This is a genomic window from Phreatobacter oligotrophus (assembly GCF_003046185.1).
Taxonomy (GTDB): Bacteria; Pseudomonadota; Alphaproteobacteria; order Rhizobiales; family Phreatobacteraceae; genus Phreatobacter; species Phreatobacter oligotrophus.
Genome location: NZ_PZZL01000003.1, coordinates 112,431 through 167,293 on the forward strand (window position 1 = coordinate 112,431; position 54,863 = coordinate 167,293).

A 54,863-nucleotide genomic window follows, 5' to 3' on the forward strand; every position below is an offset into this window, starting at 1 on the left:
TGGTGCTGAAAGCCTGGGTCATGGCGGCGTCCCTGTCGTTCGTTGACCTATAGCGCCGTTCGTCGCCGCTGTGACACCCCCGCGTCCCCGCGCCGCTTGCGTCCGGACCCGCTTCGCTCCATATAGCCGTCGGGAGGTTGGCGGTGGACGAGACTCTCGCCAACCCGGTCAGGTCCGGAAGGAAGCAGCCGTAACGAGCCCGTTTCGGGTCGCGTGTCAGCCTCCCACTTCAGCCCCAGTCGTCCCCAGCCGGGGCTTGCCGCCGCATGCGGCGCGCGCGAGACTGGCTCCGTTCGCGAACCGCCCCGAGCAGGCCCCATGGATTCCTCGCCCGAGACCGAACCCGGGTTCGCTCTCGGGATGACGGAGACACCGGCCGCCGCCGCGCCCTACCGCGTCCTCGCCCGCAAGTACCGGCCGCAGAGCTTCGCCGACCTGATCGGTCAGGAGGCCATGGTCCGCACCCTGTCGAACGCCTTCGACACCGGCCGGATCGCGCAGGCCTATCTGTTCACCGGTGTGCGCGGCGTCGGCAAGACCACGACGGCCCGCATCCTCGCCCGCGCGCTGAATTACGAGCTGCCCGGCGAGGTCGACCGCCCCTCCATCCATCTCGACCGCCCCGGCACCCATTGCCAGGCGATCATGGAGGGCCGCCACGTCGACGTGATGGAGATCGACGCCGCCTCCCATACCGGCATCGACGACGTGCGCCAGATCACTGATGGCGCGCGCTACGCGCCGGTCTCCGCCCGCTACAAGGTCTACATCGTCGACGAGGTCCACATGCTCTCGGAGAAGGCGTGGAACGCCTTCCTGAAGACGCTGGAGGAGCCGCCGGCCCATGTGAAGTTCATGTTCGCCACCACCGAGATCCGCAAGGTGCCGGTGACCGTGCTCTCCCGCTGCCAGCGCTTCGATCTGCGCCGTGTCGAGGCCGACGTGCTGGTGAAGCATCTCTCGGGCATCTGCACTCGCGAGGGCGTGACGGTGGAGGCCGATGCGCTCGGCCTCATCGCCCGCGCAGGCGAGGGCTCGGTGCGCGACAGCCTCTCCATGCTCGACCAGGCCATTGCCCATGGCGCCGGCACGGTGACGGCGGAGAACGTGCGGCGGATGCTCGGCCTTGCCGACCGCACCCGCATCATCGACCTCTTCGAGCACCTGATGAAGGGCGACGTCGCCGCCGCCATGGCGGAGTTCAAGAGCCAGTACGACGACGGGGCGGACCCGGAGATCGTGCTCGGCGAGCTCGCCGAATTCGTCCATTTCGTCACCCGGGTGAAGGTGGCGCCCGCCGCCGCGGATGACGTCGCCTTCTCCGAGACCGAGCGCAGCCGCGGCCGCGATTTCGCCGCCCGCCTGTCGCACCGGGTGCTGGCCCGCGCCTGGCAGATGCTGATGAAGGGCATCGAGGAGGTGGCGCGATCGCCGAAGCCGCTGGCCTCCGCCGACATGGTGCTGGTCCGCATCGCCTATGCCGCCGACCTGCCGACCCCTGACGAGGCGCTGCGCATGCTCGCCGACGGCTCGGGCGCTGTCGGCGCGGGCGCTGCGCCCCGCCTGCCCTCCGGCGGTGGCGGGGGTGGCGGCGGCTCGGCCCAGGCCATGGCCGCGGGCGCCCCGCGGCTGTCCTCCGTCGCCCGGCCCGAGGGCGCGCCGGTCGCCATGCGTGAGCAGGCCCAACCCGCGGCCGCGGCGCAGGCACACATGGTGCTCGCGACCTTCGCCGACATCATCAAGCTCGCCGCCGAGAAGCGCGACGTGCGCCTGAAGCAGCAGCTCGAGGGCGACATGCACGTGGTGCGCTGCGAGGACGGCCGGCTCGATTTCCGCCCGGCGCGCAACGCCGCACCGACGCTCGCCGGTGACCTCCAGAAGAAGCTCACCGACTGGACCGGCCGCCGCTGGGTGGTGACCATCTCGTCCGAACAGGGCGATCAGACGGTGCGCGAGCGCCTCGCCGCCGAACAGGCGGACCGCGAGCGCGGCGTGCTCGCCCATCCCGCCGTCCAGGCCGTGCTGGCGAAGTTCCCCGGCGCCGAGATCGTCGCCGTGCGCCCGCTGGAAGGCGCGTCGGAAGCCGAGGCAAGCCCCGCGGCCGCCGCGGCGGTGGCCTCGGCCGGCGAGGACGACGAGGGCTATGGCGACGGCGGCTGGGAGCCGGTCGACCCCTGGGACGACGAGTTCTAAAGTTCAGGAAGGATTGCCGCGATGAAGGACATCATGGGCCTGATGAAGCAGGCGCAGGCCATGCAGGCCAAGCTTCAGGAGGCGCAGGCCGACATGGAGCGCACGGAGGTGCAGGGCACCGCCGGCGGCGGCATGGTCACCGTCAGCCTCACCGTGAAGGGCGACCTGAAAAGCGTCTCGGTCGATCCCTCGCTGCTCAAGGCGGATGACAAGGAGATCGTCGAGGACCTCATCGTCGCCGCCCATGCCGATGCCCGCCGCAAGGCGGAGGTCGTCATGCAGGAGAAGATGAAGGGCGTCACCGGCGGCCTGCCGCTGCCGCCCGGCATGAAGCTGCCGTTCTGACGCGATGACGCTGCGTCGGGTCGCCATCGCTGACATCAAACCCTTCGCCTATGCTTTCGAGGCGGGGATCGGTGGCACCATGACCGATGTCGGCCGGACCCTCGGCAGCGACACGATTGGTCTAATCATCCAGACGGTAAAGCCCGGCGACCGCTCCTCACGCCGCCATCGACACCTCTTCCAGGAGGAGATCCTGGTGGTGATGGCCGGCGAGGCCACCCTGATCCACGGTGAGGAGCGGGTTCCGATGCGCGCGGGCGAGGCCGTCTGCTATCGGGCCGGCGATCCCGAGGCGCACTGTTTCGAGAACAGCGGCTCCACGGACCTCGTCATCTGGGCGTTCGGCAACCGTTTTTCCCACGAGGTCTGCCTCTATCCCGACCAGGGCGTCGCCTTCGTAGAAGGCCTCGGAGCCGAGGTGCCTCTCGCCGAGGTCCGGCCGAGCGACTGGACCGAAGACCGCCGCAAGACCTGAGAAAGAAACCCATCCATGTCCAAGCGGGTCGCGGGCCCCGAGATCGAGCGGCTGATCCAGCTCCTCGCCAAGTTGCCGGGCCTCGGGCCCCGGTCGGCGCGGCGGGCCGCCCTGCATCTCGTCAAGAAGCGCGAGAGCCTGATGCAGCCGCTCACCGCGGCCATGGGCGAGGCGCTGGAGAAGATCGTCATCTGCCGCACCTGCGGCAATGTCGACACCTCCGACCCCTGCACCATCTGCTGCGATCCGCGCCGCGACGGCGGCGTCATCGTGGTGGTGGAGGACGTCTCCGACCTCTGGGCGCTCGAGCGCGCCGGGGCGATCAACGCCAAGTACCACGTGCTTGGCGGCACGCTCTCGCCGCTGGACGGGGTCGGGCCGCAGGACCTCAACATCGAGAGCCTGGTCAACCGGGTTCGCGAGGGCGGGGTGCGCGAGGTCATTCTCGCGGTCAATGCGACCGTCGACGGCCAGACCACGGCCCATTACGTCACCGACCTCCTGGCCGGCACCGGCGTCTCGGTGACGCGCCTCGCCCATGGCGTGCCGGTTGGCGGCGAGCTCGACTATCTCGACGAGGGCACGATCTCGGCGGCGATCCGGTCGCGCACGAGTTTCTGAGGGGGCGGGATTACTCTCCTCCGTGCTGAGACCTCCGGATAGCCGCCGCGCGCAGATCTCGCACCCGAACCACCACCCGTCATGCCCGGCCTTGTGCCGGGCATCCACGAATTCTCTTCTGAAACCGAGTGTTCAAGTCGTGGATGGCCGGGACAAGCCCGGCCATGACGGAGAGGGCAGCGGCCTCACTTCATTACGCTCCGCATTCTAGGCCAATGCCCAACCCTCTCCCTCCCCTCTGGCGAGGGGAGGGAGACGATGACGTTGAGCCCAGATTTCGCGGTTGGGCCTGGCCCAGCCGATTGAGGGAAGACACGGCGCGGTGGTCCCCCTCCCCGCGCGGAGCGCGGGGAGGGTAAGGGTGGGGCATGGGGCCTGGTCTCGAGACCAGACCTGGCGTCCCTCACAACCGATAGGCCGCCTTGGCCAGCCGGTAGGCGAGGTCCACCGCCAGCTCCTGCGCCTCGTCCTCGTCGAGCCGGCCGTCGCAGACCAATTCCGCCAGATGCGCGCAGTCCACGCGTCGCGCCACGTCGTGCCGGGCCGGGATGGACGGGAAGGCGCGGGTGTCGTCGTTGAAACCCACCGTGTTGTAGAAGCCCGCCGTCTCGATGGCCTGCTGCTTGAAGCGCTTCATGCCCTCGACCGAATCGAAGAACCACCAGGGCGGCCCGAGCCGCAGCGCCGGATAATGGCCGGCCAGCGGGGCGAGCTCGCGCGAATAGGCCGTTTCGTCCAGCGTGAAGAGGATGATGGTCAGCGAGGGCTCGTTGCCCACCGCATCCAGGAGCGGCTTGAGCGCCGACACGTAATCGGTCGGCCCTGGAATGTCGGCGCCCATGTCGCGGCCGAAGCGGGCGAAGATGCCGGCATTGTGGTTGCGGCGGGAGCCCGGATGGATCTGCAGGACGAGGCCGTCATCGAGGCTCATCCTGGCCATCTCGGTCAGCATCTGGCCACGGAACAGGTCGGCCTCCGATGCGCTCACCGGCCCGGCGACGACCTTCGTGAACAGCGCCTCGGCCTCGCTCGCCGACAGGTTCGCTGTTGTGGCCGTGGGATGGCCGTGGTCCGAGGCGGTGGCGCCATGGGCCTTGAAGACGGCGCGCCGCTTGCGATGCGCGGCAAGATACCCCTTCCATGTCGCCGTATCCTCGCCGGTGATGGCGCCGAGACGCGCGAGATTGCCGGCAAAGCCCTCGAAATCCGGATCGACCACGGCGTCCGGCCGGTAGGTGGTAACGACACGGCCGGCCCAGCCCGAGGCGGCGAGCGAGGCATGCCACTTCAGGTCATCGAGCGCGCCCTCGGTCGTGGCGATGACCTCGATGCCGAAGGTCTCGAACAGGGCGCGGGGCCGGTAGGCCGGCAGCTTCAAGGCCGCGTCGATCCGGTCGAAGACGGCATCGGCATTGGCGGCCGAGAGCCGCTCATCGAGGCCGAACAGCGCGGCGAAGGCATGGTCGAGCCACAGCCGCGTCGGCGTGCCGCGGAACAGGTGATAATGCGCGGCGAAGCGCCGCCAGATGGCGCGCGGATCCGTCTCGACCGGCGTGCCGTCGCGGGTCGGCACGCCGAGATCCTCCATCCGCACGCCCTGCGCATAGAGCATCCGGAAGACATAGTGGTCGGGCACCACGAAGAGCGTCGCCGGATCCGGGAAGGCGGCATTCTCGGCATACCAGCGTGGATCGGTGTGGCCGTGCGGCGAAACGATGGGAAGGGTCGCGACCGAGTCGTAGAGCCGCCGGGCAATGGCGCGGGCGGTGGGATCGAGCGGCATCAGCCGGTCGGGTGCGCAGATGCGGCTCGACGGCGCCGGCAGCCTCGAAGGGGTCATGATGCCTCCCGCGCCGGCGGCCGCATCTCCTGCACGGCCTCGCATCCGGCGAGCGGTGGCAAGCTAGTATGGTAGTCGCGCAAGTCAACCGGCGCTTGCCGGGCCGGTCGCGATCCGGCACTCAACGGCCATGACCATCACTCTCGCCCATGGCAACCAGAGCGCCGTCGTGTCGCCCCGCGGTGCCGAACTGACGGCGTGGCGCGCGCGCGGCCACGACCTGCTCTGGCCCGGCGATGCGGCATGGTGGGATCGCTCGGCGCCGATCCTCTTTCCCATCGTCGGCTGGGCGCGGGACGGCCGGATCCGTGTCGATGGCGTGGAGCGCCCCATGGGCGTCCACGGTTTTGCGGCGAGCAAGACCTTCGCCGTGATCGCGCAGGATGCCGGCTCCTGCACCCTGGAACTTTCGGATGATGCCGGGACGCGTGCGGCCTATCCCTTCGCCTTCCGCCTGACGGTGACGCACCGGCTGACGGAGGCGGGGCTCGTCACCGACCTTGCGGTGACCAATCCCGGCGACCGTCCCCTGCCCTATGCCTTCGGCGTGCACCCCGGCTTCCGCTGGCCGCTCACCGGCGCCGACCGCACCGGCCACCGGGTGGTCTTCACGGAGCGGGAGGAGCCCTCCGTCCCGGTCATCACCCCCGGCGGCCTGTTCTCGGCGGAGCGCCGGCCCGTCGCCTTCGACGGGATCACCCTGCCGCTGGACGACGCGGTCTTCGCACAGGAAGCGCTCTGCTTCCTGAATGCCCGCAGCCGCGCCTGGAGGCTCGAGAGCCCCGGCGGCGTGCTGCGCATGGAGGTCGAAGGACTGCCGCACCTTGCCCTCTGGTCGAAGCCCGGCGCGCCTTTCGTCTGCCTGGAGGCCTGGTCGGGCCACGGCGACCCGGTTGGCTTCTCCGGTGAGCTTCAGGACAAGCCGTCGATACGGCGCCTCGCACCCGGCGCAACCGACAGGGCGCGGGTCAGTCTCGCCTTCACGCCGTCCCCGGCAAAGGCCTGACGCGCCGCCGCCACCGCATCATCGGGGCATGACGCCGGCAGGTCGATGCGGCGCAGCGGGCCGATGGCGGATGGCGCGCGATGGGCGATGAGGACCAGCCCCGCGTCCGGCAACATGCGCCGCAGCGTCGCCAGAACCTCGGCCTCGGCCTCGGCGTCGAGCGCGCTTGTGGCCTCATCGAGAACAGCCCAGTCCGGCCTCTGGACCACCAGCCGGGCGAGGGCGAGACGCTGCATCTCCCCGCCCGACAGGCCAGCCTTGTGGATGTCACGATCGAGCCCCTCCGGCGTGGAGAGGCGCGACAGACCGAAACAGGCAAGGGCCGCAGCGATCACGCGGTCGCCGACGCCGCTGCGCGGCGCGGGATAGGCCACGGCATCGGCGATGGTGCCGATCGGGCCATAGGCCTGCTGCGGCAGGAACACGAAACGCCCCGGCGGCACGACGACCCGCCCCTCAGCGCTGCGCAGGCCCGCCAGAACCCGGGACAGCGTGGACTTGCCGTGGCCGGACGGGGCCCTGAGCCAGACCGTCTCGCCCGCCGCCACCGTGAGGCGCGGCAGCACGAAGAGGGTGCGGCCATCCGGCGTCGCGACGCGTAGGTTTTCGAGGTCGAGCGGCCCGTCCCCCGCAGCGGCCGGATCACCCGGACCGCTCGCCTCGGCGCAGGCATCCAGGAAGCCGCAGAGACGCCGCGCCGAGGCGAAGAGCTCGGCGAGATCGCGATAGGAGAAGATGAACCACGACAGCGTGGTCACCACGTTCTGGAACGCGGAGGCGATCTGCATCAGCCCGCCGAAGGTGAGCCGTCCCGCGAGGAACGCCGGCAGGGCGAGGAACATCGGGATGCGCAGGACCGTCTGCATGTAGGGCCGCGTGAACAGGCCGAGCACGAGGTCGCGGTTCATCAGCTGACGCCAGTTGGCGGCGATCGCCGCAAAGCGGGCGTCGAAGAGCCGGCGCTCGGCCGCCTCCCCGCGCGCGAAGGCGACCTGCTCGCCGTTCTCGCGCAGGCGCGCGAGCGCGAAGCGGAAATCCGCCTCCGCCTTCTGCTGGCCAGCATTGAGGCCGATGAGCGGGCGGCCGAGCCAATGGGTCATGCCGGTCGCCAAGGCGACATAGACCGGCGCCGCCCAGACCATGTAGCGCGGCACCGACAGGTCGAGGCCGATCACCGCGAGACTGAGCGGAAAGGTCGAGAGCGACCACAGGATGGCGACGTAGGACCAGAGCGCCACGAGATTGGTCATCAGCTCCAGCGCCTCGGTGGTCAGGCGGTGGACGAAGACCTGGCAATCCTCGGCGATGCGCTGGTCGGGATTGTCGAGCCCCTCGCCGGAGCGTTCGCGCAGGTGCCAATAGGCGCGGCCGGCGAGCCAGGCGTCGAGGCTCGCCTCGGTCAGGGTCCGCCGCCAGCGCAGTTGCAGGAGCTTGCGCAGCCAGGCCGCGGCGAGATGCAGCGAGGCGCTGATCGCGACCAGCAGGAAGAAGACGCCGATCTGGTGCGTGGCTGCGGGCACGTCCAGCCGCTGCAGGGCGGAATAGAAGTCGTTGGTCCAGCCGATGAGGCGGATGGTGACCTGGATGCCCGCAAGGCCGAGGGCGAAGATCGCCGCGAAGAGGGCGATGCCCAGCCGCCCGCCCGGCCGCAGGGCGCAGAGCCGGGCGAGCCGCCAGACATCGGCGAGGCCGCGCGCCACGATCGCCTACTCCGCGAAGGCCGCGGAAGCGCCGGTCAGGACGAGGCCGATGGGACGGCCATCGACGCCGATGGCCTCAAGCCTCTCCTGCCCTGCCTCCTCGCGTCGCTCCCAGCGCGCGACGAGGCCGGCCTTCAGGTGCAGGTGGAAGTCCGGCTGGATGATGTTGAAGAAGCCCATGATCGGCTTCACGTCGGCGATAACGCCGCGCCAGCTCTGCACCAGGCCGCGGCGGGTGAAGTCCACACCGATGGAGGCGCCGCTCGCCCTCGCCGCATGGAGCGGCCGCCCGCCCGCATCGCCCTCGGCGATCTCGGCCGGCGGTGTGTCATCGGCCGGGGGACGGACCTTGTCCGGCAAGGCGCCGCCCCGCGCAAGACCGGCGAGACCCACCTCGAAAGGCTCCAGCCCGTCGAGGGCGATCAGCGAGAACTGGGTCTCGCCTGCCGCGTCCAGCAGTTCGATCCGCGGCAGCACCCGGTCGCGCATCCGGCTGGAGCGGTCGGCGACCGCCGTCGTCACCACCGCAAGATCGATCAGCGCATCATGGGCGCCACCGGCGAGGCGGACATGACCGTCCTCCAGCAGGACATCGCCGACCGGACCGATCCGCTCATGGATCGCCCCTTCGACAGCGGCCGACAGCATGACGCGGCCCATCGCACGGGTCGCCTGAACAGCCTCGAACACGGAGCAGGCGAGCGCCTCGCGGAGGGGAGGATGGGTGGTCATGGGCGAAATCCTGAGGGACGAAGGAATGGCGGCCGGCCCTGGAAGGACGACCGGCCGCCTGCTGCAACCCGCCGGGGCACCGGCGGGGCGGGAGGTCAGAAATCGACGGTGACGCTGGCCTTGAAGGTGCGGCCCGGTGCGACCTGCAGCTCCAGCGGGTTCTGCTGGGCAACCGAAGTGGTGGCGGTGACCGCGTAGCTGCCCATCAGGTTCTGGAAGTAGCGGGCGTCGAAGATGTTCTGCACGCCGGCCCGCAGCGTCACGTTCTCCTGCGGCTTCCAGTTTACGAAGCTGTCGAGGGTGAACCAGCCGCCCGGCTTGTAGATCGTGGTGGCGCTGGCGCGTTCGACCGGGGCGGAGAAGCGCGCGACGACCTCGCCGTCGAGCTTCCACTCGCGCTTGAACCAGCGCAGGCCGACCATGCCGTTGAACGGGCTCGCAGCGTCAAAGGCGGTGATGGCGGAGGTTGGCGTCGCCCGCTGGTTGCCGAACTGGTAGGCGAAGCCGGCATTGAGGATCAGGTCCTCGTTCAGGCGATATTCGGCCGAGCCTTCGAGGCCCCAGAGCACCACCGACGACAGGTTCAGCGAGGTGTAGTCGACGGTGCCGGCGATGTTCTGCAGGCTGACGATGAAGTCCTTGTAGGTGGAGTGGAAGACGCCGAGGGAGAACCAGCCGCGCTCGTAGCGGCCGCGCAGGCCCGCCTCCCAGGTGCGCGAACTCTCGGGCTTCAGGTTGGGATTGGGGACGAGATTGAACGAGCTGCCCGGCAGCGACATGTAGAGCTGCTGGGCCGTTGGCATCTTGAAGCCCTCGGCGTAGCGGGCATAGAGCGAATAGACATCGGTCAATTTGAAGATCGTGCCGACCTGCGGGATGAACCGCGTCGAGGTGATCTCCCGCGGCTCGGCGCCGACGGCGGCCACGTAGCCCTCGCCGACCCGCGGCGTGATGCGATAGGTGGCGAGGCGGGCGCCGGGCGTGATGGTCCAGCGGCCATCGAGCAGCTTGATCTCGTCCTGCAGGTAGCCGTCAGCGCGCAGGGTCGTTGCATTGGCGAAGTTGAAGCCGCCGGCGATGGTGGTTGTGCTCACACCCGTGGTCAGGTTGGTCGTCGTGCTCTGGCGATAGTAGTCGGTGCGGGCGATGTCGCCCTGGAAGCCGTAGGTCAGCGTGTGGGCGGTCGGACCGAGGTCGAAGCGCGAGGTCAGCTGCACATCGGCCTGATAGAAGGTCTCGGAATAGTTCAGGATGTCGCGCACGGTGCGGGTCTGGCCGGCATTGGCGGTGCCGGTGGCGCCCGTCTGCGTGCGGGTGCTGTCGAGATCACGGCGCTGCGGCGACCAGGTGAGGTTCCAGCGCACCGCGTCGATCCAGCCCCAGCCCGGCGTCCAGGCATGGGAGAAGGTCAGCCGCTGGCGCTCGAGCTGCTGCTGGCGCGGATAGTTGCCGTTGACCCAGCCGGACGAGGTCTGGCCGAAATCCCACATCTGGCTGGTGATCGTCGTCTTGGCGTAGTTCTCGTAGGCGAGGCGGAATTCGTGATCGTCGACCGGGTTCCAGACCAGCTTGCCGAAGCCGTTCCAGCGATGGGCGCGGAAAGGATCGGTGGTGTTGCAGGGAATGGACCGGGTCGCCGGGCAGCCCCAGATGCCGCCATCGGCGCGGGCGGTGGAGAAGATCGGCTGCAGCGACGTCGTGTGGCTGAGCGAGACGAGGGCCTGCAGCACCGGCGTGATCTGGAAGCCGGCCATGCCGGTCTTGACGATGGACCGGTCGAAACTGTCGAAGCTGGTCGACAGGCGGGCGCCCCATCCCCGCGGATTGCCGCGGATGAGATCCTGCGGATCGAGCGTGCGGAAGGCGACGAGGCCGCCCAGCGCGTCGGCGCCCCAGAGCACCGAGGCCGGGCCGCGCATGATCTCGATCGCCTTCATGTAAGGCAGGTCGATGAGGTCGCGCGTGCCGTCGGTGATGCGCTCGATGGTGCGGGCACCGTCCACGGTGATGGCCACGCGGTTGCCGGTGAGGCCGCGGATGGTGAAGCCGCCAAGGTTCTTCCACGGATCGGTCGCGGACGTGACCCGCTCCACCGAGACGCCCGGCGTGTAGCGGACGACGTCCTGGATGTCGCGGACCTGCCGCTCCTCCATCTGCTGGCGGGAGATCACATCGATGGTCGCCGGGACATCCAGCCGCTGGCGCTGCTCGCGGGTCGCGGTGACGGTGATCTCGTCGCCACTCGATTGTTGCGCCTGCGCGCCGGACACCAGCGCCAGAATGGCGACGAGCGAGATCGATGCGCCGCGAGGCGCGCCCCTGCCGAACATGATGATACATCCCAGACCAATGGAGAAATGGGCTGGCTGGCGTGAGACGATCTGTTCAGCTGGCTGGCACGAAGCCCCGGTCAGCCGGGGCGTGCAGGGTCATTATTTAAGCTGACTAATGGTGTCAACATTATCGACGAGTGATGTGGAAAATCGCCGAAAAGAAACCGTTCCTTGGAAGAGATCAAGAAAAGACGCGGTTCCGAACGAAGTCCAGCAGCGTTGCCTCCTGCGAGGCGAGCACGGCCTGTCCCAGCCTCTCCGCCCAGTGACGCTCGGATCCGTAGCGCAGCCGACCACGCCGGATCCTCTCGGAGAGAAGATGGAGGTCGAGTTCTTCGGTCATGCCGATGGCGCCATGCACCGCATGGGCGATGGCGACGACCTGGGCGGCCGCCTCGCCCACCGTGACCTTGGCGGCGGCCGTGGCATCGAGGCTGCCGGGCGCCGCGGCTGCGACATGAACCGCGGCGCGGGCGCCGTGCACCAGTTCCGTCATCACCGAGAGCTGCTGTTGCACCGCCTGGAACTTGCCGATGGCGCGGCCGAACTGCGAGCGGTCATTGGCGTAGCGCAGGGTCGTGACCTGCATCGCCTCCATGGCGCCGGCCATCTCCGCCGCCTCGATCCGCGCGCCGGTGGCGAGCGCATCGAAGCCGGCGATCCGGGGCCCATTGGCACCGTTCCAGGCCATGCGGCAGGCCGTGCCGTCACCCGCGGTTTCCACCGTGGCGCTGGCGACCGAGAGCAGGATGGCGCCGTCCCCATCGGGCACGAGCACCCCCTCGGCATGCTCGCCGGCCGGCACCTGGGCGATGAGGTTTCCGCCGTCGCGACGGCCGGAGGCGGCCAGCGCGATGATGCCCTCAGGCGCCGTCTCGCCGGCGGCGGCGATGGCGGCCCGCGCGGCGATCGTTGCGCCGAAGGGCAGCGGCAGGCCATGGCGGCCGGCGGCCAGCAGCACGGGCAGCATGTCCATCTCGGTCAAGCCCGCACCGCCCGCCTCCTCGGAAGCGAGCGCGTCGAGGAAGCCGGATTCGGCGAGGCCGGCCCAGAGTGCGGCCGGCGAACCGCCGGCGGCGAGCGCACGCACGGCGGCCGGCGTCACGTGATCGGCCATGAGCCGGTCGGCGGTTTCGGTGATGAGGCTGTCGGTCATGGATGTCTCAGCGCAGGCCGATGCCGCGGGCGATCATGCCGCGGAGGATTTCGCGCGTGCCGCCGCGCAGCGAGAAGGAGGGCGACATGCCCATCGTGTAGGCCAGCGTCCGCATCAGCTCGCCCGGCGGGTCGCCCTCGGGATCGGCGGCGATGGCGGCAGCCACCGCCTGCGGGATCATCTGCTCGTAGGTGGTGCCGAGATCCTTCAACAGAGCCGCATGCACCACCGGGCTCTCGCCGGCGGCAAGGCTCGCGGTGACGCTGAGCGACAGGGCGCGCAGCGAGGCGAGATGGGCGGCAAGGCGCCCGACCAGGATCACGTCGTCGGTGGAGAGCTTCGGCAGGCTCTTGAGGTAGGCGAGCCAGGTGTCGACCAGCACCATGGAGGAGAGGATACGCTCCGGGCCGGAGCGCTCGAAGGCGAGCTCGGCATTGACCTGCTCCCAGCCGGCGCCCTCTTCGCCGATCAGCGCATCGGCCGGCAGGATCACATCGTCGAAGGTCACCTCGGCGAAATGCGCGTCACCTGCCAGATCGCGGATCGGCCGGATGGTGATGGCCTCCTGCTTCAGCGGGATGATGACCTGGGAGAGACCCTTGTGGCGGTCTTCCGGCACGCCGGAGGTGCGCACCAACGCGATCATGTAGTCGCAGACCGCGGCATTGCTGGTCCAGATCTTCCGGCCATTGAGGCGGAAGCTGCCATCGGGCTGCCGCTCGGCGCGGGTGCGGACGCTGGCAAGGTCGGAGCCCGAGTTCGGCTCGCTCATGCCGATGCAGAAGAAGATCTCTCCGGCGCAGATCTTCGGCAGGTAGAACTGCCGCTGCGCCTCGGCGCCATAGCGCAGGATCAGAGGGCCGGACTGGCGGTCGGTGATCCAGTGGGCGGCCACCGGCGCGCCGGCGGCGAGCAGCTCCTCGGCGATGACGAAGCGCGCGAAGAAGCCACGCTCCGCGCCGCCATAGCGCTTCGGCAGGCTGAGGCCGAGCCAGCCGCGCTTCGCCAACGCCCGGCTGAAGGCGGGATCGGCGCCGACCCAGGAGCGCGCGCGTTTTTCCGCCGGCATGCCGGCGAGCGCCTCGGCGAGGAAGGCCTTGACCTCCGCGCGCAGGCTCTCGTCCTCGGCAGGGATGGTCGCATAGGGCAGCGGCGCGAAGCTCGACATGGGTGCGGAACCCTTGCTCGGAACACCCACAGGGCGTTCATTTCATTGTATGAAACGGTCTTTCAATGAGACCACGGAGCGTCCGCCGGCGTCAATGCGGAGCCGCGCAGGGCCGCCCCGCAGACGCACCATCAGCCTTACGGCGGAGGAACCGCTACTGGACCACTTTCAGCGGCTTCTCGAGCACCGCGAGGACGCGCTTGAGGTCGTGGCCGCGCTTGAGCACCAGCCCGGCCGTGTTGATGACGGCATAGGGCCCCTGCTTGGCATCCGGCATCTTCTCGACGCGGTAGAGCGGCATTTCCGAGGACCGGCGGAATATGGCGAAGACTGCCTTGGTCTTGAGGAAATCCATGGCGTAGTCACGCCATTCGCCCGCGGCGACCATGCGTCCATAGAGCTGGAGGATCTGCTGCAATTCGCGGCGATCGAACGACACTTTGGGCTGCGCGGCACCGGCGTTCAGCGGAACGACGGTGCCGGGGTAACTCGTATCGACATCGGACATGAGGCTCCTTCCGGCGCTCCGGCTCCTGTCACGGTCGGGTCATGATCGACCCGTCCGCCCCGCTTGGCAAGCCGGGCGCGCGGGCCTCAGACCGGCTTCGCCGTGCGCTCGAACAGCGGCAGGGTCTTGTAGGGCTCCTTCGGCGTCAGCAGGCCTTCCTCGACCATCTTGTCGTGCTGCACCTTGGCGATGTCATAGGCGTAGGAGCCGGCATAGAAGGCGACCGTGCCTCCGGGCTTGGTCTGGCCCACCAGCAGCTTCACCATCTGGTAGTCGGTGAGGCCGCCATAGGCGTCGTTGGCCTCGGTGCGGAACTCGCCGACATGGAACAGCGTGACGATGTCGAACATCGGCAGGAGCCGCGCGTCGAGCTGGTAGATGTCGCCGAAGAAGGCCTTGTAGCCCCAGCCGAGCTCCGGGTTCTCGACGATCATCGTCTCATAGGTGCGGATCTCGCCCGGCGAGGCGGTGATACCGAGAATGGCGTTCTTGCGCTCCTTCTCGACATTGTGCAGGCCGAGGATGTGGTGGCCGCCCGTGCCGAAATGGAAGATCGCCTTCCCCGAAATGTCGTTCTCGTCCAGCCAGTCGCAGAAATGGACGTCGCAGGGGCACTCCTTGACGCGCAGGTCCCAGAAGTGATCCCAGATGTGCAGTGACATGGTGTCAGGTCCTCATTGGGCGGCATCGGCCGCTGCGTGATGAAAGATCTCAGGCGCCCGCCGCCTGCGCCACCCGCGGCCGCAACGGCACGGAGGCGAGCCGTGCGCCATCGTCGGCGCGGGAGAGCACGAGCTTGCGGTCGTGGAGGGCTTCGAGGCCCGGCCGCAGGCCGACGCTGATCAGCGTCGAGCCGGCGAGCGCGCCGACGAGCGTGGCCATCAGCCGTGCCTCGCCGCCCTCGTCGAGGGCGCTGGTGGCGCCATCGAGGATGACGAGGTCCGGCCGCTGCACGAGAAGGCGGGCGATGGCGAGGCGCTGGCGCTCGCCGTTGGAGAGCGTCTGGTCCCAGCGGCCGACATCGTCGAGCCGGTGGCCAAGATAGCCGAGCCCGGCCTCGACCAGCGCCTCGCGCAGCACGGCGTCGTCCACGGCAAGGCTCTGCGCCGGATAGAGCAGCGCGCCGCGCAGGCTGCCCTCCGGCAGATAGGCGCGTTCCGGCACGAAGGCGATCTGTCCGCCGGCCGGCAGGGCGATGGCGCCCTGGCCCCAGGGCCAGAGCCCGGCCAGCGCCCGGACCAGCATGGATTTTCCGGTGCCGCTCTCGCCGGAGACCATGACCTTCTCGCCCGGCTCGATCCGCGCCTCGGCGCGGTCGATCAAAACCCGGCCCGTGCGGTCCGAAATGGTGAGGCCGGCCAGCACCACCGCGCCGCCAGCGGCGGGCTCGACCACCACGCCGCCGCTCTGGCCCGCCGTGCGGTCGAGGTCGATGTCGTCGATGGCATTGGTGAGTTCGGTGACGCGCTGCATCGAGGCGTAGCACTGGGCGATGGCGCGGAAATGGTCGACCAGCCAGGCGATGGCCACCTGCACCTGCAGGAAGGCGCCGGCGAGCTGCGTCACCTGGCCGAGGGTGAACTCGCCCGAGAGATATTTCGGCGCGGCCAGCAGCAGCGGCAGGACCGGCACGAAGACGCCGCTGCCATTGGTCAGCCAGGTGATGTGGCCATGGCGGCGCACGACACCCAGCCAGCGCTGCACGAGGTCGGCATAGGTCGATCCCAGCGCGCGCCGCTCGTCGGCCTCGCCACGGATGAGCGCCACGCTCTCGGCATTCTCGCGCAGCCGCGTCAGCTCGAAGCGCAGCTTGGCCTCGGCCTCGTTGCGCCGGGCCACGGCGCCGGGGAGCCGGTGGCCGACCCACAGCATCAGCGTCGACATGACGACGCCATAGAAGATGGCCGCCAGCACCATGTAGCCGGGAATGACGATGCTGCCCGAGCCGACGGGGACGGTCAGCGAACCGCCGACCACCCAGAGCACGCCGACGAAGGTCAGCGCCGAGACGATCGAGGTGGTGAGCCCGATGGCGAAGTCGACGATCGGCTCGGTGGCGAGCCGCGTGTCGTCGGCGATGCGATATTCCGGATTGGCCGGCTCGGTGCGGGCAAGGCCCATGCGGTAGTAGCGCTGGCCGGAGAGCCAGCGGTCGATCAGCGAGCCGATGAGCCATTCGCGCCAGCGCACCTGCAGCGTCTCGCGCGACAGCACGATGCCGACGCCCACCGCCGCGGCGCAGATGACCAGCCACAGGAAGACCACGACGGCCCACCAGACGGTCGCCGTGTCGGAATTCTCCAGCGCGTCGAAGAAGCGGCGGTTCCAGGTGTTGACGGCGAAGTTGATGCCGACATTGACGATGAGGCAGAGGGCGAGGGCTGCCGTCAGGAACCACGCCCGGCTCGCAGTGGCGCCGGTCCACCATCCGGATGCGAGGCCGAAGAAGTCGCGGAAGACCTTGCGGTCGAGCCCTTCTGCTGGGGAGGGAGGAGAAGAGGTCAACGCTGGGGCCACCCGCGACGGCTGAACACGATTTCGTGAGCGCCACTGTCCCCCATCCGGAGGAGCTAAGCAATCAGCCCTATTCACGTTGCGACACCGTGAACCGGCGATGAACGGTTGTTCAGCCGATGCCGAGCACCCGCAGCCACAGGATCGAGGTGAAAACCGAGAGCAGCGTGGACAGCGCGACGGAGGTCGAGGCGATGCCGACGCCCTGGCCGTAGCGGGCAGCGAAGAGATAGGCGTTGATGCCCGCCGGCATGGCCGCGAAGAGCACCACCGTTCCGGTCCAGGCCGGCGGCAGGCCGAAGACGTGATGGGCCACCACGAAGGCAATGGCGGGGTGGACGATCAGCCTCAGCACGCAGACCATCAGCGCCACGGGCACGTCGGCGCGTACCCCATAGGTCTTGAGCGACAGACCGAGGGCGATCAGCGACAGCGGGATGGTCGTGCCCGCCACCATGTCGAGCATCGTCGCCGGCACCCCGGCCGGCTTCACACCGAGGGCCTGGCAGGCGACGCCGGCCACCATGGCGATGATGAGCGGGTGGGTCGCCAGGCCGCGGCCGAGCTTGGCGAACAGCGCCCCGCCGCGGGCCGCGCGCGTGCCCTCCAACATCAGCGTGGCGAGGCTCATGGTGATGGGCAGGTTCACCGCCAGCAGCATGGCGATGGGGAAGGCGGCGTCCTCGCCATAGGCCTTGAGGATGATCGGGATGCCGATGAGGACCGTGTTGGCCTGGCCGGTCGATAGCCCGGCAATGACGGCATCGCCATGGCTGCGCCGGAAGAGCCGCGCCGCGAAGAGGGTGGCGAGCGCCCAGACCACCGCCATCCCGACGTAGTAGGCGATCCAGTAGCCCCAGGGGAACACGCCGGGAAAGACCGCGGCGGTGAGCAGCTTGAACATCAGGGCGGGTGCGCCGATGACGAAGAGATAGGAGGTCAGGCCCTCGTTGGCCCGCTCGCCGATGAGGCCCGCGAGCCCCGCCGCATAGCCGAGCGCGACGAGGCCGAAGACGGGTGCGACGAGGAGGACGAGGTCGATCATGGGCGGCGCCAGACTATCCGGTGACGGGCCATAAACCATTTCTTCGGCATTGGCGGCTAAGACCGCTGCATGCCCGTCATGTCCGCCAGTCCCCGTGCCAAGAGCCCCGCGGCCCGGCCGTCGCTCAGCGTTCTGATCGCCGACGACCATGCCTATTCCCGCGAGGTGGTGAGCCGCATCGCCGCCGCCCTCGGGCACAAGGTGACGACGGTCGAGGGCGGCCATGCCGCGCTCGAGGCGGTTGCTGCGACCGAGTTCGATGTCGCCATCATCGACCGCCGGATGCCCGACATGGATGGGGCGGCGGTCGCCATCGCCATGAAGGCCCATCCGCGCCATCCGCGCCTCGTCGCCCTGTCCGGCGACGATCCCGGCGACATGCTGCCCGGCCTCTTCGACGTCGTGCTGCAGAAGCCCGTCGAGGCCGCGGTCCTCGCCAAGGCCATTGCCGGCTGATCCAGCCCGGATCCAAAAATGTGACAGTTGTGCAACGCACATCTGCCATTTGTTCAGGCATCTTTCACCAAGCCCGCGCTTTCATCACACTCGGTCCCGTCCATCGGCCCCGAGGTGATTCAGCGTCATGTCCGTCCGTGCCCTGTTGCGACCCGACGCGACGATCTCCGGACCGGCCACGCCCTTCGTCCGGCGCCGGCAAGCGCGCCCCGCGCGTCCGAAGGACATTCTCATCGTCCTCCACCAGGAGCATTCGACGCCCGGCCGCGTCGGCCGCCTGCTGCAGGAGCGCGGCTTCCGCCTCGACGTGCGCCGTCCCCGCTTCGGCGATCCGCTTCCCGTCGACACCGCCCCCTATGCCGGCGCGGTGATCTTCGGCGGGCCGATGAGCGCCAACGACCCCGACGATTTCGTTAAGGCCGAGACCGACTGGATCGGCCTGGCGTTGAAGGACGAGCTCCCCTTCCTCGGCATCTGCCTCGGCGCGCAGATGCTGGCGCGCCACCTCGGCGCCAAGGTCGGCTTCCATCCCGAGGGCCATGTCGAGGTCGGCTATTATCCGCTCTATCCGAGCGAGACTGCCTGCAGGGAACTGCCCTGGCCGGACCACGTCTACCAGTGGCACCGGGAGGGCTTCGAGGTGCCGTCGGGGGCCGAACTGCTCGCCACGGGCGACACCTTCGCCAACCAGGCGATCCGCGTCGGCCGCTGTGCCTACGGCATCCAGTTCCACCCCGAGGTGACGCACTGGATGATGAACCGCTGGACGACGCGGGCGCATGAACGCATGGCCTCGCCCAATGCGCGGCCGCGGCAGGACCATTTCGACGGGCGCTACCTCTACGACCCCGGCGTTCGTCTCTGGCTTGACGCCTTCCTTGACCACTGGACGGCCCTGAAGGTCGCCTGATCGGTCGGAAGGCGCGCATGTCACCGGCGTGACATCGGCTGCGGCCAGCGTCACGATCGGGTTGAAGGCTGCGATTCGCCGACAGGCGGGGAGCAGGGCCTGGCACGGGGTTCCGTCAGCGACGCCGTGCCGAGCGCAGGGAGGTCGCCATGCCGCGCATCTTCACCGGTCTCGAAGTTCCCGAGGCCATTGGCGATGACCTTGCAAGATTGCGCGGCGGATTGCTCGGGGCGCGCTGGGTCGAGCCCGAGGACTACCACCTCACCCTCCGCTTCGTCGGCGATGTCGACGACCGCACCGCCAACGAGATCGCCGACCTGCTCTATGCCGTGCGCAAGCGCGCCATAGAGGTGACGCTGACCGGCCTCGGCGCCTTCGGCGGCGACAGGCCCCGTTCGCTCTTCGTGGCCGTCAAGCAGACCCAGCCGCTGATGGAGCTGCAGGCGGAGCATGAGCGGATCATGCGCCGGGTCGGCCTTGCCCCGGAGACGCGCAAGTTCATCCCGCACATCACGCTGGCCCGGCTTGGCCGCGACACCACCGCCCGCACGGCGGCGGACTGGCTCGCGCTGCGCGGCCTGTTCCTCAGCCGCACCTTCATCGTGCCGAGCTTCGTGCTGTTCTCGTCGAAGGAATCGGTCGGCGGCGGGCCCTACCTCGTCGAGGAGAGCTATCCGCTCGCCGCCTGACGCGCCCGCTCAGTTGCGGGCGCCGCCCTGGTTGGCCACCTGCGGCGGCTCGGAGGCCGCCGGTGCCGGAGCCTGACCCTGGGCCTGGCCGAGGCCGATCGAACCCATGGTGCGCGACAGCCAGTTGCCCTGCGGCGCGGGAGCCGGGGCAGGCTCGGGCGCGAAGGCCGAGACGGTCGGGGCCTGGACCGGACCGCTGGAGCGCGCGGCCACCGTGGTGCGCAGCGGCGAGGGGACCGGCACCGGCGCGGTGATGGCGCTGGCAACCGAGGCCTCGAGGGCCGGCGCGCCCTGCTGCGGCGCGGCAGCGGCCGGCAAGGTCACCGGGGTCGAGGAGGCGGAGGCAAGCGCCGGAGCCGTGGGGGCGGCAGCGGCCGGAGCCGGCGCCGCGGCGGCGACGGGAGCGCGGGCCGAGACCAGCGTCACCGGCTCGCTCTGCTGGCTGGCCAGCGAGAAGGTCGGTTCGGACGAGCCGACGCGGATCTGCCGGTGGGTGAAGCGCGAGGCAAAGGTGCGATGCGTGCCGCCATCAATGCCGGAGCGGGGCGGAGCAGCCGCGACCTCACGCGAGAGCGCCGCCACCTGCGCCATGTCGCGGGCGTGCTTGGCCGCAACCGCCTGCCGGATCGGCGGCGGCACGACGTAGGCCGGGCAGGCCGAGGCCGCCTGGAAGTTCGGACGCGGCGCCGAGGTATCGTCTCCAACCGCAGTGAAGCGCGTGCGGATGTTGCGGGCCGGGGCCTCGCGGGTCACCGGCGCCATGGTGGTGACCGGCTGGTTCACCGAGGTCGGAACCGGGGTGGCGGGAGCTGCCGAGGTCGAGACATTGGCGCGCGCCGTGCTGGCATTGCGGGTGCCGGCCCAGGGGTCGTTCGCGGCGATCATCTCGCGGGTCTCGCCCACGCCGCCCTGCGCCAGCACCGACTGCGGCGACACGGCGTTGAAGACGTAGCGGCGCTCGCAGACGTCGACCTGCGGCTCCTGGCGGGTGACCTCGAAATGGTCGTAGCCTTCCTTCAGGTTCTTCCAGAAGGTCATGTTAGGATTGTTGCGGTGGCGGGCGAGGTTCCGCGGCGTCATGCGGAACGGATAGGCCTGCACCTGGAACGAGTCCTGGCCGGCCTGCAGCGCCTCGCGGGCCAGCGCATAGACCTCGGCGATCGCCTCGTCGGTCATGGCGTAGCAGCCGCGCGACGAGCAGTCGCCGTGCACCATGAGATGCGAGCCGGTGCGGCCGTAGGACCGGTCGAACTGGTTCGGGAAGCCCATGTTGAACGCGAGGTAGTAGGACGACCGCGGGTTCATCAGGCCCATGTTGATCTGGTAGAAGCCCTCGGGCGACTGGCGGTCGCCCTCGCGGACCTTGGGCCCGAGATCACCGGAATAGTTGCAGATCGGATAGGTCTTGAAGAGGGCGTAGCGGCCAGTCGCGTCGCGCTTCCAGACCTCGAGTTCGGCCTCTTCCTTAAAGATGCGCATGAGCACCGGCGAGGTGCGGGTCATGCCCTTCACGTTCAGCTCTTCGACCACGGCCTGTGCGAGCGGCCGGTTGCCGCGGTTCGGGTCGTTGCGGGAGACGGTTTCGCCCTGGCAGGCGGCAAGCAGCGCGGCCATCGAGACAAGCGCAGCGACCCGCCAGCTGCGGGTCCGGCCAGACCGGACAGCTGCCTTCGTGTGATCACCGGCCGACTGATGCAATGCTCTGCTCCCGAAAAGGGGCGTCGAAAAGAGGCCCCGCGAACGGTTCAGCTTGGCGCCGTGGATCCTTAACGGACCCTTGAAAGCGATCGATAGCGTCAACCCGCGGTTACTGCAAGCAGCCGAAAACGTGACCGAGGGTTAACGAATTCCCCGTCCCGTCACGGATGGGTGATGATGCGGCAAGGAAGGTGGCCGAACCAAGGCACGACCGCGCCCCGGCCCGCGTCGCCATGCCTCAGAGGGACCGGCCGATGGCGAGGAATTTCTCGCGGCGCAGGCGGCGGATGTCCTCGGGCGACTGGCCGGCCAGGGCACCGAGCGCCTGCTCGATGGCGTCGCCGACGCGGGTGATGGCGACATCGGGCTGGCGATGGGCGCCGCCCACCGGCTCCTGGATGATCTGGTCGATCACGCCGAACCGCATCAGGTCCTGGGCGGTGATCTTCATGTTGGTGGCCGCTTCCTGCGCCTTCGACGTGTCGCGCCAAAGGATCGAGGCGGCGCCCTCCGGCGAGATGACGCTGTAGATGGCGTGCTCCAGCATCATCACCTTGTTGGCGGTGGCAATCGCGATGGCGCCGCCCGAGCCGCCCTCGCCGATGACGATGGAGACGTTCGGCACCGACAGGCGCAGGCCGCAATCGGTGGAGCGCGCGATGGCCTCGGCCTGGCCACGCTCCTCGGCGCCGATTCCCGGATAGGCGCCGGCCGTGTCGACCAGCGAGATGACGGGAATGCCGAAGCGCTCGGCGGTCTCCATCAGGCGCACCGCCTTGCGGTAGCCCTCCGGGCGCGCCATGCCGAAATTGTGCCGGATGCGGGTTTCGGTGGTGTCGCCGCGCTCATGGCCCATGAAGCAGACGCTCTGGCCGCGGAACCGGCCGAAGCCGCCGACAATGGCCTCGTCCTCGCCGAAGACGCGGTCGCCAGCGAGCGGGGTGAAGTCCTCGAGCAGCTGGGCGATGTAGTCGAGCGTGTGCGGGCGGCCGGGATGGCGGGCGACCAGCGTCTTCTGCCAGGGGGTGAGCCCGGCATAGAGATCCTTCAGCGCCTGATCGGCCTTCTGCTCGAGCCGCGTCACCTCTTCGGTGATCGAGACGCCGCCGTCACGGGCCGCGACTTCGCGCAGCTCCTCGACCTTGGATTCGAGTTCGGCGATCGGCTTTTCAAAATCGAGGTAGCTGCGCATCGGCAAGGTGCGGCCCACAACCCGTGTGCGTCGGCCGGTGAGGGCCGGGGACGGCCCCGAAGGGCCCGATGAAGCGCGACGACATGCCCGTGCGGACAGGGCAAGTCAAGGACGGAGGACCGCCTAGTCCTCCCCCGAGAGCGGATGAAGGTCGCGCACGAGGCTCTTCAGCCGCTCGTCCAGCACATGGGTGTAGATCTGTGTCGTCGCAATGTCGGCATGGCCGAGAAGCTGTTGCACGGCCCTCAGGTCCGCGCCGTTCTGGAGGAGATGGCTGGCGAAGGCGTGGCGCAGGACATGCGGGGAGACCTTGGCGGCCGGCAGGCCCGCGGCCCCCGCAATCGCCTTCAGTTCGCGCCCGACATGCTGGCGGGTGAGGTGCCCGCTCTCGCCCGACGATGGGAACAGCCATTTGGAGGGGCCGAGCCCGGCTGCCTCCCGCAACGCCAGATAGGCGACCATGGCCTCCTTCGCCGCCTCGTTCAGCGGGACGATGCGCTCCTTGTTGCCCTTGCCGCGCACCACGAGGAAGCGCTGGTCGCGGCGGGCGGCAGCGACGGGAAGCGCAATGAGCTCGGAGACGCGCAGACCCGTGGCGTAGAGGAGTTCGAGCAGGCAGGCGAGCCGCGCTGCCCGCAAACGGTCGCCGACGGGCCGCTCCGGATCGTCGATTCCCTCGCGGGAGACGGCGAGGAGCTTTTCCACCTCCTGCATCCCCAGCGTCTTCGGCAGGGGGCGGCCGCGCTTCGGACCCTCCAGCACCGCCGCCGGGTCGTCCTTGCTGATGCCCTCGCCATAGAGGAAGCGGTGGAACTGCCGCACCGCCGAAAGGCGCCTAGCGACCGATGCGGTCTGCAGCCCGCGCGACCGGCAGTCGGCGAGATAGTCGCGGATGACGGCGGTGGTGGCGGACTTCGGGCCGGCGCCCTGCGAGCCGAGGAACCCGGCATAATCATCGAGGTCCCGGCGATAGGCCTCGAGCGTGTTGCGGGCGGCGCCGCGCTCGGCGGCCATCATGTCGAGGAAGAGGTCGACCTCGCCGGCCATGGCCTCAGCGGCGCGGCTGGAGGCGCGCGGGCGGCACCTGCTGGCTCATCTCCCGCGGCTCGGGCTCGACCAGATAGGCGAGCGCCAGCATGCCGGAAAAGCCAAGCCCGGCGAGAACGAGCAGGATGGTGACGAAACGGAACAGCGTCGGCATGGTCGGCCTCTGGCTGCCCCCTTGGACCATCAAAGACTGCTTCGGACAAGAGGTGGCCGTCGCGCTTCCCAGCCCTGGGACGCCATCCAGGGCCGCTGCGAACTTTGGCAGCAGCAGGCGGAAACGGGTGGACAGCGCCCCTCGCGCGGCTATCCCGGCACCGGCGCCGCTTCTATGGTGCGCGTCGAACCAGCCCGGACACGCCATGACGCTGACCATCGCCACCTGGAACATCAATTCCGTGCGCCTGCGCATCGAGACGGTCGCGCGCTTCGTCGCCGAGCACCAGCCGGACGTGCTGTGCCTGCAGGAGACCAAGTGCATCGACGGCCAGTTCCCGCTCGCTGACGTCAAGCGCATGGGCTACGAGCACACAGCCATCCATGGCCAGAAGGGCTATCACGGCGTCGCCGTCTTCTCGCGCTTCGCCCTCAAGGACGTCGATCGCAAGGCCTTCTGCGACAAGAACGATGCCCGCCATATCGCCGTGACGCTGGCGGAGGGCCCCGGCGCCGGCACCCGCATCCACAATTTCTACGTCCCCGCCGGCGGCGACGAACCGGATCCGGCGATCAACGAGAAATTCGCCCACAAGCTCGGCTTCCTCGACGAGATGGAGGCGTGGGACGCCCTGCGCGTCGGCGGCGGTGCTTCGAAGACCGTCCTCGTCGGCGACCTCAACATCGCCCCCCTCGAACACGACGTCTGGAGCTCGAAGCAGCTCACCAAGGTTGTCTCGCACACGCCGCTGGAGCGCCGCCGCCTCACCGAGGTCGCGACCAACGGCGGGTGGGTCGACATGATGCGCGCGCTCACCCCCGAGCCGCAGAAGCTCTACACCTGGTGGAGCTACCGCTCGCCCGACTGGGACGCCGCCGACAAGGGCCGCCGCCTCGACCATGTCTGGCTGAGCCCGGCCCTTGCCCCCGCCATGCGGCAGGTGAAGGTGCTGCGCGAGGCCCGCGGCTGGGACCGCCCGTCGGACCATGTCCCGGTGGTGGCCACGCTGGCGTTGTGACGCCCTAGCGGCTTCCGCGCTTTCGGGCGGCATCGACGTAGCTGGAGAGCACAGCGCTGATGCGGCTCTGATAGCCTTTGCCGGTCGCCTTGAAGTGTCCGACCACGCGCTTCGGCAGCCGCAGGGTGATCTGGACCGTGCCCTCCGGCTCCACCACGTCGACGCCGTCCCAGAAGTCAGCGGGGATCGCCCCGGCATCCGGGTCACTGGCTGCCCGCCGTTCGACCTCGGCGTCATCGAGGCCTTTGGTCGCCGACGACAGCGGCGGAGCGGCCGGGAGGTCGACCAGACCGTCAAACCGGACGTCCGACCCGGTCTTGGTAGGTTTTGCTGTCACGACTGCTGGCCCTCCAGGCCGAGATGATGCGGATGTCGCCGCCGCGCTCGGTGAACACGACGCGAAGGACGATCCCGTCGAAAGCACCGAGGGCGAGCCAGCGCGGCTCGCCATAGTCACGGCGAACATCCGGTGCCTTGAGGATGGGTCCCCGGAAAATCTGGGCTGCCTGAAGAAACGAGACGCCGTGCTTGGCCTCGTTGGACCTGCTCTTGGCCTCGTCCCACTGAAAGCCCATGACGAACTGTAGCTACAAATGCAGCTTCCCTCAACGGCCAACGGTCTCGGCTTGGCAGCTTCACCGCGGTTTGTGTTGCGCTGCATCACCCGAAGGCCCTATGGCCTCGCGCGGGGCGTTTCGTTGACACCCCGAGGGGCCGCTTCTAGGGTGCGCGCCCGGTCGAAACGACCTCTTGGAACCGATTATCCGCGCGGAAAATCGTCCGTGCGGGGAGGGACACGATGAAGATTCTGGTGCCCGTGAAGCGGGTGGTGGACTACAACGTCAAGATCCGCGTGAAGCCCGACGGCTCCGGGGTCGAACTCGCCAACGTGAAGATGTCGATGAACCCCTTCGACGAGATCGCCGTCGAGGAGGCCATCCGTCTGAAGGAGAAGGGCGCCGCGACCGAGATCGTCGTCGTCTCCATCGGCCCGCAGGGCGCCGCCGAGACCATCCGCACCGCGCTCGCCATGGGCGCCGACCGCGGCATCCACGTGAAGACCGACGCCACCGTCGAGCCGCTCGCCGTCGCCAAGATCCTCAGGGGCGTGGTCGGTGAGGAGGCCCCGGGCCTCGTCATCCTCGGCAAGCAGGCGATCGACGACGACAGCAACCAGACCGGCCAGATGCTGGCCGCTCTCCTCGGCTGGCCGCAGGGCACCTTCGCCTCCAAGGTCGAGGTCGCCGGCGATGCCGTCGCCGTGACCCGCGAGGTCGATGGCGGCCTGCAGACGGTGAAGCTGAAGACGCCCGCCATCGTCACGACGGACCTGCGCCTCAACGAGCCGCGCTATGCCTCGCTGCCGAACATCATGAAGGCGAAGAAGAAGCCGATCGACGAGAAGGCGCCCGAGACCTACGGCGTCGACGTCGCACCGCGGCTGAAGGTGCTGAAGACCGCCGAGCCGGAGGGCCGCAAGGCCGGTGTCAAGGTGGCCTCGGTCGCCGAACTCGTCGCCAAGCTCAAGAACGAAGCCGGGGTGCTCTGATGGCCACGCTCCTTCTCGCCGAACACGACAACGCCTCGCTGAAGGACCCGACGCTGAAGGCGCTGACCGCCGCCGTCGCCCTCGGCGCGCCGGTCACCGTCCTCGTTGCCGGCACGGGCTGCGGCCCGGCCGCCGAGGCAGCCTCCAAGCTCGCCGGCGTCGCCAAGGTGCTGGTCGCCGACAATGCGGCCTATGCGAACCTGCTGGCCGAGCCGACCGCCGCCCTGATCGTCTCGATCGCCGGCGGCTATGACGCGATCGTCGCGCCCTCCACGGCCAACGGCAAGAACGTCATGCCGCGCGTCGCGGCCCTGCTCGACGTGATGCAGATCTCCGACATCACCAAGGTGCTCGCGCCCGACACGTTCGAGCGGCCGATCTATGCCGGCAACGCGCTGCAGACCGTGCAGTCGACCGACGCCAAGAAGGTCATCACCGTCCGCACCGCCTCCTTCCAGGCGGCGGGCACGGGCGGCTCGGCCCCGGTCGAGGCGGTTGCCGCCGTGGCCGATCCGGGCGTCTCGACCTTCGTCGGCGAGGAGATCGTCAAGTCCGACCGTCCCGAGCTCGGCGCGGCGAAGATCATCATCTCCGGCGGCCGCGCGCTCGGCTCCAAGGAGGCCTTCGCCAAGGTCATCGAGCCCGTCGCCGACAAGCTCGGCGCCGCCATGGGCGCCTCGCGCGCCGCGGTGGATGCCGGCTACGCGCCGAACGACTGGCAGGTCGGCCAGACCGGCAAGGTCGTCGCCCCCGAGCTCTACATCGCCGTGGGCATCTCGGGCGCCATCCAGCACCTCGCCGGCATGAAGGACTCCAAGGTCATCGTCGCCATCAACAAGGACGAGGAGGCGCCGATCTTCCAGGTCGCCGACTATGGCCTGGTGGGTGACCTCTTCACGCTGCTCCCCGAGCTCGAGAAAGAGCTCGGCAAGTAAGGCTGATCGCGGCGGGCGGGGAGCAATCCCCGCCCTTGCCGTCTGGCGATGCGCATGGGCGATCGCCGCCCGGCGGGCCGCCTCCCGGCAATCGGGATGGCGTCGGCGGCGAGACCGTCGTAGAGATGTCCGCCAGTTCGTTTAGATCGCACCGCCGCCCGGCTCAGAGCCCGGGCCGTGCACCGGGTGGAACCATGGACATTCGCAAGATCGGCGTGATCGGCGCCGGGCAGATGGGCAACGGCATCGCGCATGTGGCGGCTCTCGCCGGCATCGACGTGGCCCTGCACGACATCTCCGAAGACCGCATCAAGTCGGGCCTGGCCACCATCAACGGCAATATGAGCCGTCAACTGTCGAAGAACCTCATCAGCGAGGAGGAGCGGCAGAAGGCGCTGATGCGCATCGAGGCGGCGCCGCAGCTGGCCCATCTCGGCGATTGCGACCTTGTCATCGAGGCCGCCACCGAGAACGAGCAGGTCAAGGTCAAGATCTTCCAGTCGGTCTGCCCGGTGGTGAAGCCGGATGCGATCCTGGCGACCAACACCTCGTCGATCTCCATCACCCGCCTCGCCTCGACGACGGACCGGCCCGAGCGCTTCATCGGCATCCATTTCATGAATCCGGTGCCGGTCATGCAGCTCGTCGAGCTGATCCGCGGCATCGCGACCGAGGACGAGACCTTCGAGGCCGCCCGCACGCTCTGCACCAAGCTCGGCAAGACGGTGGCCGTGGCCGAGGACTTCCCGGCCTTCATCGTCAACCGCATCCTGCTGCCGATGATCAACGAGGCGATCTATACGCTCTATGAGGGCGTCGGCTCGGTCGAGGCCATCGACACCGCCATGCGGCTGGGCGCCAACCACCCGATGGGCCCGCTGCAGCTCGCCGACTTCATCGGCCTCGACACCTGCCTGTCGGTCATGCAGGTGCTCTACGAAGGCCTCGCCGACTCCAAGTATCGCCCCTGCCCGCTGCTGGTGAAATATGTCGAGGCCGGCTGGCTCGGCCGCAAATCGCAGCGCGGTTTCTACGACTATCGCGGCGAGCGCCCCGTTCCGACCCGTTGATGATCCCGGCCCGCTGACGGTCAGGCGCGGCGCAGCGCCTTGTCCGCATCGGCATCGGCCGCCACGACGCGGTCGCGGCCGGCCCGCTTTGCCGCGTAGAGCGCGGCGTCAGCCCGCTCCACCAGGACAGCCGGCGGATCCGACGGCGCGCTGGTGGCCGCACCGATGCTGACGGTCAGCGGCATGGTTCCCGGGACACCGACGGCGGCGCGGATGGCCTCCGCCAGCGCCACGGCCTCGTCGAGGCCGCTGCGGGCCATGAGCACCACGAATTCCTCACCGCCATAGCGCGCGACCACGTGCCCCTGCCGGCCGGCGGTGGTCTCCAGCACGCCGGCCACCAGGCGCAGCGCCTCGTCACCCGCCACGTGGCCGTGGGCGTCGTTGAAGCGCTTGAACCCGTCGACGTCGATCATGAGCAGCGACAGGGCCGATCCGTCGCGCCCGGCGGCGGCCGCCAGCGCCCCAAGCGCCTCCTCGAAGCGACGGCGATTGCCGATGCCGGTGAGCGGGTCACTGAGGGCGGACTGGGCGAGCCGCAGATTGGCCCGGGTCAGCTCCACGTTGGTGCGCTGCAACTCGTCGAGGAGACGCAGCGCATCGCGCTCGGCATGCATCTGCCGGAGCCTCACCTGCCCGAGCTGGAGGATGCAATAGGCCTGGAACCCGCCATAGAGCAGGCAGATCGGGACCAGGACCGTCAGCCCGTCCGCCACGAACACCGGCAGGTGGAAGGCGATGAGGATGAGGACCTGGGCGAGAGTCGGCCCCGGCGCCATGTAGGTCCGGAGCGTCACCGCCTGGATCAGCACGCAGCCGATGGCGAGGACGGCCAGCCGCATGTTGGCGTCGGCGGCATTGTAGAGCACCGCGCCGGTGCTCCCCCAGAGCATGGCGATGGCCACGCACATGGCAGCGAAGATGCGGAGCCACCGCCGCTCATCCCCGCCGCGTCCGTAACGCCGGTAGGCCTCGGCGGTCCCGATCCTGACCAGGAGGGCACAGGCGAGCAGGCCTGCGGCCATCAGGGCCGTCGGGGTCTGCCCCGACAGGCAGACCTGCACGATCACAATCGCCATGACGATGGAGGCGACCAGGAACGGGCGATGGTCGAAGAACTCGTCCATCAATTCCTGCTTCTGCCGCGCCTCGCAGACGTCGGCGCCGAGCAGCAGAGGAAAGCGGGACAGGAAGGGCGGCATCCAGGGACAGCGAATCGAAACAGCCTGATACAAAGATTACGCAAGGGCAGCGTGCGCTGCCACCGCCTTATGCGGGCGCATGGCCGCGTCTCAGCCTTTCCTTAACCCTCCGGGGTCATTCTGCCGACGGCTAGGAGAGCTCGATGTCGACCGACGCGATCGCCGGGACCATGGTGGCCATGCAGGCCGCCGAGACCCGCATGGGCCTTCAGGCCGTGATGGTGAAGCAGCAGAACCAGGCCGAGCAGGCCGTGGTCGACCTGCTCGCCTCCGCCGTCCAGGCTGCACCGGCTCCAGGCACCGGGCTGCTCGTCGACAAGACCGCCTGACCCTCAGCGAAACCGCAGGATGAAGGGCTCCACCACCGGAGCCCAGACGGGCACGCCGGCCGAACTCGGCAGCAGCGCGTGGCCATCCGATCCGAAGGCCGGCAGCATGCGGAACTCCAGCGGCGCGCCACCGGCCCGATAGGCGTCGGCCAGCCTGCGCACCAGCGCCGGGCCGAAGGTCTGGTCGTTCTCCGTGTAGATCCAGAGCGCCGGCGTGCGGGCACGCCGTCCAAGGGGCACGATGTCGCGGACCAGCTCCTCGAGCGCACAGGTCTCGCCTGTCTCGCCGGACCGGCCGCGGCGCCCGCCACCGAAATTGATCACCGCCGCGACCGCCGGATGGTTCTCGGCGGCAAGGCCCGTCACCGCCCAGCCCCCGGTCGACTGGCCGACCGCCACCACCCCCGTGGGACGGATGAAGGCAAGGCGCGTCAGCGCATCGATGGCCGTCGCAAGGTCGGCTGCATCGGCCCGCGCGACCCCGGCATGGTTCGGCCGCCGGCAGGCGAAGCGCTCCGCCCGCTCGCCGCCGGTCAGGCCGTAGCCCCGGCGGTGGACCACAGCGACCGCATAGCCGCGTTCGACGAACCACGACACCGCCTGCGGATAGACGCCATGGGAGGGCTCGCCGTTGCGCTGTGCCTCGGCGGAGGTGTGATGGGCCATGACCACGAGCGGGCGCGGCGTCTCGCCGGGCGGACGGAACAGGATGGCCGCCAGGACACGGCCCTCGTCGGAGACATGCGGGATGCGCCAGACCTGCTCGCGGTGGCGCGCGCCCTCGCCTCCCTCCGGCCGCGCCTCCTGCGCGATGGCCGGAGCAATGGCCAGCAGCCAGGCGAGGACGAGGAGAAGGCGCCGCCTCATCCGCGGACGAGATCACCGAGGAGGCTGGCCGCCACCGTCGCCTTCGACACGGTGAGGCCGGAGCCGGCAATGTCGGACACCGCCGTGCGGATGCGCTCGGCCCGGCCGCCATGGACCCCCATCCAGGCCTCCACCGCGGCGGTGCCCGAGGCGCCGCCCGCCACCATGTCGGCCGCGATCCGCCGCTCGGCATCGGCGATGGAATCGAGCGCCCGGTCGAGGGCGAGGCGGTCGAAATAGTCGGTGACGGTGATGGCCCGCGCCGCCGCCTTCATCTGGTCGAGGCGGAACAGGGCCGAGGCGGCGAAGGTGGTCGCCGCGACCTCCGCAACGCCGCGACCGGTCTGGTCGGCGACCGCCACGATGTCCGGGGCCGCCGCGAGCTGGTCGAGGCTCGCGAGAACGCCGGCTAGCGGATCGGGCACGCCGGCGGCGCGCAGCTCCTCGGTCCGGGCGTTGCGGACCGTCGCGGCATCGCCCGGCAAGGCGGTGTCGAGGCTCGCGGCCACAGCCTCGATGCCGGCGCGGTAATGCGCCACGACATCGGCAAGGCCATGGGTGAGGTCGACATTGCGGATGAACCAGATGACGCGATCGATCAACAGGTCCTGGATCGCCGCATAGAGCTCGAGTTGCAGGCTGCCGGGGATGCGGTTGTCGAGGCCGTCCAGCTCGGTGTTCAGCGCCGTCATGCCATAGGCATCGCGCACGGCCGCGAAGGCCGAGGCGATGGTGGCGACATCCGCGCCGGTCTGGTCGATGAGGCGGGTGACGAAAGCCGGCCCGCCGCGGTTGATCATCGAGTTGGAGAGGCCGGTGGCGATGATCTCGCGCCGGAGGCGATGGCTCTCGATCGCGTCGGGGAAGCGCTCCTGGACCGGCCGCGGGAAGTAGCGCACGAGTTCGCGGGCGAGATACGGGTCGTCCGGCACCGAGGAGGCGAGCAGGTCGTCGTAGAGGTCGAGCTTCGCATAGGCGAGCAGCACGGCCAGTTCCGGCCGTGTCAGCGGCTCGCCGCGGCGGCGGCGCTCGGCGAGCTCCATCTCGTCGGGCAGGTACTCGACGGCCCGGTCAAGCTTGCCCTGAGCCTCCAGCGTCTGCATCAGCCGCTGCTGGAAGCCGAGATCGTCGAGCCCGCGGCGCTGGGCGAGCGAGAGCGCCAGCGTCTGCAGGTAGTTGTTGCGCAGCACGAGGCGGCCGACATCATCGGTCATCTCGGCGAGCAGGGTGTTGCGCGCCTCCTGCGACAGGCGGCCGTCGCGCTCGGGCGTCGTCAGCGCGATCTTGATGTTCACCTCGACGTCCGAGGTGTTGACGCCGGCCGAGTTGTCGATGGCGTCGGTGTTGAGGCGAACGCCGCGGCGACCCGCCTCGATGCGGCCCTTCTGGGTCATGCCGAGATTGGCGCCCTCGCCTACCACCTTGGCCCGGATGTCCGCGCCAGTGATGCGGATCGGATCGTTGGCGCGGTCGCCGGCCTGTTCATCCGTCTCCGAGGAGGCGCGGACATAGGTGCCGATGCCGCCGAACCACAGGAGGTCGACCGGCGCCTTCAGGATGGCGTTCATCACCTCCTGCGGCGTTGCCTCGCCCTTGTGGAGGTCGATGGCGGCCTGCACTTCCGGCGAGAGCCTGATGGACTTGGCCGAGCGCGGGAAGACGCCGCCGCCGGCGGAGATCAGGCTCTTGTCGTAGTCCGCCCAGGACGAGCGCGGCAGGTCGAAGAGACGCTGGCGCTCGGCAAAGGCGGCCGCGGGATCCGGCGAGGGATCGAGGAAGATGTCGCGATGGTCGAAGGCGGCGACCAGCTTGATGGTCTTCTCCAGCAGCATGCCATTGCCGAAGACGTCGCCGGACATGTCGCCGACACCGACAACGGTGAAGGGCGTCGTGCCGATATCGGTGCCCATCTCGCGGAAGTGGCGCTTCACCGCCTCCCAGGCACCGCGGGCGGTGATGCCCATCTTCTTGTGGTCGTAGCCCTGGCTGCCGCCGGAGGCGAAGGCATCGCCCAGCCAGTGGCCCTTCTCGATGGAGAGCGCATTGGCGGTGTCGGAGAAGGTCGCCGTGCCCTTGTCGGCGGCGACGACGAGATAGGGATCATCGCCGTCATGGCGCACCGTATCCGCCGGCGGCACGATGGCGGCGCCGTCGATGTTGTCGGTGAGCTGCAGCAGCGAGCGGACGAAGATCCGGTAGGCCTCCGTGCCCTCCGCGAGCCAGGCATCGCGCTGGGAGGGCGGCGGCAGCTTCTTCGGCACGAAGCCGCCCTTGGCGCCCACCGGCACGATGACGGCGTTCTTCACCTGCTGCGCCTTGACGAGGCCGAGCACCTCGGTGCGGAAATCCTGCGGCCGGTCGGACCAGCGCAGGCCACCGCGGGCGACCTTGCCGAAGCGCATGTGCACGCCCTCGACGCGGGGCGAATAGACGAAGATCTCGTAGAGCGGCCGCGGCGCCGGCAGGTTGTCGATCTTCTTCGACTCGAACTTCACCGCGATGGTCGGGCGCACCTGCCCGTCCGCACCGAGCTGGTAGAAATTGGTGCGCACCGCCGCCTGGATGAGGTTGATGAAGGCCCTGAGGATACGGTCCTCATCGAGCGAGCTGACTTGGGCGAGGCTCTCCTCGAAACGGCCGAGGAGGTCGGTCAGCTTGGCGTCGCGCTCGGCGGCGCTGAGGCCAAGGCGCGGGTCGAAGCGCAGGTGGAACATCAGCACCACGCCCTTGGCGATGGTCGCGTGCTTGCGCAGCGTCGCCCAGAGATAGTCCTGGCTGAAGGGCGCGCGGATCTGCCGGAGCACGCGGGCGAGCGTGCGGATGACCGCCACATCGCGCCAGGCAAGGCCCGCCTCCAGCGTCAGGGCGTTGAAGCCGTCGCTTTCGGCATCGCCCCGCATCACCGCCATCAGTGCGGCCTCGAGCTTCTCGTCGAGCGCCTCCAGGTCGATGGCCTGGCCGCCGGGGCGCGCCAGCGCCATGTCGTGCAGCCAGACCGGCGCCGCGCCGGCGCCACCGGCGGCGATCTCGTAGGTGCGCTCGTCCACCACCGCGAAGCCCATGGCCTCGAGGATCGGCACGCGCTCCGACAGGGGGATCGGGCGGCCGCGCGAGAAGACCTTGAGGCCGGCCTCGGTGCGCTCGCCACCCTCCGGGCGGTAGAAGTCGATGGCGAGGGCGCGCTGGTCCGACAGGCTTTCGAGGATGCGGATGTCGCCGATGGCGGCTTCCGGCGTGACCGCCTCGCGATAGGCGGCGGAGAAAGCCTCGCGGTAGCGGGCGATGAGATCGCCGGCCTTGGCCGGGCCATGGATGAGGGCGATGGCCTCGCCCAGCCCGTCGCTCCAGGTCCGCACGATGCGCGAGACCGCCGTCTCCAGCGCCACGCGGTCGACGCGCGGCGTCTCGCCCTCGTTGCGGCCGATGATGAAGTGGACGCGGGTCAGCGGACCATCGGGGAAGAAGGGATAGAAGGCGGAGACCCGGCCGTCATAGACCTGGGCCAGATGGTTGCCGATGGCGAGGCGTACGGTCGTGTCGAAGCGGTCGCGCGGCACATAGACCATGACCGAGACGAAGCGGTGGAAGCGATCCTCGCGCGGCAGCACGCGTACCCGCGGCCGGTCTTCGAGCTGCATCACCGCCATGGCGTGGTGGAACAGCGTCTCGTCGTCGATCTGGAACAGCTCGTCGCGCGGATAGCTCTCCAGCACGTTGACCAGCGCCTTGCCGGAATGGCCGTCGGGATCGAAGCCGGCGCGGGTCAGCACCCGGTCCACCTTGCGGCGCAGATAGGGGATGGTCTTGGTCGAGCGGGTATAGGCGGTGGAGGTGAAGAGGCCGACGATGCGCGCCTCGCCCACCAGCTGCCCCTGCCGGTCGAAGCGCTTCACGCCGACATAGTCCATGTGGATCCGGCGGTGGACGCGGGACTTCACATTGGCCTTGGTGATGATGAGCGGGACCGGCTGCATCAGGAACTCGCGCAGCTCCGGCGTCATCACCACCAGCTCGGTGCCGCGCTTGAGGATCCGCACCGTGTCGTCGCGCAGGATGCCGAGGCCGGAGACGAAATCAGGCTCGAGCTGCCCGTCGGCGACGCCGCCGACGAAGCTGTAGTCGCGCACGCCCAGCAGGGTGAAGTTGTTGGCGACCAGCCATTCGAGGAACTGGATGCCCTCCGCCATCTCCGTGACCGGCAGGACCGGGTTTTCCTTGAGGTCCTCGATGATGGCGCGGACGCGCTGCTGCATCGGCTTCCAGTCGGCCACGCAGATCCGCACGTCGGCGAGAGTCGCCTGCAATTCGGTTTCCAGCGCGGTCCGCCGCGCCTCGTCGCCGATCCGGTCGACATGAATGTGGATGAGGCTCTCGCGGGCCGCATGGTCCTCGCCCGGCTCGAGGCCGCGATAGGCTGACAGCGCGCCGTCGGGCTCGCGGTCGACGGTGAGGATGGGATGGGCGACGAGGCGGACCTGGAAGCCCTGTTCCGCCAGAACGCCTAGGACGGAATCGACGAGGAACGGCATGTTCTCGTTGGCCACCTCGACCACCGTGACGGCGGCAAGGCGCGAGGCGGCCGAGGTCGGCTCGGGATCGGCGATGCGGATGGTCGAGCCGCCCGGGGTGCGGCGGGAGAAATGCGAGAAGCTCTCGGCGGCGAGGCTGGCAATGTCGCGGGACTCGTAGGCGACGAGGTCCTCGGCATCGCTGCGGCCAAACAGGTCGGCCGCGTAATCGGGTGGAACGCCTGGCGCCGTGCCCCGCAGGATGATGCCCGCCTGCTCGATGATGGCCGCGGCCCCCCGCGCATCCTCGGCCCGATTGGTCATGCTCGTCTCCCAGAGGGCGGATTCGTGATTTTTGTTCCCGCGAAGGCAGGATGATCACGCCCGGACTCGGCCGTAAAGCCCATTTCGTCGGTTCCGGACGCCATGCTAGGTCCTCAAGACGCGGTGATGACGAAGCTTTGGCGGGACCATGGCACCGCCATTTTCGGGAGATGGGCGATGGCTGCGAAGGGCTCGGCGAAGACTAGCAAGGGCAAGCCGGTCACCAAGGCAGGGATCGGCAAGGCCGCGGCCGGCAAGGCCACCCCGGCCAGGACCGCGCCCGCCAAGGTGGCAAAGCCCGAGCCGATCAAGAGCGCCGAGAAGCCGCGCCCGGCACCGAAGGCGGAGCCCATCATCGCGCTGGACCTCGCGCCGGCCCCCCTCGACGCCGAGACCGAGGCCTATTTCCGCAAATGCGTCGAGAAGATCGGCTTCGTGCCCAACGTGCTGCTCGCCTACACGCACGATCTCGCCAAGCTCAAGGCCTTCTCGGCCATGTACAACGACCTCATGCTGGCCCCCTCGGGGCTCAGCAAGCTGGAGCGCGAGATGATTGCGGTCGCCGTGTCGTCGGTGAACCGCTGCTTCTACTGCCTCACCGCCCATGGCGCCGCGGTGCGCCAGCTCTCCGGCGACCCGGAACTCGGCGAGCTCATGGTGATGAACTACCGGGCGGCGAAGCTCGATGCCCGCCAGCGCGCCATGCTCGACTTCGCCGTCAAGCTGACGGAAGCGCCCTGGACCATCGACGAGCCCGACCGCGAGGCCCTGCGCAAGGCCGGGTTCTCGGAGAAGGACATCTGGGACATCGCCGCGACGGCCTCCTTCTACAACATGTCCAACCGCATGGCTTCGGCGACGGACATGCGGCCCAATCCGGAGTATCACGGCACGGCGCGCTGATTTGGCGCGGCGGGGGGACTGGCGGAGCGCGTCCGGCCCCCTAGATGACGGGGATGACCCTGTCGTGTCGCCACGGAGCACTGCCATGGCCACCAACGTGACCTACCGGGGCCCGGCAGACCTGCCGGACGTGATCCCCGTCTTCCCGCTCCCGGGCGCCCTGCTGCTGCCGCGCGGGCAGCTCCCGCTCAACATTTTCGAGCCGCGCTACCTCGCCATGATCGACGATGCCTTCCTGTCGGGGCGTCGCCTGATCGGCATGGTGCAGCCCGTGCCCGCGGACGAGAACGCCAAGCGCCCGTCGCTGGCGGGCGTCGGCTGCGTCGGCCGCATCACCCAGCTCGCCGAGACCGGCGATGGCCGCTACATGCTGAGCCTGTCGGGGATCGCCCGCTTCCGCGTCGTGGAGGAACTCCCCGCCACCACCGCCTATCGCCAGTGCCGGGTCGATTTCGAGCCCTTCGCCGGTGATTTCGAGGCGCGGGCCGGCGAGGGCGAGGTCGACCGCGACGGCCTCCTCAAGACCCTCAAGGAGTTCCTCGACGTCAACAGCCTCGAGGCCGACTGGGAGGGGATCCGCACCGCCCCGACCGAGACGCTGGTCAATGCGCTCTGCATGATGTCCCCCTGGGGCATCAAGGAGAAGCAGGCGCTGCTGGAGGCCCCCGACCTCAAGACCCGCGCCGCCCTGTTGGTCGCCGTCACCGAGATGGCGCTCGCCAAGGACAAGCCCGCGAGCGAGACGCAGAGCCTCAACTGAACCGGGCGCGTCTGGCGCGGCGATCATGGCCGCGCTAGAGAGAGGCCGCCCGCGACGAGGATTGCTTCATGACCGAGCCGACGCCCGAGACCAAGACCGCCGTGCCGCAGACCCGGCCTGGCACGGTTGATCCGCGCCTGCTCGAAGTCCTGGTCTGCCCCGTCACCAAGGGCCCCCTGGAATATGACGCTGCGGCGAACGAGCTGGTCTCGCGCGCCGCCCGCCTCGTCTATCCGATCCGCGAGGGCATTCCGATCATGCTGCCGGAAGAGGCCCGGCCGCTGGAGGACTGACGCGTCAGACCAGGGCGGTGGCGTCGGGGTGACGATCCACCAGCGCCTTGCGCAGCTTCTCGATGGCGCGGCTCTCGATCTGCCGCACCCGCTCCTTGGAAATGCCGAGCCGGGCGCCGAGCGACTCCAGCGTCGCCTGGTCCTCGTCCAGCCGCCGCGCCCGGATGATGTCGAGTTCGCGCTGCGAGAGCACGTGCAGCACGTCGCGCAGCCAACGCACGCGGCGGTCGCTGTCGATGGCCTCGCCCACCACCTCGTCCGGCGGGGGCGCCGCATCGGGCAAGTGATCGAGCCGCTCGCTGCTGTTCTGGCCATCACCCTCGAAGCTCGGGGCGTTGAGCGACATGTCGTTGGCGGAGAGCCGGGCGTCCATGACGGCGACGTCAGCGACCGAGACACCGACCGCCTGGGCGATGTGCTGGTGGATGGCGGCCGAGCCGACGCCCGAGCCCATGGTCTGGGACAGCTGGGCCCTGAGGCGCCGCAGGTTGAAGAACAGCGCCTTCTGGGCCGACGAGGTGCCGCCGCGCACGATCGACCAGTTGCGCAGGATGTAGTCCTGGATCGAGGCGCGGATCCACCAGGTCGCATAGGTGGAGAAGCGGACCTCGCGGGAGGGCTCGAAGCGGGCCGCAGCCTCCAGCAGGCCGACATGGCCTTCCTGGATCAGGTCCTGCATCGGCAGGCCGTAATTGCGGAACCGGGCGGCGATGGCGATGACCAGCCGCATGTGCGACTGGGCGAGCCGGTGCAGCGCCGCTTCGTCGGCGCCGTCTTTCCAGCGCACGGCGAGGTCATGTTCTTCCTCGCGCGCGAGGAAAGGGGCGTTCATCGCCGCCTTGGCGAGGATGCGACCGATGCCGGGTGCCTGAGCCATGATGTGTCCCCTGGGCGCGGATGCGCAGGCGGTCTTTGCTCTCGTCGTGGTTTACGCAGGTGCTTCCCCTGCGGATCAACGGCTCCACAGCTGTTGTGACCCAAAGTTGCTGCCCGGCTGTGCCGGAGCCTGAAACGACAAGAGCCCGGCACGGGCCGGGCTCTTGCGATGGTTCTGGTGATGTCGGCGGCGGGATCAGGCCGCCTCGACCTCGGGCTCGTCGCTCTCGTCGGCGTCGTCCGCCTCGGTCTCGGCCTTGGCCGGGCCGCGGCGCGGACCCTTGGCGAGCTGCGCCTCGATCATCTTCACGGCCTCGGCCTCACCGACGCGCTCGACGGCCGCGAGTTCGCGGGCCATGCGGTCGAGGGCCTGCTCGTAGAGCTGGCGCTCGGAGTAGGACTGCTCGGGCTGGGCATCCGACCGGAACAGGTCACGGACGACCTCGGAAATGGCGATCAGGTCGCCGGAATTGATCTTCGCTTCGTATTCCTGGGCGCGGCGCGACCACATGGTGCGCTTGACGCGGGCGCGGCCCTTGAGGACGTCCATGGCCTTGGCCATGACATCGGGCTCGGCCAGCTTGCGCATTCCGACCTGGGCGATCTTGGCGGTGGGCACCCGGAGCGTCATCTTGTCCTTTTCGAAGGTGATGACGAACAGCTCGAGCTTGAAGCCGGCAATGTCCTGCTCCTCGATGGAGACGATCTGCCCGACGCCGTGGGACGGATAGACGATGTATTCGTTCGTCTTGAAGCCCTGACGGGTCTGCGCGTTCTTCTTCACGGTCATACTGCGCCTTACTCCTCGTCGGCCGTGGCCGGCCGCTGGTGATGCCCGCGATGGAAACAAGGTTCCTGCGGGTCCACGGCCGCACCGCGGCGCCGTGGCGTTTCGCGCGAAAGGGACTGAGCCGGATCGCCCGACAGGTCCCTGACGTCAGGCGATGAGCGAAAACGATCTTCCGCGGCGCGATTGGCGGCCTGTGCAGGGCTCCATCGCGACGATTTGTCGGATTTTTCCGAAAAATAACGCTCCGCACGAGGGGAGCGCACCGGTGGGACCGCTTTTCTGATCGACTGTGGCCCTACCGTACCACAATTTTCGCCGAATTCAAAGGCTTGGCGACAAGACTGTGCTGCGCCCCGCCCCGGCGAGGTCCGCAATCGCCGGGTTTGGTTACCGCCGCAGGCTCAGTCGCCGGAGCCCGGCTCGGGCGACAGGAGGCTCTCCTTGCCGGGCTTGCCGTCCCATTCCTTGGCATCGGCCAGGGCGTCGCGCTTCTGCGTGATGTTCGGCCATTTCACGGCGAAATCGGCGTTGATCGCCAGCCACTTCTCCAGCCCCGGCTCGGTGTCCGGCTTGATCGCCTCGGCCGGGCATTCCGGCTCGCAGACGCCGCAGTCGATGCATTCGTCCGGGTGGATCACGAGAAAGTTCTCACCCTCATAGAAGCAGTCGACCGGACAGACCTCCACACAGTCCGTGTACTTGCACTTGATGCAGTTCTCGGTGACCACGTAGGTCATGCGGGATCTCCGGCATGCGGGGGGCGACCAAGCCGATTACCAGATCAACTCGTTCGTACGCAAGCGACCGGACCGCCGCCGCGCGCCTGCGACAGGGCGGACCCTTGTTTGCGTCCCTGTCCCATCCAATCTAGGGGCCGAACCCGCAGGAGGGGTGTCGATGAACTACATGAAGACCGCCATCCTCCTCGCCGCCATGACCGCGCTCTTCATGGGCGTCGGCTTCCTCATCGGCGGCCAGGCCGGCATGCTGATCGCGCTGGCGGTGGCCTGCGCCATGAATTTCTGGAGCTACTGGGGCTCCGATCGCGCCGTGCTCAACATGTATGGCGCGCAGGAGGTCGACCAGCACAGCGCCCCGGACCTCTGGCAGATGACCTGGGAGATGACCCAGCGCGCCGGCATGCCCATGCCGCGGCTGTTCATCATCCACGAGGACCAGCCCAACGCCTTCGCCACCGGCCGCAATCCCGAGAATGCCGCGGTCGCCGTGAACACGGGCCTCCTCAACATGCTCACGCGCGAGGAGGTGGCGGGCGTCGTCGCCCACGAGCTCGCCCATATCCGCAACCGCGACACGCTGACCATGACCATCACCGCGACGCTCGCCGGTGCGGTCTCCATGCTCGCCAATTTCGCGGCCTTCTCGGGCAGCAGCAACGACAACCGCAACGGCTTCGGCATCATCGGCACCATCGCCATGATGATCCTCGCACCGCTGGCCGCCTCCATCGTGCAGATGGCGATCTCCCGCTCGCGCGAATATGAGGCGGACAAGCTTGGCGCCGAGATCTGCGGCAACCCGATGTGGCTCGCCTCGGCGCTCGCCAAGATCGCCGGCGGCCACGCCATGACGGTGAACAACACCGCGGAGCACAATCCGCAGACCGCGCACATGTTCATCATCAACCCGCTGTCCGGCGAGCGGATGGACAATCTGTTCTCCACCCATCCGGACACCGGCAACCGCATCTCCGCGCTGCAGCAGCTCGCCCAGGCCTGGGGCGTCGGCTACCTGCCGCCGCAAGCCGCCGCCTGGGGCTCGCGCCAGGCCCGCGGCCCCTGGGGCTGAGGCCAGAGGAGCTAGAACGCTTGCCGCGGATGGGCATCCGCGCCTAAACGGGCGGCATGAGCAAGTTCCAAGGCGGCAAGCGCCCGTTCTTCCCGGCCCGCAAGCCCAAGGCCCCGCCGCCGCCCCCGCCCGGCCTGCCCGCACGGCGGCGCGCTTGCGACCTCGTCGAGGCGGTGCTGCTGCGCCGCCGCCCGCTCGACGAGGCGCTGGAGGAGCCGACGGATCTCTCGCCCCTCGACCGCGCGCTCGCCCGCAAGATCGCCGCGACGACTCTGCGCCGCCTCGGCTCCATCGATCGCCTGCTTGCAGAGCGCCTCGCGAAGGGCCTGCCCGAGGGCCTTCCGCGGCTAGAGACCGTGCTGCGCACCGCGGCCTGCCAGATCCTCTTCCTCGACGTGCCCGACTATGCCGCCGTCGACACGGCGGTGCGCATGGTCGAGGCCAACAAGAAGACGCAGGGCTTCGCCGGGCTCACCAATGCCGTGCTGCGTGGCCTTGCCCGCGACCGCGAGGCCGACCTCGCCAGCCTCGACCCGCTGGACGATCTCGCGCCCTGGCTGCGCGAGCGGTGGATCGCGGCCTATGGCGAGGCGACGACCCGCGCCATGGCCGCAGCCGTCATCCACGAGCCACCGCTGGACCTGACCGTCAAGGCGGACCCGGCCGGCTGGGCGCAGCGCCTCGGCGGCTCCCTGCTGCCGACAGGGTCCGTGCGCCTGCTGCCTGACGGCGCGGTGCCCGACCTCGGCGGCTTCGAGGACGGCGCCTGGTGGGTGCAGGACGCCGCCGCCGCCCTGCCCGCACGGCTGCTCGGCGACGTCACCGGCCTCGCCGTCGCCGACCTCTGCGCCGCCCCGGGCGGCAAGACCGCCCAGCTCGCCAGCGCCGGCGCCCGCGTCACCGCCGTCGACCGCAATGCGCGCCGCCTCGAACGTCTCGCCGAGAACATGGCGCGGCTGAAGCTCGACGTGACCATCCGCGCCGTCGACGCGCTGCAGCTCGACGGCACCTATGACGCCATCCTGCTCGATGCGCCCTGCACCGCCACCGGCACGCTGCGCGGCCATCCCGACGTCATGCACCTGAAGTCGGCCGCCGATGTGGACGGGCTCGCGCGCCTCCAGGCGCGGCTGCTCGACCGCCTCGCCGACCTGCTGAAACCGGGTGGCCGCGCGGTCTACTGCACCTGTTCGCTGGAGCCGGACGAGGGCGAGGCGCAGATTGCCGCACTGCTCGCACGGGAACAGCGCCTGGTGGTCGACCCCATCACCCCCGACGAGTTTCCCGGCATTGCCGATTTCGTCACGCCGGCAGGCCATTTGCGGACCTTGCCCAGCCATTGGCCGCATGATGAACCGCGCATGGCCGGTCTCGACGGCTTCTTTGCGGCCCGCCTGAAACGCATCGCCTGACCCCATCCCCGACTTGACGGCGCCGCGACAACACGGCGTTATGCGCATCGATATATTCGTGTGAGCATAACGAAATGCGCATCCTCGGCTTCACCCGCCGCATCCTGCCCCTGGTCCTGCTGGCCGGTGTCGCAAGCCCGTCCCGGGCACAGGAGACGCGCCCGCTGGTGGTCTTCGCCGCCGCGAGCCTGCAGACCGCCCTCACGGCCATCGCGGCCGACTGGCAGCGCGAGACGGGCAAGCGCGTGACCTTCTCCTTCGCGGCCTCCTCCGCCCTTGCGCGGCAGCTCGACCAGGGCGCCCCGGCGGATCTCTTCGCCTCGGCCGATCTCGACTGGATGGATTTTGCCGAACAGCGCCGCCTCATCCGCGCCGGGACCCGCCGCACCCTGCTCGGCAACAGCCTCGTCCTGGTCGAGCCGGTGAGCGAAACCCCCGTGGCCCTCGCCATCGCCCCTGGCTTTCCGCTGGCCGCGGCCATCGGCGCCTCCCGCCTCGCCACCGGCAATGTCCAGTCTGTCCCGGTCGGGCGCTATGCGCAGGCTGCGCTCACCGCCCTCGGCGTCTGGACGGAGGTCGCCCCGCGCATCGCCGGCGCCGACAATGTCCGCGCGGCGCTGGCCCTCGTGGCGCGCGGCGAGGCGCGCTTCGGCATCGTCTATGCGACCGATGCGAGGACCGAGCCGCGGGTGCGCGTCGTCGGCACGTTTCCCGCCGGCAGCCACCCGCCCATCGCCTATCCGGTCGCCGTGACGGCGGGCTCGACCCATCCGGACGCGGTCGCTTTCCTCGCCTATCTCGCCTCGCCGGCTGCCGTCCGGATCTTCGAGGCTGAAGGCTTCACGGTCCTGCGCTAGACCCACCCCATGTATGCGCTCTCGCTCACCCCCGAGGAATGGACGGCGATCGGCCTGAGCCTGCGCGTCGCGACCGTCGCGACGCTGGCCAGCCTGCCGCTCGGCATCCTCGCCGCCCTGCTGCTGGCGCGCGGGCGCTTTCCGGGAAAGAGCCTCGTGGATGCGCTCGTCCACCTGCCCCTGGTCCTGCCGCCGGTTGTCACCGGCTATGTCCTCCTGGTCCTTTTCGGCCGCCGCGGACCGATCGGGGCCTGGCTGGAATCAACCTTCGGCATCGTCCTCGCCTTCCGCTGGACCGGTGCGGCGCTTGCCTGCGCGGTCATGGGCTTCCCGCTGATGGTGCGCGCCGTGCGCCTGTCCATCGAGGCCATCGACACGCGGCTCGGCGAGGCCGCCGGCACGCTGGGCGCCTCCCCCGCCTGGGTCTTCCTCACCGTCACCCTGCCTTTGGCGCTCCCCGGAATCATTGCGGGGGCCGTGCTGTGCTTTGCCAAGGCGCTCGGCGAGTTCGGCGCGACCATCACCTTCGTCTCGAATATTCCCGGCGAGACCCAGACCCTGCCCTCAGCGATCTACAACGCCACCCAGGTGCCCGGGGGCGATGCCATCGCCTTCCGGCTGTCGATCGTCGCCGTCATCATCGCGCTGGCCGCCCTTGTCGCCTCGGAATGGCTGGCGCGGCGCAGCGGCAACCGTCACGGCGCGCCGGCATGATCCGCTTCGCCTGCCGCCTCACCCGCCCCGGCTTTGCCCTCGACGCCGCCTTCACCGCCGGGCCGGGCGTCACCGCCCTCTTCGGCCCGTCCGGCTCGGGCAAGTCCACGGTGATCCGCCTGCTCGCAGGCCTGGAGCGCCCGGAGGAGGGGCGCATCACCCTCGGCGACACCGTGCTGCTCGACACCGCGCGCCGCAGGACCGTGCCACCGCATCGCCGCCGCATCGGCCTCGTTTTCCAGGACGCGCTGCTCCTGCCCCATCTCTCGGTGAAGGCGAACCTCACCTATGGCCGCTGGTTCACGCCGCGCGGCGAACGGCGCATCGCCTTCGATCCGGTGGTGGAGGTGCTGGGCATCGGCCATTTGCTCGACCGGCGGCCGGCGACCCTGTCGGGAGGCGAACGCCAGCGCGTCGCCATCGGCCGCGCGCTGCTGGCGAGCCCGCGCCTGCTGCTGATGGACGAGCCGCTGGCCTCGCTCGACCAGGCGCGGCGCCAGGAGATCCTGCCCTTCATCGAGCGGCTGCGCGACGCCTTCGCCATCCCCGTGGTCTATGTCAGTCATGCCGTAGAGGAAGTGACGCGGCTCGCCAGTCATGTCGTGCGGCTCGAGGCGGGACGCGTGGTAGCCACCGGGACACCCTCCGAGGTCTTCGCCGCGGGGCTTGACCGGTCCGGTGGCGACCGCTTTGCCCTGCGGTCGGTGCTCACCGCCCGCGTGAAGCAGCGCCTGCCGGATTACGGCATCACCCTGCTCGATCATCCTGCCGGTGAGATCGTCGTGCCCGGCCTGCTGCCCCTCGGGGACGAGGTCGGCGTCGCCATTCGCGCCACCGACGTGGCGCTGGCCCGCGGCCCGGCCGGAGACCTGAGCACCCGCACGGTGCTGGACGGCACCGTCACCCGCGTCGAGGCGGACGCCAGCGGCCCCTTCGCCACCGTGACCGTGACGCTCACCGGCGGTGACGTGATCGTCGCGGCGGTGACGCGGCTCGCGGCCGCGGCGCTGGACCTCGCGCCGGGTGTTCCGATGAAGGCGCTGGTCAAGGCCGGCGCCATCGACGAGAGCGGATTGCCCGGCGCGGTGCCGAAAGCTCAGCCCGGCTGATCCGGCTCGTCCACCAGGTCGGTCTCGAAGGGCGCGAATTCCTCGCGGATCGCGGCGCGCGTGCGCTCCTCGACGCGCCGATAGGCGGCCACCAGGGCCCGTCCGAAATCGGTGAGCTTCGCCCCGCCGCCATGGCTGCCACCGGCGGAGGTGACCACGACGGGACGGCGGAACAGCCGGTTCACCTCGTCGACCAGCAGCCAGGCCCGCCGGTAGCTCATGCCGAGGTCGCGGCCGGCGGCTGAGATGGAACCGGTGCGGCCGATGGCCTCCAACAGGTCGGCCTTGCCCGGCCCGAGCCGCGTCGTGCCGGACAGCACGATTCGTAGGCGGAGTTCCGACCGCGCAAAGCGATCTTCCGTCGGCCGCCGCGGCACATCCGTGTCCTTGTCCGATCCCGGTTCGCCCATCGGCGAGCACTCCCCACGCCCCCGGTCTAGCAAGCCCGCCCCCGGGCGTCACCGATTCCCCGCGCCGACTTGTCCACAGCCCTCCCCCCTTAGGGGGGATCCCGATGCCCCTGCGGCACGGCTTGCGGCCGCCTGCGCCCCGTGGTTGTGATGGCGCTGCTCTGGGTGCCCGCCGCGAGGCGGGTGAAACGGGAATGCGGTGCGGGCCGAAAGGCCCCATGCCGCAGCTGCCCCCGCAACTGTAAGCGACGCCAAGCTCCACGCACCACTGGTCCTCCGGGACTGGGAAGGTTGGAGCCGGTCCCTCACCGGACCAGTCGCGAGCCAGGAGACCGGCCCAGAGTGTCCTTAGACCCCAAACTTCGGCGGTGGGCCGAAGAAGGTGACACATGGTTCGCGACCCTCTCCGGGCAAGGCTTGCCCTTGCCGCCGCTTACGCGGCTTTTTCTGCTGTTTCCACACCTGCTTTCAGCCAGTCTCCGCCACAACCACGCGAGACAGAGCTGCCCTCCGTCGACATCACGGTGACGGCCAACCGCTCGCCGACCGAGATCCAGCGCACCGGCAGCGCCATCACCGTCGTGCCGCGTGAGCAGCTGCAGGCCTCCAATCCCGGCTCGCTGGTCGACGTGCTGCGCACCGTGCCCGGCCTCGACGTGACCGAGACCGGCGGCCCCGGCGCCTCCACCACCGTCCGCCTGCGCGGCGCCAGTTCAGGCCAGACGCTGGTGCTCATCGATGGCGTCCGCGTCGGCGATCCGTCCTCGGCCAGCAGCGAGTTCGACCTGTCGATCCTGTCGCCCGCGCTGATCGACCGGATCGAGGTGCTGCGCGGCCCGCAAAGCGCCCTCTACGGCTCCGACGCCATGGGCGGCGTCATCAACATCATCACCAAGCGCGGCCTTGGGCCCACCGGCGCCTTCGCCCAGATCGAGGGCGGCAGCTACGGCACCGGCGCCGTCTCCGGCGGCATCCACGGGTCGCAGGGCCCCTGGAGCTACGCCGCCTCCGGCTCCTTCGCGCGCTCCGACGGCTTCTCCCGCTACGGCTATCGCATCAGCCGCTTCGACCCCGCGGTCACCGCGGGCTACGATGCCGACGGCTACGACCGCTACAGCGGCTACGGCCGGTTCGGCTACGATCCCGGCACCGGTTTCCGCTTCGAGGCGGGCGTGATGGCGAGCGCCACCCGCTCCGAATATGACGCCGCCTCCGGCAAGTATCCCGATACGCCGAACGTCGCCTTCCGCCGCTTCTACCAGATCTACGGCCGTGGCTCGTGGGACACGCTGGACGGCGCGCTGACCCACGCCATCACCACCTTCTTCGCGCGGTCCGAGCGCATCTTCCGCGAGGTGCGCTACGGGTCAAACCAGACGCCGGCGCAGACCACCTCGACGCTCTCCGAATATTACGGCCAGCGCGTCGGCGCCGAGTACCAGGGCGACCTGCGTCTGGGTCTCGCCGGACGCGTCACGTTCGGCGCCCGGCTGGAGCGCGAGACGGCGGAGACCTTCTCGGAACGCTACCTGCCGACGCCGATCGCCCGCGCCTCGACGCTGGAGGCCGGACAGAACACCCGCGCCCTCTTCGCCCTGTGGCAATTGCCGCTCGGCGAGCGGCTGGACCTGTCCATCGGCGGCCGCATCGACGACGTGGTCGGCGTGGCGCGCTTCGCCACCTGGCGCGGCACGCTGGCCTATCGCATCACCGAGACCGGAACGAAGCTGCGCGCCAGCGCCGGCACGGGCGGCAAGGCGCCGACCCTGTTCCAGCTCTACGCGCCGATCTACGGTAATCCGAACCTCCAGGCCGAGACCAGCCTCGGCTTCGACGCCGGCATCGACCAGTCCATCCTCGGCGGCCGCGGCACCCTGTCGGTCACCGCCTTCACCAACCGCTTCTCGAACCTGATCGAGTACAACGCGCTGACCAGCAGCTATTTCAACGTGGCGCGGGCCGAGACCCGCGGCGTCGAGATGGCGGCAAGCTTCGTGCTCTGGCCGGATGTCGTGAGGATGCGGGCCGGCTGGACCTATCTCGAGGCCAAGGATCTTACCACGGGCCTCACCCTCGCCCGCCGTCCGCGCAATGTCGGCACCCTCGGCTTCGTGGTGACGCCGACGCCGGCCTGGAGCATCGAGCCCTCCATGACCTACGTCTCGCAGCGCTATTCCGGCAGCGGCGAGACCCTGCGCCTCAACCCCTACATGCGGTTTGACCTGAGGACCTCCTACCAGATCGACAAGACCTGGACCGCCTTTGCGCGGGTCGAGAACCTCACCAATGTCCGCTATGAGGAGGTCTACAACTACGGCACGGCCGGCCGCTCCTTCTATGCCGGCCTGAGGGCGAACTGGTGAGTGACGCGGCGACGATGACGGGCCTGGCGCGGCGGGGACTGGTCCCCGGCCTTGCCCTCCTCGTCGCGGTCCTCGCCATTGCCTCCCTCGCGGCGGGGCCGGTGCGCCTCAGCCCCTCCGACATCGTCGCGGCCCTTCTTGGCCGCGGCGACGAGGCCATCCGCACCATCGTCACCGAGATCCGGCTGCCGCGGGCGATCCTTGCGGTGGCCATCGGCGGCATCCTCGGATTGTCGGGGGCGGCGATGCAGGGCCTCCTGCGCAATCCGCTGGCCGCGCCCTCCCTCTTCGGCGCGCCGCAATCGGCAGCCTTCGCGGCGGTCGCCACCATCTCGCTCGGGCTCAACGACGCCCTGTCCTGGGGCCTGCCGGTCGCGGCCATTGCCGGCGCCTTCCTGTCGGTCTTCGTGCTGGTGGCGGTGGCTGGCCGCAATGCCAGCCTGCTGCTCCTCATCCTCTCGGGCCTTGCCATATCGAGCCTCGCCGGCGCCGGCACGGCGCTCGCGATGAATCTCGCGCCCAACCCCTTTGCCGCGCTCGAGATCGCCTTCTGGCTGCTTGGCTCGCTGGAGGACCGCTCGATGCGCCACGTGGCGCTGGCGCTCCCCTTCATCATTCCCGCCGCCCTCATTCTCTATCTGCAGCGCGGCGCCTTCCGGGCGCTGGCGCTCGGCGAGGAGGCGGCGGAGAGCCTCGGCGTCGGGGTCGCCCGCCTGCGCCTCGTCGTCATCACCGGCGTGGCGCTCGGCGTGGGGGCTGCCGTCTCGGTCGCCGGCACCATCGCCTTCATCGGGCTCGTCGCGCCGCACCTGATGCGGCCGCTGGTCGGCTACGACCCGGCGCGCGTCCTCGTGCCGAGCGCCCTGACCGGCGCGGCGCTGCTGCTCGCCGCCGACATCGCCGTGCGGATCATCCCGGCCACCACCAACATCAAGGTCGGCGTGCTGACCGCCATCATCGGCGTCCCCTTCTTCCTCTGGCTCATCGTGAGGGAGCGGCGCAGCCTTGCCGGCGGCGTGGCATGAGCGAGGCCGCCCATCTCCTGCTCGCCGAGGGCGTCGGCGTCGCCTATGGCGGTTGCCCGGTGGTCACCGAGGCCGCTTTCGGGCTCGATGCCGGCCGGCTGGTCGCGCTGGTCGGACCGAACGGGGCGGGCAAGACGACCCTGCTCAGGGCCCTCGGCGGCCTCACGCCGTCGACCGGGCGCATCACCGTCGCCGGCACAGATCTCTTGAAGCTGCCGCCGCGCGAGCGGGCCCGCCGCATCGCCTTCCTGCCGCAGGGCCATGTGGTGCACTGGCCGCTCAGCGCACGCGATGTCGTGGCGCTCGGGCGCTACCCGCATGGCCTTGCCGATCCCGCGCGCATGGGCGCGCGCGATGCCGCCATCGTCGACGCGGCCCTCGCCCGCACCGATGCCAGCGCCTTTGCCGGGCGCCAGGTGACGACGCTCTCGGGCGGCGAACGCGCCCGCGTCATGCTCGCACGCGTCCTCGCGGTGGAGGCGCCGATCCTGCTCGCGGACGAACCGACCGCCGCCCTCGATCCGCGCCACCAGATCGGCATCATGGCGGCGCTGCGCGAGGAGGCCCGGCGCGGCGCCCTCGTCATCGCCGTCACCCACGACCTTGGCCTCGCCGCGCGCATGGCCGACGAGGTCATGGTCATCGATCGCGGCCGCATCGTCGCGCGTGGCGCGCCGCGCACCGTGCTGACGCCGCAGCTGATGCGGGAGGTCTATGGCGTCGATGCGCTGGTGACCGAGCACGCGGGCGAGCCGGTCATCGTGCCCTGGACCGCTCCATGACCCGGCCCGGTGGCGAGCCCCCGCAAAGCGGCGGCGAGGCGATCACGGCCCGAGTCCTCCGCTGGCAGGCCAAAGCGCAGCAGCCTATCGTCCCAGTCGAAGCGCCTGACCCAAATCCGTGCCGCAGCGAGGCCCTCGTGGATCCGGCGGGCTTCGGGATGGCGCACGAGGCGGTAGAGATCGGTCCCACCGGCTGGCGCGAAACCGGCTTCCGCCAGCACGGCATCGAGGGAACTCGCCTCTTCCCGCAGCCTGATCCGCATGGTCTCGGCCCAGCGCTCGTCGCCGAGCGCCGCGGCGCCGATGGCGAGGGCGGGCCCTGCAACGGCCCATGGCCCGAGGGCCCAGGCGATCGCCTCGGCGATGACCGGCGGGGCCACGGCGAAGCCGAGCCGGACCCCGGCCAGGCCGAAGAACTTGCCGAAGGATCTGAGCACCACCACCGGCGCCTCGCGGCACAGGCTGGCGGCCGTCGCCTCGGGCCTGAGGTCGAGGAAGGATTCGTCGACGACGAGCCAGCCCCCGCGCGCACCGACATCCCGCGCCGCCGCGGCGAGATGGGCGGGATCGCTCCAGCGCCCGTCGGGATTGTTCGGGTTCACGACCACGACATGACGAACATCGTCGGGGATCGCCGTGAAATCACCGATCGTCTGCACCTTCGCTCGGACCCGCTGCCACGACAGCGCATGTTCGCCATAGGTCGGCCCGACCACCGCGACATCGCCGGCCGGCGCGAGCACCGGCAGCCACTGGATCAGCGCCTGCGTGCCCGGAGCAGCGACGAGGCCGACGCCCTCCGGCACGCGATAGGCGCGGCGCGCGGCATCATTGAGCCGGCTGAGCGACCCCTCGTCGGGGAGCGCGGTCCAGGCCTCGGCCGGCAGGTCCGGCAGCGGGAAGGCGTGCGGATTGATGCCGGTCGACAGGTCCAGCCAGTCGCCGCGCGTGCCCCCGTGGAGGGCCATGGCCGTGGTGAGGTCGCCGCCGTGCTGCATGGCCCGTCCCTGCCATGGCGCCGCCGCCTTGGCCAGTCGCTCGCCGGCATCGCCGCCCTGCTGGCCGTCACCAACACGGCCATGGCCGAGCCCTCGGCCCGCATCGCCTCCATCAACATGTGCACCGACCAGTTGCTGGTCGATCTCGCGCGGCCCGACCAGATCGTGGGCCTCAGCCCCTTCGCCCATGATGGCTGGCGCTCGTGGGCCGCCGCGCGGGCGAGGGCCTACCCGGCGCTCTCCGGCACGGCGGAGGAGATCATCGTCCTGAAGCCGGACCTTGTCCTGGCCGGCCGCTTCACCCGCCAGGCGACGCGCGCCTTCATTCGCGAGCGCGGCATCGCCATGGAGGAGTTCGACGTGGTGCGCACGGTCGCCGACGCGCGGCGGCAGATCCTCCGCGTCGCCGCCATCGTCGGCGCGGAAGCGGCGGGCGAGGCCCGGGCTGCCGCCCTCGACACCGCCATGGAGCGGTTGCGGGCAGCGGCGAAGGGACAGCCTTTGCGCATCCTGCCCCTGGCCCGGCGCGGCTGGGTCGCCGGACAGGACAGCGTCATCACCGACCTCCTGAGGACTGCGGGGCTGGTCAATGTCGCCGGCGAGGCGGGGCTGCGCGGCGGCGGTTTCCTCTCGGTGGAGGAGATCGTCATGCTGAGGCCCGACGCCATCCTCATCAGCCGCGACGCCGACCGCGCCGAGGACCAGGGCCAGGCCATGCTGGTCCATCCCGCCATCGCCGACCGTTTCCCTGCGGAGCGCCGCATCGTCCTGCCCGAGGCGCTCACCGTCTGCGGCGGGCCCATGCTGGTCGAGGCCATCGACAGGCTGGCGGCGCAGATCGCCGCGCTGACGCCGCGCCGTGCTTCTGCACCCTGACGCCCTTCTCATCCTGCTCGTCGCCCTCGCCATCGACGCAGCGGTCGGCGATCCGGACGCGATCTGGCGGCGTGTTCCCCATCCCGTCGCCTGGATGGGCGCGCTCATCGCAAGGCTCGACCGGAGCTGGAATCGGCCGGAACGAGTGGCGGCCCGGCGCAAGGCGGCCGGCATCGCCGCTCTCGTGGTGATCCTCGCGTTGTCGATCCTCGCAGGAGCCCTGGTCGAGGCGGCCTTGCGCGCCCTGCCCTGGCCCATGGTCAGCATCGGCCTCGTAGCTTCCGTGCTTCTCGCCCAGAACAGCCTCTATGCTCATGTGGCGCGGGTGGCCGCGGCCTTTTCGGCGGGCGGTATCGCAGAGGCGCGCCGGGCCGTGTCGATGATCGTCGGCCGCGACCCCGAAAGCCTCGACGAGGCCGGCATCTGCCGGGCGGCCATCGAGACGACGGCCGAGAATTTCTCGGACGGCGTCGTGGCCCCGGCCTTCTGGTTCGCGCTGTTCGGCCTGCCTGGCCTTGCCGCCTACAAGGCCGTCAACACTGCCGATTCCATGATCGGCCATCTCTCCGACCGTCACCGCGACTTCGGCTGGGCCTCCGCCCGCTGCGACGACCTCCTCAACCTCGCACCCGCGCGCCTTGCAGGTCTCCTCATCGCGCTGGCCGCGCCGCTGGCGGCCGGCTCCCCGGCCAAAGCCCTCGGCGTGATGATCCGCGATGCGCGCCTGCACCGCTCGCCCAATGCCGGCTGGCCCGAAGCCGCCATGGCGGGAGCGCTCGGCCTCGCCCTCGCCGGACCACGGCGCTACGGCAGGCGGCTCGTCGACGATCCGTTCCTCCATGCCGAAGGTCGGCGCGCGGCGACGCCGCAGGATATCCGGCGCGCCCTGCGCGTCATGGCGGGAGCCTGCCTCGGGCTCGTCGGCCTTGTCGCGGCGATCGCCCTGTTCTTGTCCTGAGCCGGCTCAGCGACTCCGCGCCACGGCGATGAGGGCTTCGATGTCGCAATGGGCCTCGCAATGGTCGGCCAGCGCATCAAGGGTCGCCTCGACCGTCGCCTCGTAGGCCAGATCGCTCGCCCGCCCGAAATTCCTGAGATAGGCATTGCGGAACCGGTCGTCGGCAAAGAGCCCGTGGACGTAGCAGCCCTCCACCAGCCCGTCGGCGCTGATCGCGCCGTCGCAGCGGCCGTCGATATGGAGGATGGGCCGCATGCAGTCCGGCCCGGTCGTCCGGCCGAGATGGATCTCATAGCCCTCCACCCGCTCGCCGCTCGCCAGATGGACGCCGCTCACCGGCCTCACCGTCTTGTCGGGCGTCAGCACCGTATGGATGTCGAGATGGCCGAGCCCCTGCGCCGAACCGCGCGGCCCCTCCAGCCCCTCGGGGTCGGCGATGGACCGGCCGAGCATCTGGTAGCCGCCGCAAATGCCGAGCACCCGTCCGCCGCGGCGCAGATGGGCGGCGAGATCGATGTCCCAGCCGACGGCGCGCAAGCCGGCGAGGTCGCCGATCGTCGACTTGGACCCCGGCAGGATGACGAGGGACGCCTCCGCCGGCAGCGGCTCGCCGGGCGCCACGAAGCGCAAGTCGACCTCCGGCTCCTGGGCCAGCGGGTCGAGATCGTCGAAATTGGCGATGCGGGAGAGGATCGGCACGGCGACCACCAGCCGCCCCCGGTCGCCCTTCGGACGCGCGAGGTCGAGCGCGTCTTCCGCCGGCAGGCGATGCGCCTCGGCGAACCATGGCACGACGCCCATGGAGTGCCAGCCGGTCCGCTCCGTGATGGCGGTGAGGCCGCCATCGAACAGCGAGACCTCGCCGCGGAACTTGTTGATGAGGAAACCCCTCACGAGCGCACGTTCCTCCGGCGCGATCACCGCATGGGTGCCGACGAGGCTGGCGATCACGCCACCCCGGTCGATGTCGCCGACGAGGACGACCGGCACATCCGCGGCCAGCGCGAAACCCATATTGGCGATGTCGCCGGCCCGCAGGTTGATCTCGGCCGGACTGCCGGCGCCCTCGACGAGGACGATGTCGGCTTCGGCCTCGAGATGGGCGAAGCTTTCCATCACCTTCGGCATGAGCTCGCCCTTGCGGGCCCCGAAGCTCCTGGCCTCAAGCGTCCCGGCGCGACGGCCCTGGACGATGACCTGCGCGCCCTTGTCGGTTTCCGGCTTGAGCAGCACCGGATTCATGTGCACCGACGGGGCGACGCCGGCCGCGCGCGCCTGAAGCGCCTGGGCACGCCCGATCTCGCCGCCATCGACGGTGACGGCGGCATTGTTCGACATGTTCTGCGGCTTGAAGGGCCGCACCGCGAAGCCGCGCCGGTGCAGGGCCCGGGCGAGACCCGCGACGAGGGTGGATTTCCCAACATTGGAGCCGGTGCCCTGCAGCATCAGGGCGGGCGTGCGACGGGTCAAAACTCGATGCCCTTCTGCGCTTTGACGCCGTCGCGGAACGGGTGCTTCACCAGGGTCATCTCGGTGACGAGGTCCGCCATGGTGACGAGCTCGGCCGGCGCGTTGCGTCCGGTGATGACGACATGCTTGCCCGGCGGCGTCTCGGCCTTGAGGAAATCGACGACCTCCTCGACGGGCAGGTAGCCGTAGCGCAACACGATGTTCAGCTCATCCAGCAGCACCATGGCGTGGCGGTCGTCGCGGATGAATTCCTTCGACAGCTCCCAGGCCGCACGGGCCGAGGCGATATCGGCGGCGCGGTCCTGCGTGTCCCAGGTGAAGCCGTCGCCCATGATGGCGAGGGTGCAGAGGTCGGGAAAGCGGCGCAGCAGCAGCGCTTCGCCGGTGACGAAGGACTCGGCCTTGGTGAACTGCACCACCGCGACGGGCATGCCGTGGCCGATATGGCGGAAGACCATGCCGAGCGCGGCGGAGGTCTTTCCCTTGCCGGTGCCGGTATGGACGATGAGCAGGCCCTTCTCGACCGTCTTGGTGGCCATCATGCGGGCGCGGGCCACCTGCACCTTCTTCATCTTCTCGGCATGGCGAGCATCGGCGACGGCATCGGCGCTGGACGTATCGGTCATGGACGTATCGGTCATGGAAAACATCTTTCGGAAATGACGTGTCAGGCAGGTTTCAGGGTGAGGGGCAGGCCGGCGGCGACGAAAACAACGCGGTCCGCCCTGGCGGCGATGGCCTGGTTGAGCCGGCCCTGGGCATCGCGGAAGGCGCGGCCGAGGGGAGTCTCCGGCACGAGGCCGAGCCCGACCTCGTTGGAGACGAGGACGACGGGCGCCGCTGCCCCGCCGAGGGCGGTCACCAGCGCTTCCTG

54 protein-coding genes, 1 other RNA gene and 1 riboswitch (2 of these 56 cut by a window edge) are annotated in these 54,863 nt (G+C 69.7%); of the genes, 27 read left to right on the forward strand and 28 right to left on the reverse strand.

Translation table 11 applies throughout. From position 1 onward, the window contains the following. Positions 1-22 carry the start of an HIT domain-containing protein gene (locus C8P69_RS07720; RefSeq protein ID WP_108175777.1) on the reverse strand. 407 nt of this gene lie to the left of the window's left edge, so only the first 22 of its 429 coding nucleotides appear in the window; the start codon lies at positions 20-22; the stop codon falls past the left edge of the window. Between the two features lie 110 nt (positions 23-132). On the opposite strand from C8P69_RS07720, the gene ffs reads away from it, so the two are divergent. From ffs to recR, 5 genes are all read left to right on the forward strand, one after another. Then, positions 133-228, forward strand: an RNA gene (gene ffs / locus C8P69_RS07725) — signal recognition particle sRNA small type. 90 nt (positions 229-318) lie between these two features. Further along, positions 319-2,193, forward strand: a complete 1,875-nt coding sequence (locus C8P69_RS07730; protein ID WP_108175779.1) for a DNA polymerase III subunit gamma/tau — start codon at positions 319-321, stop codon at positions 2,191-2,193. Between the two features lie 21 nt (positions 2,194-2,214). After that, a complete protein-coding gene (locus tag C8P69_RS07735) occupies positions 2,215-2,538 on the forward strand; it encodes a YbaB/EbfC family nucleoid-associated protein (protein ID WP_108175781.1) in 324 nt (107 codons plus the stop codon). Positions 2,539-2,617: 79 nt separating this feature from the next. Further along, complete coding sequence (locus C8P69_RS07740; protein WP_170118167.1) at positions 2,618-3,013, forward strand: cupin domain-containing protein; 396 nt, start codon at positions 2,618-2,620, stop codon at positions 3,011-3,013. Between the two features lie 15 nt (positions 3,014-3,028). Further along, the gene (gene recR / locus C8P69_RS07745) at positions 3,029-3,634 is read left to right on the forward strand and encodes a recombination mediator RecR (RefSeq protein ID WP_108175785.1); all 606 of its coding nucleotides are present in this window, start codon (positions 3,029-3,031) and stop codon (positions 3,632-3,634) included. Between the two features lie 403 nt (positions 3,635-4,037). On the opposite strand, the gene uxaC is transcribed toward recR, so the two are convergent. Further along, positions 4,038-5,474, reverse strand: a complete 1,437-nt coding sequence (uxaC, locus tag C8P69_RS07750; protein ID WP_108175787.1) for a glucuronate isomerase — start codon at positions 5,472-5,474, stop codon at positions 4,038-4,040. 130 nt (positions 5,475-5,604) lie between these two features. Between uxaC and C8P69_RS07755 the strand changes: the two genes are divergently transcribed. Next, complete coding sequence (locus C8P69_RS07755; protein WP_108175789.1) at positions 5,605-6,480, forward strand: aldose 1-epimerase family protein; 876 nt, start codon at positions 5,605-5,607, stop codon at positions 6,478-6,480. Here C8P69_RS07755 and C8P69_RS07760 read toward each other — a convergent pair. From C8P69_RS07760 to C8P69_RS07800, 9 genes are all read right to left on the reverse strand, one after another. After that, positions 6,387-8,180 carry an ABC transporter ATP-binding protein/permease gene (locus C8P69_RS07760; RefSeq protein ID WP_108175791.1) on the reverse strand — a complete coding sequence of 598 codons (1,794 nt, stop codon included), beginning with the start codon at positions 8,178-8,180 and terminating at the stop codon, positions 6,387-6,389. The two genes, C8P69_RS07755 and C8P69_RS07760, sit on opposite strands and share 94 nt — an antisense overlap. A 6-nt stretch (positions 8,181-8,186) precedes the next feature. Then, positions 8,187-8,912, reverse strand: coding sequence for a ChuX/HutX family heme-like substrate-binding protein (locus C8P69_RS07765; protein ID WP_108175793.1), 726 nt, complete (start codon positions 8,910-8,912; stop codon positions 8,187-8,189). 95 nt (positions 8,913-9,007) lie between these two features. Continuing rightward, positions 9,008-11,242: a TonB-dependent hemoglobin/transferrin/lactoferrin family receptor gene (locus C8P69_RS07770; protein ID WP_108175795.1), complete on the reverse strand. Its 2,235-nt coding sequence runs from the start codon at positions 11,240-11,242 to the stop codon at positions 9,008-9,010. Between the two features lie 184 nt (positions 11,243-11,426). Further along, on the reverse strand, positions 11,427-12,401 hold the full coding sequence (locus C8P69_RS07775; protein ID WP_108175797.1) for an acyl-CoA dehydrogenase family protein: 975 nt from the start codon (positions 12,399-12,401) through the stop codon (positions 11,427-11,429). Between the two features lie 7 nt (positions 12,402-12,408). After that, positions 12,409-13,569: an acyl-CoA dehydrogenase family protein gene (locus tag C8P69_RS07780; protein ID WP_108175799.1), complete on the reverse strand. Its 1,161-nt coding sequence runs from the start codon at positions 13,567-13,569 to the stop codon at positions 12,409-12,411. A 154-nt stretch (positions 13,570-13,723) separates the two neighbouring features. After that, positions 13,724-14,077: a DUF2794 domain-containing protein gene (locus C8P69_RS07785; protein ID WP_108175801.1), complete on the reverse strand. Its 354-nt coding sequence runs from the start codon at positions 14,075-14,077 to the stop codon at positions 13,724-13,726. Between the two features lie 86 nt (positions 14,078-14,163). Continuing rightward, positions 14,164-14,739 carry a hypothetical protein gene (locus C8P69_RS07790; RefSeq protein ID WP_108175803.1) on the reverse strand — a complete coding sequence of 192 codons (576 nt, stop codon included), beginning with the start codon at positions 14,737-14,739 and terminating at the stop codon, positions 14,164-14,166. 49 nt (positions 14,740-14,788) lie between these two features. Next, on the reverse strand, positions 14,789-16,582 hold the full coding sequence (locus C8P69_RS07795) for an ABC transporter ATP-binding protein/permease (RefSeq protein WP_170118168.1): 1,794 nt from the start codon (positions 16,580-16,582) through the stop codon (positions 14,789-14,791). A gap of 121 nt (positions 16,583-16,703) precedes the next feature. Next, positions 16,704-17,636 (reverse strand): AEC family transporter, encoded by a 933-nt coding sequence (locus C8P69_RS07800; RefSeq protein WP_170118169.1) that lies wholly within the window; start codon positions 17,634-17,636, stop codon positions 16,704-16,706. A gap of 69 nt (positions 17,637-17,705) precedes the next feature. Between C8P69_RS07800 and C8P69_RS23480 the strand changes: the two genes are divergently transcribed. From C8P69_RS23480 to thpR, 3 genes are all read left to right on the forward strand, one after another. After that, positions 17,706-18,092 (forward strand): response regulator, encoded by a 387-nt coding sequence (locus tag C8P69_RS23480; protein WP_146167306.1) that lies wholly within the window; start codon positions 17,706-17,708, stop codon positions 18,090-18,092. Between the two features lie 127 nt (positions 18,093-18,219). Beyond that, positions 18,220-19,002 (forward strand): glutamine amidotransferase, encoded by a 783-nt coding sequence (locus tag C8P69_RS07805; RefSeq protein ID WP_108175809.1) that lies wholly within the window; start codon positions 18,220-18,222, stop codon positions 19,000-19,002. A 149-nt stretch (positions 19,003-19,151) separates the two neighbouring features. Then, positions 19,152-19,691 (forward strand): RNA 2',3'-cyclic phosphodiesterase, encoded by a 540-nt coding sequence (gene thpR, locus C8P69_RS07810; RefSeq protein ID WP_108175811.1) that lies wholly within the window; start codon positions 19,152-19,154, stop codon positions 19,689-19,691. A gap of 9 nt (positions 19,692-19,700) precedes the next feature. Here thpR and C8P69_RS07815 read toward each other — a convergent pair whose 3' ends face one another. The 4 genes from C8P69_RS07815 to C8P69_RS07830 all read right to left on the reverse strand — a co-directional run bounded on the left by C8P69_RS07815 (position 19,701) and on the right by C8P69_RS07830 (position 23,782). Further along, positions 19,701-21,305 carry a L,D-transpeptidase family protein gene (locus tag C8P69_RS07815; protein WP_108175813.1) on the reverse strand — a complete coding sequence of 535 codons (1,605 nt, stop codon included), beginning with the start codon at positions 21,303-21,305 and terminating at the stop codon, positions 19,701-19,703. A gap of 322 nt (positions 21,306-21,627) precedes the next feature. Beyond that, positions 21,628-22,581 (reverse strand): acetyl-CoA carboxylase carboxyltransferase subunit alpha, encoded by a 954-nt coding sequence (locus C8P69_RS07820; RefSeq protein ID WP_108175815.1) that lies wholly within the window; start codon positions 22,579-22,581, stop codon positions 21,628-21,630. A gap of 123 nt (positions 22,582-22,704) precedes the next feature. Beyond that, a complete protein-coding gene (locus tag C8P69_RS07825) occupies positions 22,705-23,628 on the reverse strand; it encodes a site-specific tyrosine recombinase XerD (protein WP_108175817.1) in 924 nt (307 codons plus the stop codon). Between the two features lie 4 nt (positions 23,629-23,632). Continuing rightward, positions 23,633-23,782: a histidine kinase gene (locus tag C8P69_RS07830; RefSeq protein ID WP_108175818.1), complete on the reverse strand. Its 150-nt coding sequence runs from the start codon at positions 23,780-23,782 to the stop codon at positions 23,633-23,635. A gap of 205 nt (positions 23,783-23,987) precedes the next feature. Between C8P69_RS07830 and xth the strand changes: the two genes are divergently transcribed. Next, positions 23,988-24,800: an exodeoxyribonuclease III gene (gene xth, locus C8P69_RS07835; protein WP_108175820.1), complete on the forward strand. Its 813-nt coding sequence runs from the start codon at positions 23,988-23,990 to the stop codon at positions 24,798-24,800. Between the two features lie 4 nt (positions 24,801-24,804). Here xth and C8P69_RS07840 read toward each other — a convergent pair whose 3' ends face one another. Together C8P69_RS07840 and C8P69_RS07845 are read right to left on the reverse strand one after the other, a co-directional pair. After that, positions 24,805-25,137, reverse strand: a complete 333-nt coding sequence (locus tag C8P69_RS07840) for a BrnA antitoxin family protein (RefSeq protein WP_245901928.1) — start codon at positions 25,135-25,137, stop codon at positions 24,805-24,807. Further along, the gene (locus C8P69_RS07845; RefSeq protein WP_245901929.1) at positions 25,094-25,375 is read right to left on the reverse strand and encodes a BrnT family toxin; all 282 of its coding nucleotides are present in this window, start codon (positions 25,373-25,375) and stop codon (positions 25,094-25,096) included. Before C8P69_RS07845 ends, C8P69_RS07840 begins: the two co-directional genes overlap by 44 nt. A gap of 224 nt (positions 25,376-25,599) precedes the next feature. Between C8P69_RS07845 and C8P69_RS07850 the strand changes: the two genes are divergently transcribed. The 3 genes from C8P69_RS07850 (at position 25,600) to C8P69_RS07860 (ending at position 28,354) form a co-directional block, all read left to right on the forward strand. Further along, positions 25,600-26,349 carry an electron transfer flavoprotein subunit beta/FixA family protein gene (locus C8P69_RS07850; protein WP_108175824.1) on the forward strand — a complete coding sequence of 250 codons (750 nt, stop codon included), beginning with the start codon at positions 25,600-25,602 and terminating at the stop codon, positions 26,347-26,349. Beyond that, positions 26,349-27,284 carry an electron transfer flavoprotein subunit alpha/FixB family protein gene (locus tag C8P69_RS07855; RefSeq protein ID WP_108175826.1) on the forward strand — a complete coding sequence of 312 codons (936 nt, stop codon included), beginning with the start codon at positions 26,349-26,351 and terminating at the stop codon, positions 27,282-27,284. The genes C8P69_RS07850 and C8P69_RS07855 overlap by 1 nt, the downstream gene beginning before the upstream one ends. 194 nt (positions 27,285-27,478) lie before the next feature. Next, on the forward strand, positions 27,479-28,354 hold the full coding sequence (locus tag C8P69_RS07860; protein ID WP_108175828.1) for a 3-hydroxybutyryl-CoA dehydrogenase: 876 nt from the start codon (positions 27,479-27,481) through the stop codon (positions 28,352-28,354). A gap of 20 nt (positions 28,355-28,374) precedes the next feature. Here C8P69_RS07860 and C8P69_RS07865 read toward each other — a convergent pair whose 3' ends face one another. Further along, entirely contained in the window at positions 28,375-29,556 is a 1,182-nt protein-coding gene (locus tag C8P69_RS07865) for a GGDEF domain-containing protein (protein ID WP_108175830.1), read from the reverse strand. Positions 29,557-29,699: 143 nt separating this feature from the next. Between C8P69_RS07865 and C8P69_RS07870 the strand changes: the two genes are divergently transcribed. Beyond that, on the forward strand, positions 29,700-29,885 hold the full coding sequence (locus tag C8P69_RS07870; RefSeq protein WP_108175832.1) for a hypothetical protein: 186 nt from the start codon (positions 29,700-29,702) through the stop codon (positions 29,883-29,885). 3 nt (positions 29,886-29,888) lie between these two features. Here C8P69_RS07870 and C8P69_RS07875 read toward each other — a convergent pair whose 3' ends face one another. Further along, on the reverse strand, positions 29,889-30,752 hold the full coding sequence (locus tag C8P69_RS07875) for an alpha/beta hydrolase family protein (protein ID WP_108175833.1): 864 nt from the start codon (positions 30,750-30,752) through the stop codon (positions 29,889-29,891). Next, positions 30,749-35,584, reverse strand: coding sequence for an NAD-glutamate dehydrogenase (locus tag C8P69_RS07880; RefSeq protein ID WP_108175835.1), 4,836 nt, complete (start codon positions 35,582-35,584; stop codon positions 30,749-30,751). Before C8P69_RS07880 ends, C8P69_RS07875 begins: the two co-directional genes overlap by 4 nt. Before the next feature lie 288 nt (positions 35,585-35,872). Here C8P69_RS07880 and C8P69_RS07885 point away from each other — a divergent pair, with 288 nt between their 5' ends. From C8P69_RS07885 to C8P69_RS07895, 3 genes are all read left to right on the forward strand, one after another. Further along, positions 35,873-36,487: a peroxidase-related enzyme gene (locus C8P69_RS07885; RefSeq protein ID WP_425440753.1), complete on the forward strand. Its 615-nt coding sequence runs from the start codon at positions 35,873-35,875 to the stop codon at positions 36,485-36,487. An 85-nt stretch (positions 36,488-36,572) separates the two neighbouring features. Further along, positions 36,573-37,247 (forward strand): LON peptidase substrate-binding domain-containing protein, encoded by a 675-nt coding sequence (locus C8P69_RS07890; protein ID WP_108175839.1) that lies wholly within the window; start codon positions 36,573-36,575, stop codon positions 37,245-37,247. 68 nt (positions 37,248-37,315) lie between these two features. Next, entirely contained in the window at positions 37,316-37,540 is a 225-nt protein-coding gene (locus C8P69_RS07895; RefSeq protein WP_108175841.1) for a Trm112 family protein, read from the forward strand. A 4-nt stretch (positions 37,541-37,544) separates the two neighbouring features. Here C8P69_RS07895 and C8P69_RS07900 read toward each other — a convergent pair whose 3' ends face one another. The 3 genes from C8P69_RS07900 to fdxA form a co-directional block, all read right to left on the reverse strand. Further along, a complete protein-coding gene (locus C8P69_RS07900; RefSeq protein WP_108175843.1) occupies positions 37,545-38,417 on the reverse strand; it encodes an RNA polymerase factor sigma-32 in 873 nt (290 codons plus the stop codon). Positions 38,418-38,612: 195 nt separating this feature from the next. Continuing rightward, positions 38,613-39,206, reverse strand: a complete 594-nt coding sequence (locus C8P69_RS07905) for a CarD family transcriptional regulator (RefSeq protein WP_108175845.1) — start codon at positions 39,204-39,206, stop codon at positions 38,613-38,615. 401 nt (positions 39,207-39,607) lie between these two features. Continuing rightward, positions 39,608-39,943, reverse strand: coding sequence for a ferredoxin FdxA (fdxA, locus tag C8P69_RS07910; protein WP_108175847.1), 336 nt, complete (start codon positions 39,941-39,943; stop codon positions 39,608-39,610). A 160-nt stretch (positions 39,944-40,103) separates the two neighbouring features. Between fdxA and htpX the strand changes: the two genes are divergently transcribed. From htpX to modC, 5 genes are all read left to right on the forward strand, one after another. After that, a complete protein-coding gene (htpX, locus tag C8P69_RS07915; RefSeq protein ID WP_108175849.1) occupies positions 40,104-41,015 on the forward strand; it encodes a zinc metalloprotease HtpX in 912 nt (303 codons plus the stop codon). A 56-nt stretch (positions 41,016-41,071) separates the two neighbouring features. After that, entirely contained in the window at positions 41,072-42,427 is a 1,356-nt protein-coding gene (locus C8P69_RS07920; protein ID WP_108175851.1) for an RsmB/NOP family class I SAM-dependent RNA methyltransferase, read from the forward strand. Between the two features lie 74 nt (positions 42,428-42,501). After that, positions 42,502-43,284 carry a molybdate ABC transporter substrate-binding protein gene (gene modA / locus C8P69_RS07925; RefSeq protein ID WP_108175853.1) on the forward strand — a complete coding sequence of 261 codons (783 nt, stop codon included), beginning with the start codon at positions 42,502-42,504 and terminating at the stop codon, positions 43,282-43,284. Between the two features lie 9 nt (positions 43,285-43,293). After that, positions 43,294-43,998, forward strand: coding sequence for a molybdate ABC transporter permease subunit (modB, locus tag C8P69_RS07930; RefSeq protein ID WP_108175855.1), 705 nt, complete (start codon positions 43,294-43,296; stop codon positions 43,996-43,998). Beyond that, positions 43,995-45,107 carry a molybdenum ABC transporter ATP-binding protein gene (modC, locus tag C8P69_RS07935; protein WP_108175857.1) on the forward strand — a complete coding sequence of 371 codons (1,113 nt, stop codon included), beginning with the start codon at positions 43,995-43,997 and terminating at the stop codon, positions 45,105-45,107. The genes modB and modC overlap by 4 nt, the downstream gene beginning before the upstream one ends. On the opposite strand, the gene C8P69_RS07940 is transcribed toward modC, so the two are convergent. Further along, positions 45,095-45,517, reverse strand: a complete 423-nt coding sequence (locus C8P69_RS07940) for a winged helix-turn-helix domain-containing protein (RefSeq protein WP_108175859.1) — start codon at positions 45,515-45,517, stop codon at positions 45,095-45,097. The genes modC and C8P69_RS07940 overlap by 13 nt on opposite strands. Before the next feature lie 146 nt (positions 45,518-45,663). Next, positions 45,664-45,872: riboswitch (cobalamin riboswitch) on the forward strand. 169 nt (positions 45,873-46,041) lie between these two features. Here C8P69_RS07940 and C8P69_RS07945 point away from each other — a divergent pair. From C8P69_RS07945 to C8P69_RS07955, 3 genes are read left to right on the forward strand one after another with little or no spacing between them, the layout of a single operon-like run. Further along, complete coding sequence (locus C8P69_RS07945) at positions 46,042-47,880, forward strand: TonB-dependent receptor plug domain-containing protein (protein ID WP_170118170.1); 1,839 nt, start codon at positions 46,042-46,044, stop codon at positions 47,878-47,880. Positions 47,881-47,894: 14 nt separating this feature from the next. Then, complete coding sequence (locus C8P69_RS07950; RefSeq protein WP_108175863.1) at positions 47,895-48,905, forward strand: FecCD family ABC transporter permease; 1,011 nt, start codon at positions 47,895-47,897, stop codon at positions 48,903-48,905. Continuing rightward, positions 48,902-49,687 carry an ABC transporter ATP-binding protein gene (locus tag C8P69_RS07955; RefSeq protein ID WP_108175864.1) on the forward strand — a complete coding sequence of 262 codons (786 nt, stop codon included), beginning with the start codon at positions 48,902-48,904 and terminating at the stop codon, positions 49,685-49,687. Before C8P69_RS07950 ends, C8P69_RS07955 begins: the two co-directional genes overlap by 4 nt. Here C8P69_RS07955 and cobD read toward each other — a convergent pair. Next, entirely contained in the window at positions 49,618-50,685 is a 1,068-nt protein-coding gene (cobD, locus tag C8P69_RS07960) for a threonine-phosphate decarboxylase CobD (RefSeq protein ID WP_108175866.1), read from the reverse strand. The two genes, C8P69_RS07955 and cobD, sit on opposite strands and share 70 nt — an antisense overlap. Between cobD and C8P69_RS07965 the strand changes: the two genes are divergently transcribed. Both C8P69_RS07965 and cbiB read left to right on the forward strand, forming a co-directional pair. Beyond that, positions 50,677-51,561: an ABC transporter substrate-binding protein gene (locus tag C8P69_RS07965; RefSeq protein WP_245901930.1), complete on the forward strand. Its 885-nt coding sequence runs from the start codon at positions 50,677-50,679 to the stop codon at positions 51,559-51,561. The two genes, cobD and C8P69_RS07965, sit on opposite strands and share 9 nt — an antisense overlap. Beyond that, positions 51,545-52,519, forward strand: a complete 975-nt coding sequence (gene cbiB, locus C8P69_RS07970) for an adenosylcobinamide-phosphate synthase CbiB (protein ID WP_108175868.1) — start codon at positions 51,545-51,547, stop codon at positions 52,517-52,519. Before C8P69_RS07965 ends, cbiB begins: the two co-directional genes overlap by 17 nt. Positions 52,520-52,525: 6 nt before the next feature. Here the strand turns inward: cbiB and C8P69_RS07975 are convergent, their stop codons facing one another. The 3 genes in view from C8P69_RS07975 to cobU are tightly spaced (at most 41 nt apart) and all read right to left on the reverse strand, a layout consistent with a single transcriptional unit that may run on beyond the window. Next, positions 52,526-53,965 (reverse strand): cobyric acid synthase, encoded by a 1,440-nt coding sequence (locus C8P69_RS07975; RefSeq protein WP_108175870.1) that lies wholly within the window; start codon positions 53,963-53,965, stop codon positions 52,526-52,528. A 20-nt stretch (positions 53,966-53,985) separates the two neighbouring features. Beyond that, a complete protein-coding gene (gene cobO / locus C8P69_RS07980) occupies positions 53,986-54,615 on the reverse strand; it encodes a cob(I)yrinic acid a,c-diamide adenosyltransferase (protein WP_108175872.1) in 630 nt (209 codons plus the stop codon). 41 nt (positions 54,616-54,656) lie between these two features. Continuing rightward, positions 54,657-54,863, reverse strand: the final stretch of a protein-coding gene (gene cobU / locus C8P69_RS07985) for a bifunctional adenosylcobinamide kinase/adenosylcobinamide-phosphate guanylyltransferase (RefSeq protein WP_108175874.1). Its footprint extends 333 nt past the window's final position; only the last 207 of its 540 coding nucleotides appear in the window; its start codon lies beyond the right edge, outside the window — the gene reads right to left on this strand; the stop codon is at positions 54,657-54,659.

What these genes read in the sequence shown, in the direction of transcription:
- C8P69_RS07735 (WP_108175781.1), top strand. Translation starts at nt 2,215, where the DNA reads ATGAAGGACATCATGGGCCTGATGAAGCAGGCGCAGGCCATGCAGGCC.
- C8P69_RS07870 (WP_108175832.1), top strand. Translation starts at nt 29,700, where the DNA reads ATGTCGACCGACGCGATCGCCGGGACCATGGTGGCCATGCAGGCCGCC.
- modA (WP_108175853.1), top strand. Translation starts at nt 42,502, where the DNA reads ATGCGCATCCTCGGCTTCACCCGCCGCATCCTGCCCCTGGTCCTGCTG.
- xth (WP_108175820.1), top strand. Translation starts at nt 23,988, where the DNA reads ATGACGCTGACCATCGCCACCTGGAACATCAATTCCGTGCGCCTGCGC.
- uxaC (WP_108175787.1), bottom strand. Translation starts at nt 5,474, where the DNA reads ATGACCCCTTCGAGGCTGCCGGCGCCGTCGAGCCGCATCTGCGCACCC.
- C8P69_RS07895 (WP_108175841.1), top strand. Translation starts at nt 37,316, where the DNA reads ATGACCGAGCCGACGCCCGAGACCAAGACCGCCGTGCCGCAGACCCGG.
- C8P69_RS07740 (WP_170118167.1), top strand. Translation starts at nt 2,618, where the DNA reads ATGACCGATGTCGGCCGGACCCTCGGCAGCGACACGATTGGTCTAATC.
- C8P69_RS07875 (WP_108175833.1), bottom strand. Translation starts at nt 30,752, where the DNA reads ATGAGGCGGCGCCTTCTCCTCGTCCTCGCCTGGCTGCTGGCCATTGCT.
- modC (WP_108175857.1), top strand. Translation starts at nt 43,995, where the DNA reads ATGATCCGCTTCGCCTGCCGCCTCACCCGCCCCGGCTTTGCCCTCGAC.
- C8P69_RS07860 (WP_108175828.1), top strand. Translation starts at nt 27,479, where the DNA reads ATGGACATTCGCAAGATCGGCGTGATCGGCGCCGGGCAGATGGGCAAC.
- C8P69_RS07815 (WP_108175813.1), bottom strand. Translation starts at nt 21,305, where the DNA reads ATGGCCGCGCTGCTTGCCGCCTGCCAGGGCGAAACCGTCTCCCGCAAC.
- C8P69_RS07820 (WP_108175815.1), bottom strand. Translation starts at nt 22,581, where the DNA reads ATGCGCAGCTACCTCGATTTTGAAAAGCCGATCGCCGAACTCGAATCC.
- C8P69_RS07880 (WP_108175835.1), bottom strand. Translation starts at nt 35,584, where the DNA reads ATGACCAATCGGGCCGAGGATGCGCGGGGGGCCGCGGCCATCATCGAG.
- C8P69_RS07790 (WP_108175803.1), bottom strand. Translation starts at nt 14,739, where the DNA reads ATGTCACTGCACATCTGGGATCACTTCTGGGACCTGCGCGTCAAGGAG.
- cobD (WP_108175866.1), bottom strand. Translation starts at nt 50,685, where the DNA reads ATGCAGCACGGCGGCGACCTCACCACGGCCATGGCCCTCCACGGGGGC.
- C8P69_RS07900 (WP_108175843.1), bottom strand. Translation starts at nt 38,417, where the DNA reads ATGGCTCAGGCACCCGGCATCGGTCGCATCCTCGCCAAGGCGGCGATG.
- C8P69_RS07905 (WP_108175845.1), bottom strand. Translation starts at nt 39,206, where the DNA reads ATGACCGTGAAGAAGAACGCGCAGACCCGTCAGGGCTTCAAGACGAAC.
- C8P69_RS07975 (WP_108175870.1), bottom strand. Translation starts at nt 53,965, where the DNA reads ATGCTGCAGGGCACCGGCTCCAATGTTGGGAAATCCACCCTCGTCGCG.
- C8P69_RS07890 (WP_108175839.1), top strand. Translation starts at nt 36,573, where the DNA reads ATGGCCACCAACGTGACCTACCGGGGCCCGGCAGACCTGCCGGACGTG.
- recR (WP_108175785.1), top strand. Translation starts at nt 3,029, where the DNA reads ATGTCCAAGCGGGTCGCGGGCCCCGAGATCGAGCGGCTGATCCAGCTC.
- htpX (WP_108175849.1), top strand. Translation starts at nt 40,104, where the DNA reads ATGAACTACATGAAGACCGCCATCCTCCTCGCCGCCATGACCGCGCTC.
- cobO (WP_108175872.1), bottom strand. Translation starts at nt 54,615, where the DNA reads ATGACCGATACGTCCAGCGCCGATGCCGTCGCCGATGCTCGCCATGCC.
- fdxA (WP_108175847.1), bottom strand. Translation starts at nt 39,943, where the DNA reads ATGACCTACGTGGTCACCGAGAACTGCATCAAGTGCAAGTACACGGAC.
- modB (WP_108175855.1), top strand. Translation starts at nt 43,294, where the DNA reads ATGTATGCGCTCTCGCTCACCCCCGAGGAATGGACGGCGATCGGCCTG.
- C8P69_RS07785 (WP_108175801.1), bottom strand. Translation starts at nt 14,077, where the DNA reads ATGTCCGATGTCGATACGAGTTACCCCGGCACCGTCGTTCCGCTGAAC.
- C8P69_RS07830 (WP_108175818.1), bottom strand. Translation starts at nt 23,782, where the DNA reads ATGCCGACGCTGTTCCGTTTCGTCACCATCCTGCTCGTTCTCGCCGGG.
- C8P69_RS07950 (WP_108175863.1), top strand. Translation starts at nt 47,895, where the DNA reads ATGACGGGCCTGGCGCGGCGGGGACTGGTCCCCGGCCTTGCCCTCCTC.
- C8P69_RS07850 (WP_108175824.1), top strand. Translation starts at nt 25,600, where the DNA reads ATGAAGATTCTGGTGCCCGTGAAGCGGGTGGTGGACTACAACGTCAAG.
- C8P69_RS07955 (WP_108175864.1), top strand. Translation starts at nt 48,902, where the DNA reads ATGAGCGAGGCCGCCCATCTCCTGCTCGCCGAGGGCGTCGGCGTCGCC.
- C8P69_RS07920 (WP_108175851.1), top strand. Translation starts at nt 41,072, where the DNA reads ATGAGCAAGTTCCAAGGCGGCAAGCGCCCGTTCTTCCCGGCCCGCAAG.
- C8P69_RS07805 (WP_108175809.1), top strand. Translation starts at nt 18,220, where the DNA reads ATGTCCGTCCGTGCCCTGTTGCGACCCGACGCGACGATCTCCGGACCG.
- C8P69_RS07940 (WP_108175859.1), bottom strand. Translation starts at nt 45,517, where the DNA reads ATGGGCGAACCGGGATCGGACAAGGACACGGATGTGCCGCGGCGGCCG.
- C8P69_RS07775 (WP_108175797.1), bottom strand. Translation starts at nt 12,401, where the DNA reads ATGACCGACAGCCTCATCACCGAAACCGCCGACCGGCTCATGGCCGAT.
- C8P69_RS07845 (WP_245901929.1), bottom strand. Translation starts at nt 25,375, where the DNA reads ATGGGCTTTCAGTGGGACGAGGCCAAGAGCAGGTCCAACGAGGCCAAG.
- C8P69_RS23480 (WP_146167306.1), top strand. Translation starts at nt 17,706, where the DNA reads ATGCCCGTCATGTCCGCCAGTCCCCGTGCCAAGAGCCCCGCGGCCCGG.
- C8P69_RS07730 (WP_108175779.1), top strand. Translation starts at nt 319, where the DNA reads ATGGATTCCTCGCCCGAGACCGAACCCGGGTTCGCTCTCGGGATGACG.
- C8P69_RS07800 (WP_170118169.1), bottom strand. Translation starts at nt 17,636, where the DNA reads ATGATCGACCTCGTCCTCCTCGTCGCACCCGTCTTCGGCCTCGTCGCG.
- C8P69_RS07770 (WP_108175795.1), bottom strand. Translation starts at nt 11,242, where the DNA reads ATGTTCGGCAGGGGCGCGCCTCGCGGCGCATCGATCTCGCTCGTCGCC.
- C8P69_RS07755 (WP_108175789.1), top strand. Translation starts at nt 5,605, where the DNA reads ATGACCATCACTCTCGCCCATGGCAACCAGAGCGCCGTCGTGTCGCCC.
- thpR (WP_108175811.1), top strand. Translation starts at nt 19,152, where the DNA reads ATGCCGCGCATCTTCACCGGTCTCGAAGTTCCCGAGGCCATTGGCGAT.
- C8P69_RS07865 (WP_108175830.1), bottom strand. Translation starts at nt 29,556, where the DNA reads ATGCCGCCCTTCCTGTCCCGCTTTCCTCTGCTGCTCGGCGCCGACGTC.
- C8P69_RS07780 (WP_108175799.1), bottom strand. Translation starts at nt 13,569, where the DNA reads ATGTCGAGCTTCGCGCCGCTGCCCTATGCGACCATCCCTGCCGAGGAC.
- C8P69_RS07855 (WP_108175826.1), top strand. Translation starts at nt 26,349, where the DNA reads ATGGCCACGCTCCTTCTCGCCGAACACGACAACGCCTCGCTGAAGGAC.
- C8P69_RS07825 (WP_108175817.1), bottom strand. Translation starts at nt 23,628, where the DNA reads ATGGCCGGCGAGGTCGACCTCTTCCTCGACATGATGGCCGCCGAGCGC.
- C8P69_RS07765 (WP_108175793.1), bottom strand. Translation starts at nt 8,912, where the DNA reads ATGACCACCCATCCTCCCCTCCGCGAGGCGCTCGCCTGCTCCGTGTTC.